We start from the raw sequence: 47,263 nt of genomic DNA, 5'->3' as shown, positions 1-47,263 counted from the left end.
TGAGCCTGAGCCTGAGCCTGAGCCTGAGCCTGAGCCTGAGCCTGAGCCTGAGCCTAAAAAAAACACCAAGGCTAAAAAGGAGAAATAATGCTTTCTCTGGAATTAGTAAAACAACATTGCAATATTGATCCTGATTTTACGGATGATGATAAATTGCTCGCTCTTTACACCAAATCTGCAGTGAAGTTTGTCGAGAACTACACTCGCAGGACGCTTTATGAAAAGGAAGTATCGGAAGGATACCAAGAAGATGCCGATCATCTATTACTGACAGATGATGTTTCAGCAGCCATGTTACTACTGATTGGGCAGTGGTATGACAATCGAGAAGGTGTGATTACGGTAAGCTCGTTTTCAACTCAACCATTTGCAGTGGAAGCGTTATTGCAGCCTTATCGAATTTACGGTGTGTAGGAGGTTGTATGCAAGCTGGTCGCCTAAGGCACAAGGTTAAATTTCAGCGTAACGCACCCATTAAATTACCTTCAGGGCAACTTAAAAAAGAGTGGGTTGATATCGCTTCAGTGCGGTGCGAAGTAAAACATCTTTCTGGTCGTGAACTGATATCCGCTAATGCTGAAATGTCAGAGGTTACTGTTAGGGTGTGGATGCGTTATCGACCAGATATTAACAGTACCTGCAGAATGGTTTGGCGTGAGCAAATTTATGATATTCAGTCAGTCATTCCTGATGAGAAATTGACTCGATTAGAATTGCTATGCAAACAAGGAGTTAAACAATCATGAATTTGGATTTCTCCGATCTACTCGACTTATCAAGAGAGTTAGATGTTTTAAGCCGAGCTGAAAGTCATCAAGCGATGCGAAAAGCAACCAATGCGGCCGCAACGTTATTACGTGATGAAATCAGAACATCCGCACCACGAAAAACGGGAAAATTAGCACGAAATATAGTGACTCGTAATCACAGAATGCGCAATAAAGGTGAGGTTTCTTCGGGCGTTTATGTTCGAGGGAGTAACGCATCAGGCACAAACAGTGATACCTCCATGAAAAGTGATCATCCTAATAATGCCTTTTATTGGCGTTTTCTTGAAGAGGGCACTTCTAAAATGGCGCCAAGGCCTTTTATACGTCCCACTTTTGATCGTGAATCGGATAAGGCAGCCAATTTAGCCATTAGCGAGTTAAATAGAGCGATTGATGAGGCGCTAGGAAAATGACAGAGGCGGATATCTACGCAATTTTATCACCCGTATTAACTGATAAAGTATTTCCGTATGTTGCTCCACAATCAAGCCCTGCAATAACAGCCCCTTGGTGTGTATTCTCTTTGTATGATGTCAAAGGCGATGTACTGAAGGGGCAAGCCGAAACGATGACGAATATTCAGGTTGATGTTTATGCCGATACGATTGATGAGGCAAGAAAGCTTCGCTTGTTATTTGCTAACGCCTTAACAAAATTAAGCCCTGTTGAAATTTCAGAAAAACAAGGCTACGAACCTGATACAGAATTGTTTAGAGCAACGTTTGAGTGCCAAGTTTGGCAATAGAGAGATGTAATCTTTAAAACTTATTTGATACCAAGAGGTGAAGTCAGGAGGTATAGTGTAATGAGTGTTCAGTATGTACTAAGAGGGTATACAATGTCAGAAATTAATTTTGAAGCACTTGGTCGATGCACTCATCTAAAAGAAGCTTTATCAAAAGCAGCAAATGAAAGAAATATTGCACTAAATAACCTAGATTGTAAAAGCGGTAAAACCAGTGAATATGATCTTTCTAGAGTTAAACATATCGATATTCAAAAGCTAAGAAAGGCTATTGATGATATTGAAAAAGCAGATATAGAGCTTATGTCATTAGTGGAAGAATACAATAAGTACGCCTCTCAAGCTAAGTTAGATGAAATTATTATAGTTAGAAATACATCGTACTAACTAAACACAATCACACTAAAGCCACCTTCGGGTGGTTTTTTTATGCCAATAGGAAATGATCATGTCTAGTAAATATGAAAAAACACAAGGCACTAAAATCAGTGTCTCGAAATTACCCGCAACAGAAGTTAATCCAACTGATGCGGTATTTTTAGGGATTTCTTGTTCAACAAAAGAGATCAGTTATACCGGTGGGCAGAAATCAGATATTGATGTCACCACGCTCTGCTCTGAGGAGCAAGAAGTTACTAATGGATTATCTGCACCTGCAGAGCTCACCATTAATGGTAATTTCACAGACGATGAAGGCCAAGAAACATTACGTATCGCGTATGAAAATGATGAAGTTCATGCATTTAAAGTGGAGTTCCCTTCGGGGATTGGCTATGCCTTTTTAGCCGAAGTGCGTCAAAACAGTTGGAGTGTTTCTACTTCGGGTGTGGTTTCCGCTTCATTTACCCTACGTTTAAAAGGTAAATCTAAGCCGATTAAAAACGGGACTGTTAATTTAAATAAAGGTAGCGAATAACCATGAAAAAACCGTCATTAAAATCACTGGCTTTAAGTGAAAAAAATGCCTTTCGCACAAAGAAAGTGAATGTTGCTGAATGGGAAAATGCGCTCGTCATACTTCGTGAGCCGTCATCACCTGCGTGGATGAAATGGCGTGAAATTATTAACCATGATAATGCTGAAGATGAACATTCGTTATCTGACATTGAAATTGCACAACGTAATTTACGTGCTGATGTTGTGATGTTTATTGATGTGTTGCGTGATGAAAACGGGGATGTTGTCTTTGATGAATCAGACATCAACGATGTGATGGCTATTTATGGTCCAGTGCATTCTCGTTTATTAAAACAAGCGCTCGATTTAACTATTTCGGTTGATGATGCAGAAAAAAAGTAGCCCAGCCTGATACTTTCTTTTTAATGACATTGGCGCTCCGTATGGGGCGCACTCTTAATGAACTCACTAGCCAAATGAGCTTGAGTGAGCTTCGGATGTGGATGGCTTTTGATCGCATTAATCCCATTGGTGATATTCGTAGTGATATTCAAACAGCGCATATCGTTTCTTCTATTTATCACTCTCAAGGCGGTAAATGCACGCTTTCTGATGTGCTTTTACGCTGGGATCCCAATGCAACCCAAGAAAGTGATGATAGTTCTAATGGGTTAGAGAATTTCTTTCAGTCTATTTCAGAAAATTAATTATTTTTGCGAGGATAAAATGGCAAAACTGCGTGAACTGATTATTAAAATTTCTGCTAATTCTTCCTCGTTTCAATCTGAAATAGCGCGGGCTTCGCGTATGGGAGAAAACTATTATCGGATCATTGAGCAAGGCGGGAGACGTGCCAGTGGTGCATCTCGTGAAATGCAACGCGCTATTCATGATCTAAATGGTGAATTATCGTCCATTAAAAATACTGTATCAGGCGTTGCGGGTGCATTTGCAGGAGCTTTTGCAACACAGCAACTTATCAATTATGCAGACACATGGAGTCAACTCAGCGGTCGATTAAAATTAGCGTCTACCTCGCTGGAAGATTTTAAACAAGCACAGCAAGAGTTAATGACGTTGAGCCAAAGAACGGGCACATCGATTGCAGCGAATACGAATCTATACAGCCGTGTTGCACAATCCATGCGTGATGCGGGTTATGCCTCAAGTGATGTTGTGAAAGTTACCGAAACCATTGCAACTTCATTAAAACTCTCTGGCGCCAGTGCTGAAGAAACCAGCTCTGTTATTACACAGCTAAGCCAAGCATTAGGTTCGGGTGTTCTTCGTGGTGAAGAGTTTAATGCTGTCATGGAGAATGGTGGTCGATTAGCAAAAATGCTGGCTGATGGTATGGGAACGACGATTGGTGGTCTGCGTGAAATGTCGCAAAATGGACTGCTCACGATGGATAAAATTGTTCCTATCCTGACGAATACGCAACAGTTACGAGCCGAGTTTGAGCAATTGCCAGCCACGGTAAGTGGGTCTGCACAGAAGATTGAAAATGCGTTCATGGCATGGATTGGCAATGTTAATGAAACATCAGGTGCTACTCGCACACTATCAACCGCAATGGAGGGGATCGCGAACAATATTGATGGTATAGCCTCTGTTTCTGGTGTGTTAATTGGTCTAGGGCTGGCGCGTTATTTTGGCGGGCTGACAACGAGTGTGGCGAATGCAACCATTGGGGTTGCGCGTGCAACAAAAAGTGAAATAGCACATGCTCAAGCTCAATTGCAAGGTATCAAAATATCAACGGCTAGAGCAAGGGCAGCAGTCTATCGGGCTCAACAAGCAAGGTTAGCAGCACAAAGTGTTGAGCAACAAGCATTAGCTGAACGTCGCTTAGCTTCCGCACAAGGAACATTAAACCGGAATATTTCAGCTAGACGCACAGCACAAGAAAACCTTAATAGAGTAACTTCAGTTGGAACACGCCTTTTGGGTGGTGCAATGGGGTTAATTGGTGGGGTTCCTGGTCTCGTGATGGCGGGCGCGACTGCTTGGTATATTATGCATCAGCGCCAGCAAGAGGCGAGAAGATCTGCCCTTGAGTATGCTAATACGCTAGATACTCTGAAAGAACGCATGCCTAACATGACTTTATCGCAGTCGCATGATGAGTCAAAAAATATAAAGAAAACGCTTGAAGTTCAAATTGAAGAATACGAAAAGCAAATTGCTAAAATCAAAAACATGGAGCGTGGCATAGTAAGTGCTCAACGTGAAGCGGATAACTTGCCGGAAGGTGTAGCAAGAGAAAGATTGCAATGGCGTATAAAGGAAACCGTATCTGCATTAGCCGTTGAAACTCAACGGTTGTCTCAAATGGAACAAGAGAAAGAAAGAACAACAAGCGCATTAAATGCGGTAGACAGCCAACGGAATTTTCTTATACGTCAGCAGGACTTAGAACAAAATAAAACCCATCAATCACTACTCTTAATGAATGCCGAGCAAACCAAATTCAATCAAATTATGAATATTGGTAATAGTGTCTTAGCGACTCGACAGGCATTAGTTAATATTCCAATGCGTATTCCCAGTGCAACATTAACTGATAAACAGCAAGCGTTAATAGATAATTCAGAAAGAAATAAGACTCTATCTTCATTGTCAGGTGAGGACAAAATAGTCAAACAAGCAGAGTTTTCTGCTGATGATGCCGGGTTATTAAATACACCAGAATTTGCTGATGCTAGAAGAAAATATATTGAAAATCAGGTCGAAGCATACAGGAGTCAGCAAAAGCTAAATGAATCTCTTCAAACAGGAAAGGCAACACAAAGCGCCTATGAAAAGGCGCAAAAAGAAGCAGAAAGAACCGCAGAACAATATGAGCGGAAAATAGCGGATTTAAGTGTGGCAACAGAGGTTCAGAAGGTTAGGGCCTCACAAGGCGAAAAAGCCGCTTCTCTTTATGCAGCATCACATGAAAATGGTGCTAAATGGACTGATAAGCAAAGAGAAGCGATTGAACGCTCATCTGTCGCTCTCGCAGAATGGACGCAAAAAGCAGATGATGCCGTCAAAAAGCATCGTGATATGGAAGACGCTCGCAAAAAACTGCAAGAAGCCACGGTCAAATTTAACGATGAAGCTATGTTAGTGACTCAAACCAATAGCATGAGTTCAAGAGAAAAAAGCTACTTTGAAGAAAGTCAGCAAATAGACCGTATCTACAATGAATCAGCAAAGAAAACAGAAGATATTGAAGCCAGATCTAAAGCATTAGATGCATTAGATCTTAAGTATCGAAATATAGCGCTCGCTGAATCTAATTGGACCGCAGGTATAACGCGAGGAATGAAAGATTGGGTTCAAGAAAGCGGTAACTACGCTGCTCAAACAGCCTCTGTTGTTCAAAATGCGATGGGAGGAATGGTTGACACGATCAGCGATAAATTAAATGATAATAAAGCCAGTTGGAAAGATTGGTCTGTTAGTGTGTTGAAATCAATTCAGAATGTACTCATTAATGCGGCAATAGTGAATAGCCTGAATACAATGGCCGGTGCTGGTGGTTGGATGGGCGCTGTTGGTGGATTTTTAGGTGGTGTTGCCCATGCTAAAGGTGGGGTACATAGTTCAGAAAGTCTAGGTTCTTATAGTAATCAAATCGTTAGCTCACCCACTTATTTTGCCTTTGCTAAGGGGGGCGCGCCTAATCTCGGACTCATGGGCGAGGCAGGGAGTGAGGCTATAATGCCATTAACTCGAACTGCAGATGGCAACTTAGGGGTTAGAGTTGTTGGTGGTAATAATCAGGGCGCTACTTCAGCACCTCAGGTTTACATTACCATTAATGGTAACGGTAATTCAGAAACTCAATCAACGAATGGATTCGAGCAGTTTGGTGCGGAGATTGGCCGATTTGTTGATAGTCGTTACCGAGAGTTAATGTCCAAAGATATTAGGCCGGGTGGTTTAATTTGGAATGCAACTCGAGGAGGCCGTTAAAAATGGAAACATTCACTTGGTGTCCGCGTGTAAACCCGACTGAAGATGTCTCTTACAACACAAGGAAAGTCAAGTTTGGGGATGGTTATGAACAAGTTTCTGGCAATGGTTTAAATTCACGCAGTCAGAAATGGTCAATGGAATTTGTGGGTGATGAAAATTACATTTCAGCTATTCGTCACTTTATTGATAAACATGCAGGAATAAAGTCATTTTTCTGGAAACCGCCTCTTGAGCCACTTGGATTGTACCGTTGTGATGAACACAAACTCATTCCGAACGGTGCAGGAAATTACACCCTTTCTTTGGTTTTTACTCAGGCATTTAAATCATGATCACAGCCGATTATCAAAAATTAGAGCCGGGCAATACTGTCCGGCTTTTTGAAGTTGATGGTACAGAATTTGGTGTTCCTAATATTCTGAGATTCCATGCATACAATATTCCCATCACGGAAGAGGAGATGCAAAAGGCCAAAGGAGAAATAGAGGCTAAGTCCATTTGGTGGCAAGGGAATGAATATGGGGCATGGCCAGTTCAAATAGAAGGGTTAGAGTCCTCTACAACGGGATCTAGTGCTAATCCTAAATTGTCAGTGGCTAATTTAGATAGCTCAATAACCGCATTATGTCTGCATTATGATGATATGTTGAAAGCAAAAGTGATTATTCACGATACCCTTTCTCATTATCTCGATGCAGAAAATTTTAGTGATGGGAATGCTTCTGCAGATCCCACCCAAGAGCGAGTATCTGTCTTTTATATTGATAGTAAAAGTGCAGAAACAAATGAATTTGTTGAATTTACACTGGCAAGCCCAATGGATTTACAAGGTGTGATGATACCTACTCGACAACTACATTCAATGTGTACGTGGTGTTTACGAGGACAATATAAATCGGGAGATGGGTGTGATTATGCAGGGCAAAATGGTTATTTTGATAAGCAGGGTAATCCTGTTGACGATCCATCACTAGATAAGTGTAGTGGTTTATTGAAAACGGGGTGTGTGCCTCGATTCGGTAAGAATAATCCTCTTCCTTTTGGTGGTTTTGTCGGAACCTCATTGTTACGGAAATAATAATGATGCAAAAGAAAATACGAGAGGCGATATTTTCTCATGCAAAAAAGGAATATCCCAAAGAAGCATGTGGCGTTATCATCCAAAAATCCAGAGTAAAGACGTATTTACCTTGCGTAAATGTAGCTAAAACACCTCAAGAGCACTTCGTTATTTCTCCCCAAGAATATGCATTATGTGAAGACCAAGGTGTCGTTATTGGTATTGTTCATAGTCATCCAGATGCTACGACTCAGCCTTCTGAGTTAGATCAGGCTCAATGTGATGCGCTGGGTATCCCTTGGTATATTGTCAGTTACCCCGAGGGGGATTTTCGTGAAATTCTTCCTCGAGGCGAACTTCCTCTTATTGGCCGTCCATTTGTGCTTGGTTTTACGGATTGCTGGGGCCTAATAATGAGTTATTTTAAGCAGACACATAATATTGTATTACCTGATTATCGTGTTGATTATCCGTGGTGGGAGCAAGGTGAAGATCGCTATATGGATAATTGGCAAGAAGCGGGGTTTGTGAAAGTAGAAGGTGAACCACAAACAGGTGATATGGTTGTTATGCAGGTTCAATCCAATGTTGCAAATCATGCGGGTATTATTCTGGATGATGGCATGTTATTGCATCACCTTTATGGGCGATTAAGTCAACGAGTTCCTTATGGTGGTTATTGGCGAGATAGAACTGTTATTATTTTAAGAATTAATAAAAGTCCACATGAAGAGGGTTTATCGTGAAAAATCTATTATCGTTTTTAATTATGACATTATTAGCACTACCTAGCTTTGTGTATGCACAAAAACAATCTGATGATAAAAAAATTGACTATCGTCCATTAACTCAAGAAGAAGAAATAACAATCAAAGCATGGGTATCTAATGGGTTAAAAGATGGGGAAAGCGCGAAATTCAAATTAAGCGAAAGAGTCATCTCTATTAATAATGAGCCTGAATATATATATTGCGGGTTAGTTAACGCAAAAAATTCTTATGGAGCATATTCTGGTTGGGTTGTTTTTAAGAGTTTTGTAACTAAAAATGCTTACAATAAATTAATTGCACTTACGGACGTAGGGCAAAAAAAGGGCGTAGAACCAGCTATGCAAATAGGTGATGGTAAATTTTATGAACAGGTATTATTTGACACCTGTACATCTAAAGGATATTTCAAAGGAAACTATTTAAACGAAGATTTAATAGGAAGAAAGTAAGGAAGATATAACCTTATATTTCTTATGTCTACCCGCCAAGTGCGGGTTTTTTTATGGAGTTTTTATGCAAGAAGAAAAAATGGTAACAATAGAGTTAAGCGGAATATTAGGCAAAACATTTGGTAAAACTCATCAGCGCATAATTACGACAACATCAGAAGCAATCAGAGCACTTTGTTGTACCTTAAATGGATTTGAACAGTATTTAAATACCAGTAAATCACGAGGATTAACATACGCTGTATTTAAAGGGAAAAAGAATATCGGTGTTGATGATCTTAATTTCCCGATATCAGAAGAAATTATTCGTATCGTTCCCATTGTGATGGGGAGCAAAAGAGGTGGTGTTTTTCAGACTATTTTGGGTGCCGTCCTTGTTGCTGCCGCTATATGGCTACCTTGGGGTTCCGCATTATGGGCCAGTAACCTTTTATTTGCTGTTGGCGCATCAGTAGCTATCGGCGGTGTTATTCAAATGCTTTCACCTCAGCCAAAAGGCCTTGCAATGCAAGATCAGGGTGAAAACAAACCTTCGTATGCATTTGGCTCTCCTACTAATACCGTTTCTCAGGGTTACCCAGTACCAGTGCTTTATGGCGAAAGAACTATTGGTGGTGCCATCATTTCCGCAGGTATTTATGTAGAAGATCAGCAATAAATCTATTTGGAATAATCTAATGAGAAAAATAATTCACGGTCAAAAAGGGGGCGGTGGTAGTCCTCGTGTGCCTGTTGAGCAACCTGATGATTTACAATCTATTGCTAAAGCAAAGTTACTCATTGCCTTGGGGGAGGGTGAATTTGCCGGAGAGTTAACGGCACAAAATATCTTTCTTGATGGCACACCGTTAGAAGACACTGAAGGAAATGCAAATTTTAGTGGTGTGACGTGGGATTTTAGACCAGGCACACAAGCACAGACTTATATTCAAGGATTACCTAGCGCTGAAAATGAGATCAATGTTGGTTCAACGATTTCGAGTAAAACACCGTGGGTTCACACATTTACCAATTCACAATTATCGGCTATTCGAATTCGTCTAAAGTGGCCTTCATTATTCAAGCAAGAAGATAATGGGGATTTGGTGGGTAATGAAGTTAAATACGCTATTGATTTACAAACTGATGGTGGTAGTTGGAAAAACGTTATTGATAGTGCCGTGAAAGGAAAAACGACATCAGGTTATGAGCGAGCACACAGAATTGATTTACCTGAATCGACAACATCATGGTCACTACGTGTTAGAAAGGTATCTAATGATGCTAATAGCAGTAAAATCGGTGATACGGTTGTTTTGCAAAGTTACACTGAAGTCATTGATGCTAAATTCACCTATCCTCATACAGCGTTACTTTATATTGAATTCGACTCTAAACAATTCAACGGTTCTATTCCGCAAATAACGTGCAAACCGAAAGGGCGCATAATCCGAATACCCTCAAATTACAATCCTATTGATCGCACCTATACGGGCGTATGGGATGGTTCCTTTAAATGGGCATGGACCAATAACCCCGCATGGGTTTTCTACGATATTGTTATTTCCGATAGATTTGGTCTTGGACAACGAATAAATCAACAACAGATTGATAAATGGGAGTTATACCGTATAGCGCAGTATTGTGATCAATTGGTACCCGATGGAAAAGGTGGTGACGGTACAGAACCTCGTTATGTCTGTGATGTTTATGTGCAAGATAGAAATGAAGCGTATAACGTGTTACGTGACTTTGCAGCCATCTTTCGAGGAATGACCTATTGGGGTGGCGGTCAGATTGTGACATTAGCGGATATGCCTCGTGATATAGATTATAGCTATACCCGAGCTAATGTGATTGATGGCAAATTTATTTATTCAAGCAGTAGCAGTAAAGAAAAGTATTCCACAGCATTGGTTTCGTATTCAGATCCGCAAAATGGATATGCTGATGCAATGGAGCCAGTGTTTGAACCTGATTTAGTTTCTCGGTTTGGGTTTAATCAATTAGAAGTTACCGCAATTGGTTGCACCCGACAAAGTGAAGCCAACAGAAAAGGGCGCTGGGGAATACTGACAAACAATAAAGACAGAATGGTGACATTCTCTGTCGGGTTAGATGGGAACATTCCGCAACCCGGTTACATTATCGCTGTTGCTGATGAACTGTTGTCAGGAAAGGTCACTGGCGGTCGAGTGAGTGCTATCAATGGCAGAAGTATCACGTTAGATCGCGTTTCAAGTGCTGTAAGTGGTGATCGCTTAATTCTCAATCTTCCTTCAGGGCAATCGCAAGCAAGAACGATACAAACAGTATCAGGGAAGGTGATCACGGTTACAACGGAATACAGCGAGACACCAGAGACAGAATGTGTTTGGGTTGTCGAATCAGAAGAGCTGTATGCGCAACAATATCGCGTTGTCAGTGTTACAGAAAATGAGTCTAATCAATTTACTATTACAGCCATTCAGCATGATCCCAGTAAATATGAACATGTTGATTCTGGCGCATTGATTGATGAAAGGCCCATTAGTGTTATTCCTCCTAATAACCAGCAAGCCCCGAAAAATATTGTCATCGACTCTTACTCAATTGTAAGCCAAGGCGTTAGCATTGAAACAATGCGAGCACAGTGGCCACAAGTTGAAAATGCAATCTCTTATGAAGCGCAATGGCGTAGAAACGAAGGCAATTGGGTCAATATGCCTCGAAGCTCCATTAACTCTATTGAGGTTCCTAATGTTTATGCCGGTCGATATTTAGTCCGTGTTCGAGCCATTAATGCTTCTGAGATCTCCAGCGGATGGGGATATTCTGACGAAAAAACGTTAACCGGAAAAATGGGGAACCCACCCAAACCGGTTAACTTTAGAGCGTCGCCATTAGTCTTTGGCATTAAGTTAGACTGGGGATTTGGTGAAAACACCAGTGATACGTTAAAAACTGAAATTCAGTACAGCAAAACGAATGACGGTGAAGGACTGATGCTGTTATCTGATGTTCCTTATCCATCTAAAACTTATGAAATGGCGGGTTTGTCAGCAGGAGTGGCTTTTTATTTTAGAGCAAGGCTGGTGGATAAAACAGGCAATCAATCTGAGTGGACTGAGTTCATTCGAGGAGAGTCGGAGTTTGATGTAAGCACAATATTGCCAGAGCTTGATGGACACTTCATGTCATCAGAAGCCGGTCAGCAACTCAGTGAACGCTTGGATTGGAATGCTGAAACCGCAATTATTCTCGGTAACGCTGACTCTCAATTATCACGCAGTTTGTTAGTGAAGCATGGGCAATCTCAAGCTGGCATTCGCGAACTATGGCAAGTACGCGCAACGGATAGTGAAGCGTGGGCACAGGAAGTTAAAGAGATTTACTCCGCTGTTGGTGACAACAAATCTGCAATTAAAGAGACGCAAACATCTATCACTAAACTAGATGAGGCCATCGGCCAGCGTTTTACTGAGATTCGTACGGAAATGGATAAGGCTCAGGCCGATATCATTTCAAACTCTACTGCCATCTCTAACACAGATAAGGCTTTCGCTGAAAACAAAACACAAGTTCAGGCTAAGTTTGATAAACAAGAAGGCATGATTCAGGAGAAGATGCAAGCCACCTTTAATCAATCAGGTGACGGTGTTGTCACTCATTCCATCAATATCACGATTGTTCATAACAACGTGAAATACAATGCGGCAGGGCAAGTCATTAGCGCTCAGGTTAAGAATGGTAAGTTGGAATCATTCTTTGGTTATAACGCAAATAATTTCGCTTGGTACAACCCCGTTAACGGCAAGGTGGAATTATTTATGTATGCCAAAAATGGGCAATTGTTTATTCGAGATTTATTTATTGAAGATGGCTCGATTACAAATGCAAAAATAGGGAATGTTATTCAATCTAATACCTACAAAACAGGTGTTGATGGTTGGCATATTAATAAAAATGGGTTTGCTGAATTTCAGAATATAAAAGCGAGAGGAGAAATAGAGGCAACTTCTGGGAAATTAGAAAATGTTATAATTGAAAAAAACTGTGAAATAAAAGGGACTTTAAAAGTAGAGAATATCGAAGGTGACATAGTTAAGTTTTATTCTCTTGGTAATGGAGAAACAATTACGATACCAGCACAATCTTTTGACCGCATTATTCAAGTTGTCACCATAGCGACGACACATAATAGTAAGTGGTGTCGATTATGGCTAAATGATGATAAATTTTTTGAAATTAAAAATGGTGGGAATTATGAAGACTTTGTTTATTGGAATTCTCCATCAACAACGTTAAAAGCGAATACACCAGGTGTATTTAGATATGACAGCGAAGATAGATATTTCAAAATAACATTATTAGCCTGCAAGCAATAAGGAAATAAATCATGATATACACAACAGGCGCAGTTTCTACTGTGTCAGGGTCTGCTATTGTCAAAGGCTCTGGCACTAAATTTAAAAATAATAATCCAGCCATTAATATTGGAATGACTATTTTAATTAAATCGGGAAATACTAATATTCCGTATATGATTAAATCTGTTAATTCCGACACCGAATTAGTATTAGCGCACCCTGCATTAGCGACAGTAAATAACACCCCATTCTCAATTCATATCACTGAGCCGGATAATAATAGTGATGCAGCACGAACAATGGTCGCAATAAATGCGTACACACAATATTTTCTCGATGCAATGAATACATGGATGTCTGAAACGGGACAGACAAAAATAGAAATGCCAAATGGTGAGACTATTACTCTCGATAGTATTAAGAAGATGCAGGGGGATATTAAGGGTAAGGCGGATTTAAATAGTGGTAACGTTCAGCGATTTAAATCAGGGTTACTTGCAGAGCCTAGCATTGGTGCGGCAAAAGGAGATATGAGATTGCTTATCGATTTAAAGGCGGATAAGTTTGAATTTATATATACAAATGGTAGTGGTTGGTTTGGGAATCAATTGCCGGGTAAAAATGGTACTTTGATGGTTGTTGGTGATTATGGTTTAGGAATTATTAATTCGCCATCAATATTAACGTATATTGATAATGCTAATTCAACTAAATTACCTAACGGAATTTATGCTGAATTAACGGATAATATTGGGCTTGGAGATTCAGCGCCTTACGGTATTGGTGGGCAATCTGTTGGTGTTGTTAATGTTGGTATGCATATAACGAGATCTAATGATTTTCGGAGTCAGCTAGCTACGTCATATTCTGGAAGTGGCCGGTTGTTTTTTAGGGGATCATTAAGTGAGGAGTGGGCTAGCTGGAGAGAAGTTTGGCATAATTACAATACAACTGTTGATCCTCAAGGTTTCATCAAAAGAGCCTCCCCCATCATTGATATTTATCCCGACGGTACATTTACCACCAACGATGAGTCAGAGGGCGCTACGGTTACTCGAGTAACTCAGGGCGAATATCTCATTGAAGGAGTGCTGGGCTTTAATTCCGATGCAGGATGGGGTGGTGTTGATGGCGGTATTGAAATTCCACTCGATGTAAATAAACAACCGCTCATATGGGTTAACTCTAAAATTAATTCCGACGGCTCTATTCTCGTTAAAACCTATCATCGCACTCATCCTGATGCACCATCATTTGCGAATAATGAAATTGAAGACTTTAAAAATGGCGACCCAATTGATATTCCAGATGGGCGTTTTATTTCTGTTCGTGTACAGATGCCAGAGCAATCAATCTATAACGTGAGAATGCGTGAGATGGAAGAGGTACAGAAAGCGGAAGAGGAACGCAGACAAAAAGAAGAGGAGATGAAAGCACAATTCGGGTTAGGTGAAAATGAAATACTATTATGATAGATGTATTATGATGAAATGAATTTTGGGTTTCATTATGGTTTATTTTTATTTACTTTTTATAGTGAAAATATTCACATATCTTATGTATACATAAGATTATTAATATATTAGCTCCCCACTCTTGAAGTGGGGTTTCTTTATTATCAATAAATTCTATCAAAATCTTCATCATTACTATCCAAAAAACAATTGAAGCGTTCTGATTCATTAGATATTCTAAAACATTTTTTCAATACATTTGCATTTCTATCATGTGTATTTTGGTATTGAATTTTCTCGCTCGGGGATAGTTCTGAATAAATAACTCGTTCTTGACATCCAGTGGAGAGTAATGACGTTAGTAATAATAAAGAATATCTCATGTTTTTATTTCTTTTAAATATTTAATAATAAATTGGTTAAAGATATAACCGCTATATCTAATAAATAGAATAACTATTAATTTTGTTCTTTACAAGTTATTTTAAATTAAAAATATAATTGGTTTTGTTTTCATTTTTACAACATTAAATTTAATGTGGCGTCTTTATTTTTTACTTATTAGTACATTGTTTACCTTCACCTTACATTCTTGAACAGCTTTAAATAAACTATTCATGTATTTATTAGCTTCATCAGATCCTCTTATGTATTCTTTTGTGTATAGTAAATCTTCTTTTTTTATATCTTTTAATTGTTCTTCATATAAACAATTACACATCTCACTCGTATAGATGGCATCATTTATGCATCTTTCGATATAGTAGTTATTTGCGTAACAATTACTAATTATCATCCATGATAACATAATGTTAATGAGGTGTTTTTTCATAAATTACCTTTGTTGTATTATGAGTTATTATATATATATTTATTTTATCACGTTGGGATAGTAACGGTAAACAATATCTTTTTTACATAACAGGAACAAGGTGTTAGTTCTTAGAAGAAGAGTAAAAACATAATACTTTTTTAAATTATCTTTTTGTCTTTTTTATATATATTGTATAACGATATTGAATTATACTTTGTTTTATATTGGGTTTAGTTTAGTAAAATATTATTTAAATTGGTTTTTATGGGTAAAAGGGACTTTATTTTAATTAATAAATCAGTAAAGTGATTCATCGGTGGGGGATATATCGTTATAAAAACATCTCAAAAATATGGATTATGATTATCTAAGAATTATTTAGAGTTAATAAAAATTAGCCTCATATGAGGCTTTGTGATTACTTGTATCTATGATAATGAATAGTATGGAATACTACTCTTCTTTTATCGATGATAGTTTTTCACACCATGCATCAAGCGTTTCTCGTTTTTCTCTTAAATAATCATACCTGTCATAATGTTTCTGAGAAACGCCGGGTCTTTTATGGTTTTGTACCATATCCCTTAACTCAGAACTAATCCCCATCTCTCCAGCCAATGTTTTAAATGTTCTTCTTACATCTCTAGGCGTGAATTTATCAAACTCATTTTTCTTACAAAATTTATTTAATTGTTTAGCGTATTCAGATGTTAATAGATGTCCTTCTTTAGTATCAGCAGGGAAAAGATAATTAGATGTTGGATACAATAGCTCTTGGATATTAAGAATATCAATGGCAGGTTGAACCAAAGGGATCACATGATAATCGCCTGTTTTTGAAATGTGGGGTGGAACCGTTAATGTATTGTTCTTTTTATCCCAATTGTCGCGAGTATTAGCCAGAATTTCCCATGGTCTTTGTCCCGCGGAATAAACGCAAAATAGAAATAGACGCGCATAATCTGAGTTAATAGGGCATTCGATGGTGGGTTTATTGAATAGCTCTAATAATAGCTTCAACTCATCCCATGATAGAAATCTATCTAACGCTTTATCTGCACCTTTTTGTCTAGGAACCACAGTGACAGGATTTCGTTCCAATCCATAAATAACACGCTCGTTTATTTTTGCTGGATCATTATCGGCAAACAAACCGAAGTTGAATACCGTATGTAGGTTTGCTCTTACTTTGTTTGAACCAGCCAAAGCACCTCGGGAGATAAATTCAGAAAGTATTCTTTTTATATGATCTGGAGTCACATCTTTTGCAGGCATAGAGGCATCAATATGTTTACTATCTAGAACCTGATTTAGTCTGTTTTGAGTTTTATCATATGAACGTTTGCCTTGTCGTTTCTGATCTTCAATGTAGTCATCAAAAAGCTGTTTTACTGTGGCGTGTTCATATTTAATTTTCTCAGGGGATGATGATTCTGTAGCTGCTGCTACGGATTTTACTGCAGCATCTGCTAGTGATAAATTAGGGTAATCACCAAGCGATATAAATTTCTCTTTTCCATCTTTGAAGTAGCGGTAGACGAAAATTTTTCTTCCTGATGGATATGTTTTTACACCAAGGCGTCCGGTTCCTCTAGTCGCTGATGCTTGCCAAGTATAATACGCAGATTTCTTTGGTTTCAGTCCTCGTATTTTACTATCAGTCAGTAATACGCTAGCCATAACTAATTTCCATTTACGGGTTGTTTGCGGGTCAAGTAACGGGTCAAGTAACGAAGAAATGATATGAAACTAGCTGAAATCATGCAAGGTATATAAATCCTTATAAATCAAAAAGATGAAATCTTGTGAAATTATATAAAACCCAATGAAATCAGTATGTAACGCCCTTCTAAGCCGTAGGTCACAGGTTCGAATCCTGTAGGGCGTACCATTCAAATCAAGCAGTTATCTTTATCTAAAATCCATCATTTTTCTATACTGAGACTAATTTGGGACACAAGTGCCAAATACTGAGTCAATTTTACGTGCATGCTCTGTCAAATGGTTCGGTGCTAAGTGAGCATATCTTGTGACTGCTCCCCGCCGTAAACGGCGAGGCTTCCCACTTCTCAGGCCACAACAGTCTGTGTGACGGATTTACGCTGGCCTCCATGGGCAGAGACGACGAGACCCGCCGCCTGTAATTTCAGTATGCCCTTCTGCCGGATATTGATAGCCGCATTGATATCACGGTCATGGTCAACTTCGCATTCAGGGCATTGCCATATACGCTTGTTTAGCGGCATTTCCGGCATTTTGTGACCGCAGCAGTGACACGTTTTCGAACTGGCGAACCATTGATCCAGTTTCACTACATGAACACCTCTTTCTCCCGCTTTATATTCCAGCTTTGAGATAAATCCACTCCATCCCGCATCATCTATTGCACGTGCCAGATGGTGGTTCTTCATCATATTCGCCGATTTCAGCGTCTCTACAATTACCGCTTGGTTTTCGTCAACAATTGTACGTGAGAGTTTGTGCTGAAAATCAGCGCGAGCATTGGCTACCCGTTCGTGTACGCCAGCAAGTTGTAGGCAAGCTTTTCGACGATTTGCACTGCCTTTTTTCTTACGTGATAATGCTTTCTGTTTCCGTCGTAGGTTACGGCTGGCGTTGATGAGATGGCGCGGGTTAGCAACCTTATAGCCATTCGACTCTATCACGTAATCACTAATATTACTTATAAAATCAATGGGAAAATAGACCCCGAAGATATTGGTGAGATAGAGCCTGTAAAAGTGTCAGTTACAATTAAGAAAAGAGGCAGTGATATTTTTATAGGTATTGTCAGTGATGGTGAAACTTTAGTTATTTACCAAAAAATAACGGCTGAAATGAGGGATGAAATTCATAAAAAAGCACAAGGGGATCCTCAAAAATGAAATTAATAGTTATTTTTTCGCTATTATTCTCAACATTTGCAATGGCTGCTAATCAATGCAAGCCTGATGATATTTGTTTATCTTTCAAAACGAGTAAAGGCAAGCTTTCTATTGCATGTAAAAATATAGAGTCAGCAGAAATTGACACTCATATACAAGAAAATGACTCCTTGGGAATTAGACTCAAAAATGATACAGGGTTGAGTGATTTTTCTGTTAAAAATATCGGTCAAATTGCAGATATTAATATTAACGGAGTCAAGTATACTCAGGCTGTCATCATATCTCGTATGGATACTTCTATTAGAGTTACAATAACTTCAAACCCTAATTTTCAATTAGTAGAAGATTTGATAAAGTGTGTTAAAGAGACCAGTTAATTAAATGTGATGCTAGTAACCTGAATATTCGCGAAGAGCGTCAACTATTTCATCATGTTTAACAATATAAGTGCTTAATAAAAATAATATAAATGGAATAAACTATGCCTTTACCTAACCGGTTGAAACCAATAAAAATCAGCAAAGTTAAACTCAATGAATTGATCGATTTACTACTGAAAATAACTAATAAAATCGATAATGGTGCAACTGAAAACGATCCTGAACTTAACACCATGATGATAAATTGGAACGCACAAGTGGTAACACCTTGTGTGTTTTCAGATTTTCGTGACTACAATTCGTGGACAAGTGCAAAAGAGTTTACAAAAATAGCGTTTAATCAGGTGAAGTATTTAGATGATCTGACTTATGAAGAGTTAATTAGTATTATTGATTTCATATGTTTAGCTGAAGGCAGTGAATCTGAACAATCCTATGCTATGAAGTTACTCAAAATAAACTTTAAATCCTTTTCTTCAGATCTTATTTATTGGCCTGATGAGTATTTTAATCTTGAAGAAGTTGATGATTTAACATCAGAAGAAATAGCGGCTTATTTGATGGAAGGATCTAATCGAAAATTATTTAATACGCCAAAACTTCAATTAAAATATTCAATTCCGAAAGGTATTAACAATTGATTCTTTATTTTAACAATAAATCGATCGATTGATTTTTTAAATAGATAATATTTTATTTAAATAAAAATGACGATATTTTTAATTTGTCTAGTTAAAATATTAAATCAGATAGCGCTAAATGATATTATTGTATTTTTATCTAAGATTGCGGCGCTTCCTATCTCTTGATATAACAATTTCGCTTGGTGGCGAGGTTGTTTCTGTCCATGTATTTATCATGGGAGACATTATTTCAGGTGAAATCAACAAACTTTGTGGTGATACTCCTAATATTAAAGCAATGAAAATAAGTTGGTCGACAGTTATTTTAATATGCCCATTTTCTAAACGTGAGTAGTGTTGTTGACTTATACCTAGTCGTTTCCCCATTTCAATACCAGTTATTTTTAACTGTTTTCTTTTTTGTTTTATTCGTTGGCCTACTACAACATTAATTGCACTCATATAAATACCTCCTTTTTAAGGAATACTACAGTAATAACACTTAAAGATCGATATAAACGATCAAACTTACATGATTGATAGTTGTTAACTATCATTATTCATTTATTAAAAGATTTAAACCGTTTTACCTAAATCAAATAATTAGATAAATTACACTAGTAATAAATAGTTTTTTTGTTTGTTAATGACGAAATAAGAGTATTAAATAAGAATAATATGATTGAGGGGAAAGGAATCAAAGCGCTATTTTCTAGTAAAATGATGATAAGTGATAGCTGTAAAAAATACATGTTTTGCGTTGATATCTAATAAGTTAGATATCAGTAATTCAGAATTTTATGATCAAATTACATTTTTGACATCCCACTTTTCTATCCAGTCAATTAGTTCATCCAACTGGTTTTCAGAAAATACTTTTATACCATGTTGACGCAATAAGGCTGTCGCAACGCCTTCACCTTGCTTTATTACACCAGAAAAGTTGCCATCGTAGATATATTGGCTACCGCATGTTGGGCTTCTGTCTGTTAATAAGGCCGCGATACAGTTGGAATCTAAAGCTGTACGTAAAGCGAGCCATGCTGCAAGTTGGTAATGTGCAGTAACATCCTTACCCGTACTTTCAATCACTTTTGCACTATTTTGCATGACTTGACAGCCATTAGAGCCTAATATTTCAGCAGAGGCTCTAGGTGTTGGTAACCCTGCCGCAAGCTCAGGACAATGAATTACTAATCGCTGCTCTTGTTGCCATTGTTCAAGTACTGTATTTAATCGTGCTTTTTCGGTACCGTTATAACGAACTTTAAATCCCATCAGGCAAGCACTAACGAGTATTTTATTTTTCATATAAATTAGTGTCCTTACGTCCACTTAATGAGATATGTGTTTTGATAGAATCTATATTCTTGATCGTTCTCGTTCAATAGATTTAGAGAAAACTATTCTGTTTAAGCACAAAAAGTCACGGTAATTCAGTATTTATAGAGCTATTGTGATAAGGTTTCAAATAGAATATTAATAATAAAAGACAGTAGGGAAAAATATGAAAAAAGGATATTGGATTACACTATTTCTACTGATTTTATCTCTTACTCTTATTTTTTGGATATTAAAAGATATCAAAAATACTAAGGAAAGAGGTTATGTGTATACAAAATACAATATCTTTTCTTATTATCTTAATACTTCATCTGTGATTAAATCGCTACCTAGAATATCAAATGATTATGTTTTTACGGGGGATGGAATTATTGATAGAGGCTTTAGAGATGGCAGTGTGACATTTTGTCTTATTAATGATTGGAATAAGGCGTATCAACAATTAAGAAAGTATACCGATAAATTAGATTTTCCAGTTTATTATGGAAATCCTAAAATAAGAAATGATGAGCAATATCTTCAAGTTTATAAGTACGATAATTGTTTACATATTAGTTATTCTGAAAGTTATTTTATATATTAGTATGTTACTTAGTTTGTTTATTAATATTACATTTTCTTTTTTAACTTATTTGAAAAACCTCTTTTTCAGAATACACGATTAAACCTCTTCAGAAAAAGGCCCTATCAAAAGGGCTTTAGATAATAATGATGATTATCGCTATATTCAATTGTAATTTTATTAAATTAATTAATACCAATAAAAATAATCACAATAATGACTTGTAACCTTTTAAAGGGGATGGTGATAAAAACCATTTTATTTTTTCATCATTATTAAATTTAACTTTCATTTCCAACAACATATTTTCTGATAAACAAAATGGAAAGAAATGATAAAGATGAGAAATGAAAATAAAAGCATCGCCTTCATTATCAAAATAATCAATATTTATTGTTAATATTAAAGATAAACAACGATGTGGTTTCCCTTTTAAAATATAGTCATAAGTTTGACTGTTTAAATCAATACAACCCTCTAGCGAACGTTTTATTTTTCTTGTTACCTGTTTATCTAATTCTGCATAAATTAAATAATCGCTCAACATGTTTTTTATTGTTGTAATAGACATTAGCATAAAAGCATTGGCACTATAATGTGATAATAAATGCCAATAACACTTATCATCAACAATAGGAGGAAAACATTCTGACAATGGTGTGATATTTTTGAGCAATAAATTGTCAGGCATATTCTCACTATGAGCATTTAACACCCCAATACTGTTGTCTTTATATTTCTCAAAACCAATATAGGTACAGGAAAAATGTAAACTAGGTGGAGAGGAAAGTGCTTCACCTTTGTTGTCATAAAAATGAATCGTATAAAATGTTCGTCCTGTAATCTCTTTATCTATCGTTAATGAATAAAAAAGTGAATTTTGATATTGGGGCAATAGGCGAGATGCAGATGTTAATTCAGTTATCGAATAAAAATGACAATAAATACCTCGCTCTTTTTCATGAGGCTCAAGTGAAAGCATAATTTCAGATAAACTTGAAAGATAATGATTATTTGGAGTTGGTAATAAATAAGATGATTTATTCTCTTGAAAATCAATAATAACGGTATGCTCTTTCTCTTTATCAACGGTAGGAACACAGTTAAGTAAAAAGCAGTTTTGACATTGTTCTTCTGTTAACAAAATTTGCTTATTTAAATAGATATTAATCGTGAATTGAGTGCTTTTTTCCCAATCCAATTTTTTAATAATCGTTGGGATATCTAGACTCATAAAGTGATGAACATGAGGAAGATATAATCCTTCCAGCAATTGCTGAGGTGCTTTAGGGGTATTTTCTGATTGTGGAAAGATAGGGTAATCTTTACCAATTTGAGAATTAAAACAAAATGCTGCGTTATCACCATGATAATGTTGTTCGGCATGTTTTAACTCAATATAATCAAAATGCTGAGTTAACCCAAGTAACAGAGTGTCTGCAATATTCTTGATTGGACTAAGAAACAGATTAATCGGACAAGATTGCATTTGCTCGATATTACCGAAATATTTAAACGTTAAAGAAATACAGCTTTTATTGGGTTGGTGTGTCACTTGTTTCTCAATAAGAGAATAAGGTTCGATATACAAATCACGACAAGTTGAAAAACACGCATTATTACGACCTAATGCAGCACTATTTTTAGGAATGTAATAGCTGTAATTAATTTCTTTCTCACAACTAATTTGAATAATTGATGTTGATGGCACTCCTTTAATTGCTTGGGAGCCTAGGCGTTGCAATAAAGGAAGTGTAATTTCAGGAAAAGCATCATCAATTTTTTCTTGTAAATGGGCAGAAAGAAAAGCAAAACCTTCCATTAAATAACTGGTTTGTGGATCATCGGGCTCTAAAACTTCGGCCAAATGTGGCTTTTTTTGTGCATAGGATTTAGCCAGTGTTTGCAGGTATTGCCTTTCTTTTAAATATTTAATTTCACTCATATTAATCGGCTATTCCATCTTTAATAATAAATAATATCTGTCATGATTTTTTGTTATTTTTAATATGAATAAGGCTTTAAACCTAACTCTTCAGCTTCTTTTTGCAGGAGATAATATCGTGCTAATAATCCATGAATATCTGCATCGAGATTATTAATTAAGGCTGGTGAAATAGACTGCTCTTTACTTATTTCTTGTGAAAATACATATAGCTTATTTTCAATAGGAACAGCTTTATTATGGCTTTTTTGAATTTCATAAATAGCTGTTTTTAAATAAGAAAGGGTGAAGCTTCCTCTGTTGCGCTCTTGTTGAACAATCCTATCGGAAAGCTGTTGAATTAATTTATTTGTATCAGACCAACTGCTGTCAATCGGTGCATTTTCTAATCGTGTAGTAAGGATATTTTGCCATTGTCGTGTTGCGTAAGATTGATCAGCATTATTAGGCCAAAGCTTTTTAGCTACTTCCAACATATGATCTGATTTTCTTAACGCAAATATAGGAGACTGTTTTTCCATTAAAACCAGATTATTTGCATATGAACTGATATTCGGTTGATATAACCATTGCGTAATGGCGCCTTCAGGTTGAGCAGTAATTGCGGAGAGTTCTTTTTGCATCGGCAGATAAATCGCCATACCAATAGCAATAAAAATAGCACTGCTACTTAATAATCCAATAAAAAAGCCTTTTTTTGCACTCATTGGTTTTTTCTCAATGGGGGGATCGTCATATAAAACAACTTCAGCGATAGGATTAGGCTTGGAAGTGTTATTTTCTTTAAGTTCGTCAGATGCACTGATATAGACAATCGGGGGGATCTTAACGCTATTATTGCTATTTTTTTGTGTGGTAGCCTTTGTATGTTGTTCTAAGGTTTTTGCTGCATTTTGGAAAAACCAAAGTAAATTTTCAAGCTTTGGTAATTTAGGCCAATCGGTATGCGCAAGTTGATCGATAATTAATTGTAGAGCCCTTTCTGATCGATAAATTAAACGTAAATCAGAAGGGGAAAAAGTTAATTGGCGTAATAAAGCTCCTGCTTTGGTATTAAACCAATTAAAGACATCGCATCGATGATTGGGTTGAGTAGGCCAAAGATTATCCCATTGACTTACCACTATATTGGCAAGCAATTCACATCCTTCTGTAAAACCATTGAGTCCATTAAGGTGAAGTCGAGCAAGTGTGTAATAAACACCACTTTGTAAGTCGATACCATGAGTTTTAAATAATGTTAGCGAAAGAGACTCGATAAGTGTCCAACTGATCTCAGGTTGAGAAGGATGATTAAGTTTATTAAATTCCGCTTTTAATGCGATAAATTCAGGGATATCTAAGGGAGAACCTGCAATTTTTATCACAAATTTTTCTTTTGGCGTATTCATGAAAGATCCTATCCCCCTATTAATTAGGGGGAAATCAGTTAATAAAGGGTTTCTGGTAATTTAAAACGAGTAAACAATCCGCCAAAGAAGGGATTATTAGATTCATCGATGGAGATTCGGTATGCCATATCACCACCATCAAGGGTAAATTTCACATCGAAAGAATGTGGTTTGATATTGGAGAGTTTGCCACCATTAATCAGTCGCATTTGTGCCCAAGGTCCATTAAATAAAAGTGCTCGTGGTGATTTATCACCAGAAATAGGAACTAAGGTGAGTTTGCTTTCAATATTTGAACGCATTGAATTAGGCCAAACCATGTGAACGGTGTGACTTCTACCGTGTGAATAATCAAGTAATTGCCCATCAAGATTTAAAATACTGCGACGCTTATTGCCAGCCAGAGAAAGTGCTTCAACGGCAAATTGTGCTTCTAAATTACCTTGTGTATTAAAAAAGGTATTTCTAATTCTATTCGCAATCTCGAGTTGTTCTAATACATCAGGACGAATAAGAGATTGTCCATCACTGTTTTCAATCAGATTATTTTCGACAAAAAGGCGTAGGTTTTGCTGATAGAAACTATCTAATGTGCCATTAGGCTTAAAAAAGCGTTCAAACTCACTTAAAGGTACATCTTGTGTGGCTGTCGTATTGAATGGATAGCGATCAATAATATAGGTGTGATACTGGTTAACCACTGTCTCATTCCACTCAACTTCCATATAGCGAATGGCTTCTTTTTGTACCACATTCCAAGCTTGATCGGCCAGTTGACCTACCCAACGATTCATAGGTTCAGGCAATGTTTTAGCTGATTGGGATAATTCAAAAATAATGTCGCGGTTATTATCTTCAAGGCGAGATGTCACGGCTTTTAATGCAGCTTTACCGGGGACTGGTGAGTTATAAATAGCCAATAAATACCGATGAAGTTCATTTAATTTTTGATTGAGATTTTGTAAATTCTCACCATTATTACTGACTAAAATTTCAGTTTGGGGCGAAAACTCTTTATCTAAACGGGTGAGTAGTTTGTATTTTAACTCATCCATTAATGCCTTTTGGTCAGCAATGGGGAGTGAACTCTCTATTTTCGGTAATGTAGTATTGTCTCTTAATACTTGTAATGCACGGCGTATTGGTTGTTCACCACTGATAATTTGCTCTAGTGCATTAATCTCATCTTGTAGCGATTCAAACTCTCTTATTTCAAGGTTACTCATCGCCGCACGCCACTGGGCGGTATAATCATTCAGATATTGTTCAGTGATTTGACGTTGGATCTCTTTACGATCACTGTCACTATATTGGGTATTTGTACTTAAATTTAATACCCAAGCATCTAAAAAGGTTAAATCCACCAGCTCATCATTATGTTGAGTAAAGTAGTTTGTTAATCCATATAGCGTTAAAAGTTGTGGCATTTGAAGCTTATCTTCATTAATGGCTGAAAAAATACTGTCAAAGCTTGGGCCAACTTGATGACGTATATTTAATGGTGATGAAAGAACTTGGTTCGCTTTAAGACGTAATGTCTGATAAACACGTTGATAAAGTGGCAAACGACTTAACTCTTTCTGTGCAGTGTTAATAGCTTGAGTAAAAGGGGTAAATGCATTAATTGCCGTTATTTCTCCGGCTTTACGCTGAGCTTGCCAATCGGTATGTTTTAATGCGTATTGTAAATGAGACATTAATTGAGATTGGATATCGCGCTGGCCTGTAAATAAGTGACTCCAATAATTGGCCATAAAGTTTTCAACAATCTCATTATTACGTCCGCTTTTATCTTCAAGCATGCGCATAATACGGAGTATCTCTAGTTTCTCCTCGCTTCCTGTTTTGGCTTTATTTAATTCAACCAATAAGGAATTCATCATTGAAGGCAGATAATGTTCTGTGATTAATTGAAGATAAACATTTTCTACATAAGGACCAACCCGCTTTCCTTGATATAACCCAAGATCAGAGAAGGTATCATTTTTTTCGCGATAATTACCGTAAGCTAATGTGGCATCTAATAATGGATTAAGTACCGCTAGTTGCTCTTTTCCGGCCATATTGGTGGTAATGGTGGCATCAGAAGAACGAAAGGCTTTCACTTCGTTAAGCACATTTTCACCCGACTGATAATTCTTGCTGTAATAGTGGCTCCAGCCATTCCACAAAGCGATAATGCCAACAAAACTGATAGCAGAAGCTAATAGGACTCTTCTACGATGCTTTTTAAGCCAAAACTGACTTTCAGCAGCCAGATTGGGTTCTGATAACAAAACATCTTGAAAAAGTGATTGCGTAAAATAGCTGTGTGTTTCAGCAATTGGCCATGTTGCTAAAGGTGCTGTGGGTAAATGATATTGAACCGATGCCGTTTGGCTAAATATATTATCAACTTGACCGACTTGTGTCGCTGATGTGAGGTATACGCCCCGTAATTGAATGTCCTGTTGTTTATCACTGGATGTTAATGCATTAAGTAGATTAATAACGTTACTTTTTAGCCCTTGTATTTGTCTAATAAAACTAAATAACTGAGTGCGTTGACTTTCATCGACGCGATTAAGCATCATTTCAGGAAGGGCGCTATTCATTTGGCTTACCCATTGTTCCCAAAATACATTAAGGTCTTTTTCCCAACTGTTTTCGCTATGTAATCGAAATGTCACACCTAATATTTCATCACGTTGTTTTACTTCTAGTGACTGAAACATGGCATCAAATCCCTGTAATAAATCGAGCTTTGTAAACACGATATAAATAGGTAATTGACTATTAAATGCGATACGAATTTCTTGTAATCGCATATGTAATGAGGCAATAAATTGACTGTTTTTTTCTTTGTCGTTTGTCAGTAGTTGTAATATATCAACAGTAAGAATAATGCCATTCATTGGCTGACGAGCACGATATTCATTTAGCCAGTTTAATAATTCATTCCATAAACGGTGATAGAGTTTGGGTTTGTCTAAAATAAGATTAGGTTGTGTGATTAGTTTTCCTTCAGGAATTAACAATATCGCCTGATCAGCAAGTTGTATTTTAATATGCAAAGGTAATTTTTGTTCGCTGACTATATTTTCAATCGGCGCAATATCTAAGGTATTTAAGCTGTTTTTTAATAATGTATTTTTACCACTTCCATCAGTGCCTAAAACAAAATACCAAGGCTTTTGGTAAAGTGCATTAGTATGCCCATTTTGGTGTTTGAAAAATTGTGATTTCCAGTAATTTAAATAACGAGTTTGGTGCTCAATATCATTACGGACAGGATCGATAATGGCTAATTCAACATCTAACTTCAGGTCTTCAAGTTTTTTAACACGAAGCCACGTTGCAATGCCGACCCAACTGACAACAATTAGAATAGTGATAACCGTCGCTAACCAGCGTGCACTGAGTGATCGTAATGGATAATCCCCTTTGAATTCATAATTAGCTCCCCACCACCAAATCCAAATAACAAACAGTGCTGGAATTACTGCAATTAAAAGTAAAAATAAGGATTTAATTTTTGATTTATCAGCGAAGAAAATTTTTTTTATAAAATCCGTTATTTTCTTTCCAGAAAGAAATGACCAATTCATTATTACTATTCCCTATGAGAAGACAAATTCTGTTGATGTTCGGCTTTTGATGCCAGTTGATTTAATAAATTAGGTTCCCATTCTGATAATGAATATCGAATTGCATCTTGATAAAGCTGATTAAAATAAACCGTTGCAATGGAGTTCATCTTTGAAGCTTCAAAAAGCTGTGCTGAGAGTAACTGTAAATAAAATCGCTGACGGGGTTCAGTTGTTGCTGAAATTGCGTTATCAATCATCAATAGAGCGGCATTAAGACCTTCTTGTTCAAAACAGGTCATGATGTCTTGTTGTTCGGTTTGTAGAGATAACGATGAGTTGACTTTATTGTTAGTGTTATTTTCTAAGCAACTTAACCATTGATGGGTTTCTTCTGAAATAAAAGGTGTCATGTCTGAGAAATAGAGATGGTTAAGCTGAGGTAATCGAGTTAAAAACAGAGAAAGCGCTTGAGCAATTGCTGATGAAACGTGAGACAACCCTAATAATTGTGCGGTTTGAGCTGCGATAAAATGCCCATCTAACCAATACGGTGCTAGCGTTAAGCTTTGCTCAATGTCATTGAGTAAAGTCAGCGTAGGCTGTACGAGTTGCGCTCTGTAATCGGTTACTCTATCAATTGCCACCGCTGCTAAAGGTGTTTTTCCTTGCTTATCGCTTATGGGAAGCGTTTGAATATTATGCCATATGGCATACCGACGTAAGTGATAACCCACCGCATCGTTTGGTGCTTGTTCACAAAGAATACCTGCAATTTTTAATAAAGTTTGTTTCCACTGGCGGTCATCACGTTGATTAATGTCAATATGAGGAGGCTGTGTAACAGAAGAGGGAATAGAACTTACTTTTGTTTCAGAAGGTGTTTTTACCTCATTAACGGACTCTGTTTTCGCTTTTTCTTCAATCGAAATGATAGATTGTTGAGTATTTTCAATATGTTGATAAGTTTTTCTCAGTTCATCCACTTGTGCCGATAAATTAGGCTGACTGGAATGCCAAAATTGCGCTAAATAGGCAAATTCACCCAAAATATCATCACGCTGTTCAGGTGTTGCTTGCTGACAAAAGCCATTTTTCACTGATTCAAATCGTTTAAGAATTTGTTGTGCTAAGCGAGGCTTTAAACGTGGATGATTAGGATAACTGGTATCCCAATAATGTTGCATATAGGTGCTAGCGACAGTAGCAGCAAGTACGAGCTCTTCAGGCACGGCAGCATGTTGTAGTGTTCTTAGAAAATGCACCAATAGACGAAAATCTTTGGTTTGCGTTGCGAAGAGTTGTAATGCTCGATGTTGAATATCATTAATATCTAAAGTGTTATGGCTTAGTGAGCCAAATTTTATCATTTCACTTTCGATATATTCCCAATCAGTACTGTTTTCATCAAGCTGACTGCTGATTTTTGCCTCATCCAGAGGGGCTAAAAGTTGTTCTCGCCATACACTGAGTGTTTTTGTTGTCATTATTATCACCAATGGCAGGCTGAACGCAGAGGTTTTATCTCTTTGTTAATGCCTGAAATATTAAAGATGAGTTGTTCATCATTCGCTAATTTAATGGTTAACTTTTCGCTAGAGAGCAGTTGTTTGATTTCATCAATACCGGGTATTCCGCGACTTGCTTCAAGCAAGTAACCGTTTTCACGTAGAAACCATTTACTCTTTAATTGGGTTTTATCTGTGATTAGCAGGATACTTCCTGAGGTTTGCTTTTTTGATAGTGCAATTTGCATACGGGTAATGTTGTCAATACAACTGATCATGAGAATAGGGCGCGGTGGTAGATATCCCATGGCTGGTATAGTCATAATAACGGGATAAGCGCTCTTATTATTTGCACTTACCCTAAATCCTGCAGTGTGATTTTCACGTTGCATTTCATGTTCTACCGCTAAACGCCAGATATCACCCATTGCACTTACATCAACAGGAGAGACTGGTTTGTTCTCAACGTTAATGTGGTCATAACAAGATAAGCGAATAAGTTGAGATGACTCTTCACGGCACTGTGAGAGTGCTTGTTCAATAAGATTGATTTCATTCTTTTTCTCTTTATCGTTCTCTTGAGCAAAAACACGACTCATCGAAAAAAAAGCCAGAAGAATGAAATAAATAGATCGCGAATACATCATTTAAGACATCCATATTTTTTTAATTTATACAAAAGAGAACGCTTCGAAATATTTAAATTTTGAGCGATGACATTGAGGTCGTCATTACTGTTTTCTTGTTGGTAACGCAGAATTGATGCTTCATAGTGTTCAGTTGCCAACGTGAGATCGTTTACCTCAGCGAATGCATCAGTTGAGATTTGTGTTGGTGTTAAATTTGATACCGATAATGAAAGTAACGTCTTATTTATCTTCTCTTCTTTTTCTTGTTGTAATTTCAATAAATATTGCAGATCAGAAATTTTCTGCTGGGATTGAGAAAACGTTAAAATATGGTTTAATTGATGATGAAAAACATTACAGTAAATAGAGAAAATCCCTTGTTCATAAACTGTTTCATCGAGATCTTCCCCTAACATAATAATTAACCCATAAGGTTTATTACTAAGATCAACAAAGGGAATACTAAATAACCCGCAATGCACAGGTTGTTTGGCAATAAATTGCTGTAAAGCATGATCGCTAATATAACTGCCTTGTTTCAAATCATGCCAGAGGATCGGTTGTGGTCGTGACAGAAGCTGGATCAACGGATGATCTGCTTCTGTAATATCGACATCTAAATGTTTTTTCTCTACTTTTTCACTAAGATCAATACTCCAGCTCTCTAAGCGGTTCTCTGATTTATTAATCATTGAAACAATAAGTGCGCTAAATGGACTGCGCGGCATACTGAGCTCAAGAAATTGGCTGATCAGTGAATCCACATCTAAACAAGTTAAGAGAGAGAGCGCATTTTTCAGTCTATGCTTCATAAGTCTACATTTACCTCTGAAATGAATTGGTTATCTTGTGTTGATAGCCGTATCGTCCTGATGTCTTCATTTTTTGCACTGTGTTGCAGCAGTAGAAGTGAAAGAGGTGGCAATAATGCACCATCAATAATGGATTCTAAAATTCTGGCACCATTTTCTGCTCTTGAAGCACGTTGTAATATTTCATCTGACACCGTCTCTTCTAGCGTGATCTCTGCGTGAAAGCGTTGCGTTAGTAATTCAATTAAACGTGCCAGTTTGTGGGCAATGATTTCTTTGAGAATAGCCTGCGTTAACGGTAAAAATGGAATAACTTCCATACGTGCTAAAAGCGCGGGCTTAAAGAAGGTGGTTAATTCTGGATAGAGGGCATCATGCAATTCATCCGGCTTGTCGGCATTAGCCATGATGATGTGATCACCTAAATTAGAGGTGAGGAAAAAAGCAACATTTTTACAGTCAATAACACGACCTTCACCGTCAGCTAATTCTCCCTTATCAAAGGCTTGATAAAATAGGTTTAAAACATCGGGGTGTGCTTTTTCCACTTCGTCCAGAAGTACAACGGAATAAGGTTTTTTACGAATGGCCTCAGTTAATACACCACCTTCGCCATAGCCAACATAACCAGGTGGTGAACCAATCAAGCGAGAAACAGTATGTTTTTCTTGAAATTCAGACATGTTGATCGTGGTTAAATATTGCGTTCCACCAAACATCAACTGAGCAATTTGAATTACCGTTTCTGTTTTACCAACACCACTTGGCCCAGCCAATAAGAGCGCGCCCAGTGGACGACCTGAGCGGCGTAAATCGGCACGAGCCGTTAATAAATGCTTATGAAGATGTTTTATCGCGAGTGATTGACCTTTAATACTCTGCTCAAGGTAGGTTGGTAGCTCTGTTACCACTAATAGTGCATCTTGTGATAGGCGATTAAGGGGTACACCTGTCCATTCTGCAATCACAGCAGCAATTTGTTTTTTATCAACATGAGGAGACACTAAAAGAGTATGTTGATGTAGTTCATCTAACTCATTATTTAATGTATTTAAACGCGATTTTAGCTCATCACTGTTATTTTCAACACTTTCATGGTTTGTTTTTTCTTCAAGTGTTTCAGTTAATGTTAATAATAATGTTGAACGTAATTCGATAATTTCACGAACAATGTTTTTCTGTTTTTCCCACGCTTGCTGCAATACATCTATTTGTGAATCTATTTCAATAGATTGTGTTTCTAATATCACCAAGCGCTCTGTGTGATTTTTTAAACCTAATTGCTGTTCACGAGTTAACACATCGCATTCCATCTTGGTTTGATGACGTTGTGTTTTTAAGGCTGATAATTGTTTAGGGGGTGTCGAAAGATTAATAGCGGCACGCGCACAAGCTGTATCAAGGACATCAATCGCTTTATCAGGCAGTTGTCGTCCTGAAAGATAACGTTCACTTAATTGTGCTGATGCACAAAGTGCTTCATCATCAATAAAGACGTGGTGAGCGTGTTCATAGATAGAGCGCAATCCACGCATAATAATAATGGCTTCGTCTACAGTGGGTTCTTTAACTTGAACAAGTTGAAAACGGCGAGCTAATGCAGCATCTTTTTCGAAATATTTCTTATATTCACTCCAAGTCGTTGCTGCAATGGTGCTTAATTCACCACGAGCTAATGCCGGTTTTAATAAATTGGAAATATCTAACCCACCTTGCTGATTTCCCGTACCAATCAACGTATGAGCTTCATCAATAAATAAGATAATAGGAGTGGGTGATTGTGCAACTTCTTGCATAATACCTTTAAAGCGTTTTTCAAATTCGCCTTTAACGGCAGCACCCGCCTGTAATGCTCCTAAATCTAATGTTAATAACTCGCATTTTTTGAGTTTTTCAGGGATGTCGCCCGCGATAATACGTAAAGCTAACCCTTCAATTAAGGCACTTTTCCCCACACCTGCTTCACCCACAACCACGGGATTGTTTTTACGGCGACGGCAGAGAATATCAATCATTAAATCAATTTCATGGTCACGACATAAAACAGGATCGAGTTGATTATTTCTTGCCTGTTGTGTCATGTTTTGTGTAAATCGGGCAAGCATAGAATCAGACTGAGCACCTTTGTGTGCTGATTTATTCGCTTCTGTTAGTGGTGCTTCTGCTGATGTCAGTGTCCATTCATTAAAATTAAGTTTGAGTTGCTCTCTGTTGATTTGAGACAACAATTCTACTGCTGGTTTTGAGAGATAACGATGAGGTATTTGCAATAAGGCGAGCAATAATACGCCTGAGCGTAATTCATTATGACTAAACTCTGCCGAAGCCAGTAGCCAGCTATCTTTCAGCCATTCCACTAACAAAGGAGAAAAATTAGGGTAACTTTGAGTTATGTTTTGGTGCTGTATCGTGTTGAGCTTTAAAAGCTCAGTTAACTTGATTGGATTGATATCAACTTGATTAAAGATAGTGCGGATATCGGTCAGTGGTGTATCCAGCAATTGTTGTAAAAATTGGTCTACGGTAATTTCAAGTTGCTGGTGGCTTACACAAAACGCAGCCGCATTTTCTAAAGCGTGTTTAGCAATAGGGTGAAGTCTATTGACTAATGTTGAGAGATCAATCTGGATCATAAGGGCGTCCTAGCTAAGAAGTGTATTAAGCTGTTCCAAAATATTGAGAGTTTGATGTCTCAATCTAGAAGCATAAACAGTGTAAATAATGGTGGCGAAGATCAGCGAGCCAATGACGATATAACGGATCCCAAAGCGCTGTCCTAAACGGTATTGATGTGATTTTTTTCCATTTTCTTTATATAAAATAATAGGTTGAGCATCACCTTTATGTTGTTGGATCTGTTTTTGGAGTTGACGAAGTAATTTATTAAAGTCATCTCCATAGCCATTACTGACTTTATAGCGACCGCGATAGCCAAGGCATAAACAGAGATAAATAAATTCTAATAAATCGAGGTAGCGCTTGGGTTCACCTAATAAGCGTTCGATTAATACGAAAACCTTTTCGCCACCCCACGATTCATTATGAAAATGAACGAGTAAAGATTGTTTCACCCAGTCATTATCTTGATCCCAACCCAGCTCTAATGCTGCTTCATCAATAAATGTGCATAACACATAGCGGAATGAAACAATGGCTCCTGGCTCGTAGCCATGTGTCTGGAGTCGTTGTTCAATCGCCTGAATATCTGTTACCACTTGCTGAAAAAGCTTTTCTGAAAGTGGCGTTACAGACATCGATTTCATTCTAATGACCATGCCCAATAAAGGAGTAGCAGCATCAATCATTGGATTGATGTTGTTACCACGTAATGGCAATTGATATGATTTAAAGCCCACTTTTTTTTCAGTAAACTCTTGTATTAATGATGAGTCACTCATGTTGCGTTCCACTTCTTATTGCCCAAAGTTGAATATCAAGTTCAGGGAATTGCCCTGAAACGTGGAATGCAATACTTCCGTGTTGTTGAATATCGGTCCAAGAATCACCTTGTGGATCTAAGCGGAAATAGGTATAGCCAGAATGATAAGGTAACTGACGAGGTGCCGTTGATAGTGCGATAAAACCGACTCCTGGCATTTGAACGCTGACTAAATCACGAATTTGATTTACTGAAGTGACTTTTGCCTGCTGAGCAAATTGGCGACGCAGTTGCTCTTGAGGTAATTGAGCTCGTACCGCAATAATAAATTCAGCACTTTGAAGAAGTTGTCTGTCATGGATTGTTGCAACTCGAATTCCATGTTCTTGTTTTTGCAATGGAATAGGAACAGCTCTTGGGGTTAAGACCACACTTAAGGCTTGTCGAATAGATTTAATCAACGGCAAAAAGCCAGATGCTAAGTCATAGTGGCGATAAATCGGTAATTTATCAGGCAAGCGAGAGCCATTAGTAAATGTTTGAATTTCGCCACTAAATTGAAGTAATTCTCTGAAGAGTTGTTCAGGATGAACAACGGTTTGTTTAGATAAATGTGAAAATTGAGGATACGCACGATTAAGTAGCTGTAACATCATAAATTCAGCTACATCAGCAATTCCTTGTTGACCAGGTGAACCAATACGCTCGGCTATTTGACGTCCTCGTTCAAACAGTGCACCTTCAACTTCAGCTAAAAACTCAGCTAAAATTGGGCAGATCTGAGAATTTAAACAAGTTGGGATATAGTTTTTATCCAGAATTAAACGGCCATCAGCGCTGATCTCTCTTATTTTGCAAATCGGCAACATCACATAAGCGTCTAGCTCTGTTTTCCCTAATTTTAAAATAGGATTAAGTTTTGCAATATTAAGCTGGCTGATGTCACCATTTTCAGTGTGTAAATCACGAACTTGTGTTAACACATCACTATAACGTGCTAATAAATGGTTGCCATTATGGGAATGTGAGATCTCACTGACTGTACTGTTTTGTAATGGCAATGCCAAATAGATAATATTGTCACTGCCTTCATTAATTTGTGAAATATCTATAGGCGAAGGAAGATTATCTTGCTGTGGGATCGAGAACAGCGTGCCATCTGGCATAATCCCCGCAGCTTCTTTAAGACCAATACGACCTAGGCTTAATAATTCTGTATTCAGTGTCAGTTGACTTAAACCATAGTAATGAGCGTGATACGTTTTTATTAGCGTTTCAATAATATAATCTTGATAACGTTGTTGCTGCTGAAAATGTTGAGGTTTAATAAACAACCCTTCATGCCATATCACTTTGTTTTTTGTTGACATTGTTATTGATCCTCTTCTTTTCTAAATTCAATTTCATTTTCTTTGATATGGATTAGCAGAGTGTAATGACGACCAACTCCATTGATTTTTAATATTTTTTTCCACTGAGTTATATTGGCATCAGAGTAATAAGCAATGATCCCGATGTATTTGTTCTTCTTATCTAGTTCGATAAGATCGAGAGGTTTATATTGGTCTGGTAGTAGGGTGTAATCTTGATGATCAATATAATTTCTTTTTAATAATTTTTTGAGGTCACAATCCTCTTCAATAATTTGGTCTTGATCTAAAGAGGCAAAGATAGAATCTTCATTCATATACACAATTTGTAATTGAACAGGTGTTGCCTCTCCTTGATAATTAGGATTGATTTCAGGCTCGGCTAATAGCGTGAATGCAACAACGGAAGGTTGGTCTTTTTCTGCGCCCACGGGTATTGAAGGATCCCACATGACTTTGCCTATTTTTGAGACCGCTTCAATAGGACCACTACACCCACTGAGTAGAGTGCTTGCAAAAATAAAAAGGAGATAAGTCATGAGCGTTCTTATCGACATATCACACCTCATCAAGCCCTTGTCTTAAGGCTCGGTCATAAGCGTGGGTATAAACCTCATAAAATAGTTTTTCAAATCCTTGTTGGCGAGATGACGCTAACTCATTGTAATAATTGGTATACATTTCCCATGCCCAAGCGCTATCACTAGGGCTGTTATCGTAACTACGGCGATAATGAGAAAATCGTTTTAATAAGTGCTGAGGAGAAAAGGCTTCTAGCAATGTTGCTAATGCGGCAGAAATGGCCTCTTGATTAGCATGATAATGTAATTGAACATTATGTAAGCTTTCTGCCACTGCCGAAGGTGCGGATAAATGTACTGGGCTACGTTCATCAGTAAACATTAAACGCATAACACTGTCGTATTCATTGTTTAAACGAAGTGGATTATCTTCAATGGGACGTAGCTGCTTATCTTGTAAATTTTCTTGCTGTTGTAATGCCAATAAGCCTTTAATCGCAGATTGTGTAGTTTTTCCTAGTTCAATCAGAAAATCATTCGCTTGCTGGGAATTTTGTAAGTTAAGGTGTACGCCCAGTCCTTTCATTAATGGGTTAATAGCAACATAGTCAACGTCTGCATTTATCTCATTATCTTGAGATGTAATTTCTGGTAAATCCATAAACTCTTGAACCATAAGATCTCCCTGATTATCTGAACGAGGCGAAGAAAGTGAGTAATGACCTGTATTTGGAGAAGACGGCTGAATAAGCTCTAAGCTTTCGCTTTCAAGCGCTTTTAAGGGATCATGCGTCATTGCACCAGAAATCGTTGGAGCCAAAGACATGTAGTTTTCTACTTTATGAGTAGAGGAGGTGTTTTTTTGCAGCAGGGGATCGAGTGGATTATCATCAGCCATAATCAACGACTGTGGCGTCATGGCCATTAGATCCGGCTTATCGTTTTGTGTTAAATTAATATTAACGGACAAGACTAATTGGCCAATCCTGACTTGATCATTTTGCGATAGGCAAATTGCACCAATATCAATGGGGATCAGCGCATTGTTAATATAAACAGGCTCTGAAAGTGTTTTTAAACAAAATTGCTTATCTTGCCAAACAATAGCGCATTGTGTGGGAGCAATAGATGATTGAGTATCTTGTATTACCCAATGTGATTGTTTACTGCTACCCATAGTGCCACCAAGTTGGGTAAATTGACTATTTGGCACATAGCCACTTTCAAGCAACTCACTATTGATTAAGCGAAAAGAGATTGTGGGTAAATAATTATCCATAAATATTATTCCAAAATAGTCATTGTCACACTGGGGGTTGCTTCAGGTTTTCCTAGAAAACTTTGCCAACCTAATTGGTTGTGTTGTTCTTTCCCTAAGCAAATTCCATTGGCTTGTTTATCTGCAATACGTAGGCGTAAATCCCATGCAAGTTGTTCATGCATGATGTAAGAAACAAACGTGATGAGCGATAAAAAATCTTTGCCATTAGGCAGAAATGACATATAACGTTCAATCGGTAATCTACTGATTTCAATGGTAAATTTACCATTGCAATCATAGATGTGAGAACCTATATTAAAATTTTCACCTAACACTATTTTAGGGCGAGATTTTTGTCCTGAATGACGAGCAACAATCCCTAAACGATTCTGTTGATCTTCAGGAATAGGCACTTTGCGTATTTCCCATCCGATTAACTCGACTTTTTCTAAGTCAAAGCAATGGGAAATTAAGCTACAGATAACATCAGGGGAACGGCTAGGACTAGCAAGTAATCCGGCATAAGCAAGCATTTTGCTGTGGTTGATATTCATCATGCCACGATTGACTTCACTTCCTAATCCCACAAGAGAAAACATATAACGGGAAAATGCATCATGGCCACCATCTTCAAAGCAGATGTAATAGCGGTATTTCCGCCATATGCGGTGAAGCAATGTGATTAAGCGATGATTAAATAAATTCAGATAATCAGTCAGTTGGTTAGTTTGTTGTGCTTCTTCCCATGCAAAATGATCGAGGTAATAGCCTGGCAATGGGGATTGGCTACCATGCAAGCCTAAAAAGGAAACTTCTAAATCGAATTGACCTTGTTTATCTTGGCGTAACGAAACGACATCTCGAGTTGGAAATGCGGTATTCGCGCTTGATCTAAACTGAATAGCGCTTTCATTATTCAGTACTGTTTTTTGAGTATGTAATTTATTAAGCAACTCAACTAATTGGTAAAAGCTATATTCAGTAATAGATTTGCCAGCTTTATTATTTAGCCAGCGTTCTATTTTCTCAATATCTGCTATTTGAGTATTTGCTGGTTTATTTTCGCTGGCCAAAGATAAATTTCCTTATTATCTAAATTAATGACTTCCAATTCGTGAAACATATTAACACTGGTATAAAGGGTGAAGAATTGTGCTAATACAGAACAAAATAGATACATTGCACCTTCTGAAATAAAAGCACTTTGATGTATTGATAATGTTGTTTTTACACCTCTAACAGGCAAACCTTTATATAAATATTCAATAGACTCTGTTTTTAAATCTGTTATTGCATCAAGGCATTTTTGCGATTGACGCGCAGATTGCTGATAAAAAGTCGCTTTAAAATCATATAATTGTAAAATCTGCTTGAGTGCTGTTAAGCTTAATAAAGATTGATAATTAATAGATAAGTTAGTGAGTTCTGACCAATACAACGTATTTCCTAACAAAGGATAAAGCGCTTTTGTTGGTTTAATGATATTGCTTGCCGATAAAATGCCTGAAATAACCGTATATTCATCAAGTTTTATCGAATGAGAAGATAAAGAAGACGCCAAAGTACGATTAGTGCAGTTCATTGAGACTGAAATGCTCTCTTCACAGTTGAGCCAATTTTCTTCATTATTTCGCACAAATGATAAAGTATGTTGATAACCATAATTGGATTTGTGATGTGCGATTTTTAAGCGATAATAGCCAGTCCTTTCTGGATTTTCTTGATTATTTTGATGATGAAAACTTTCAAAAGCGGTGTAATGCGTAATATAAGCACGTTGATTTGGAATATACCGTAAACCTTGAATAGTATTTATTGAAAAAATATCATAGCAATCTTGTCTTTTATGGCTTTTATTTAAAACATATTCTGTTTCTTTTCCTGTCAAATTAATTGCTTCACTCTCCGATTCAAATAAATTAACCGCAGGAACACTATTTATTTTTACACTATCTTCTGTAATCAGCATCGCTTCTGGAATATCACAATCAAATTGAATTGATAATCTAAAAGTATCAGTATTTAGAGCGGGTGGAATATTGTCTAATCCCTTTAGAGCTAAAGACATAAAGGCCTGAGGAAAACAAAAATACTCTTGTAATAAACGATATCCCTCATAGCTATTTTTGGGGTAAGGCAAAAGCGAGTCTTCAGCATGAAAGCCGATAGGCTCGACAGAGAAGTTATCTAATGCAAATTGATGTTTATCTGTAATTATTTTGACTTTTTTGACTTTATTGTTTAATAAATAAAATAGCTGAGTTGTCGTATAAGAAAGTCCATTAAGATAAATACACAGTTTCTCTAAGCCAACTGTTGCTAGTGGCTGTAATTGGTTTAGAGAAAAATGAATATCCAGCGTATTTTTATTTTGGGTCATATGAGTTATCTGTGTTGGGATCACCCATAAATCGCGACATTGTGTAAATTGGCATTGGTGCCAATTATCATCATCATTCTCAGATAAATCATTTTGAATATATTGCGGACGACTAACAAATGGCTGCCCTTTCATTATTTTAACAGCACATTTTTGAGAGGATTCAGTTCGATATTCCATTATTGTCATGCTAGGAAAAGGGCGTGCATAAGCAGGCCATAGCATATTCACTAAGCTGTTTGTCAGTTCAGGAAATTGTCTATCTATTTGTTCTCGTAAATTACCGGATAAATAAGCAATACCATCTAAAAGACGTGCGACATCAGGATCACGTACCTTTTCAGATATTTGATTAATAAGCTGTGGTTTTTCAGTTGCGACATACTGTTCAAGCTTATTTAGGTAACTTAATTCATTATCAAAATAGTGATTTGAAGACATATTAAAATTGCGTCAATTGGTATCTACGGTTGCTGTCTAATTGCACATTAAATTCAATAAACTGATTTTGATTTTCTAATAAAATAAAAGCCGTAATATTAAATTGTAGTGACAACGGTTCTGCTTCATTTTCTATAAAATGAACAGTGACATTGGTTATTCTAGGTTCATAAGTGGTAATGCAATCTGCAATAATATTGGACAAATAAACCTTGAAATCGACTCCTGTTAATGTCGCGTCATTTAAATCAGGCACACCTAGAGCCGGTGTACTTTGGCAACCTAAAGGTCTGCTATTTAAAATTTGATTTAAATTTTGCTTAATTGACATGAGTAACGCTTGGATTTTGGCGCGTTGGGAAGAGCCTATACTCTTCCCTTGAATGCGCTCAAATAAACTGGAAGTGGGGTTATCTTCCAAGTTATACAGAGCTGTCATCGCACTTATTCCTTATCTAAGCGACCAACAAGTGATAATTCAAAGTTTGCACCCATATATTTAAAATGAGGACGAACTTGAATAGCCACTTGATACCAACCTGGATCACCATCAACATCCAGTACTTGGATTTGAGCCGAGCGAAGAGGGCGTCTACTACGAACATCTGCGGGTGGATTTTCTTGATCCGCAATATATTGTTTTAGCCAGATATTAAGTTCACGCTCAAGATCTTGACGCTCTTTCCATGAGCCAATTTGTTCGCGTTGTAGTACTTTAATATAGTGAGCTAATCGATTGATAATAAACATGTAAGGAAGCTGAGTACCTAACTTATAGTTAGTTTCTGCTAATTTTCCTTCACGTGTATTAGGATAATTTTTCGGTTTTTGTACCGAGTTTGCAGAGAAGAATGCTGCATTATCGCTACCTTTACGCATCGTTAAGGTGATAAAGCCTTCTTCTGCTAATTCAAACTCACGTCGGTCAGTGACTAAAACCTCTGTTGGGATCTTGGTTTGTAACTCACCCATAGCTTCAAAATTATGAACAGGTAAATCACCAACAGTACCGCCACTTTGAGGGCCAATAATATTTGGACACCAGCGATATTTAGCAAAGCTGTCATTAATGCAACTTGCTAATAAGAATGCAGTATTGCCCCATAAATAATGCTCGTGATCTTGTTTCACATCTTCAGAGTAATTAAATAACTTAATTGGATTTTCTGTTGGTGAATAAGGTAAGCGCACTAAAAAACGAGGTGCGGTTAAGCCTAAATAACGTGCATCCTCAGATTCGCGTAGTGAGCGCCATTTCGTATGAGCAGGGCCTTCAAAGACAGATTTCAGATCTTTAATAGCGGGTAATTCAGCATAACTACTAATACCTAAGAAATTAGGCGAAACGGATGAAATAAAGGGAGCGTGAGCCATTGCCCCCACCGCACTGACATATTGCATTAATTTTAAATCAGGTGTGGTGTTATTAAATGCATAGTTCCCAATCACTGTCGCAACAGGTTCACCACCAAATTGACCATAACCAGAAGAGTAAACATGCTGGTAGAACCCAGATTGAACAATCTCAGGTGAGAATTCAAAATCTTCTAATAGCTCTTCTTTTGTTGCATGTAAGATATTGATTTTAATGTTTTCACGAAAATCAGTACGATCAACTAGCAATTTTAGTGAACGCCATGATGACTCAATTTCTTGAAATTTCGGTGCATGTAAGATTTGGTCAACTTGAGCACTTAATTGTGTGTCTAACTCAACGAGCATTTTATCAATTAAGAGCTTATTAATCGGCTCTTCTTCTGATGGATTAGCAAAAATATTACTAATAAAAGCAGCTACACCTTGTTTAGCAATATTATAGGCTTCGGTTTCTGGCGACATTCTTGATTGCGCCATAATTTCGTCAAGCAAAGAACCACTAGATATTGCAGCCTGTTCTTGTTGTGCTTCATTAACTAAAGACATAAGGTCATCCTCTGTAAACATTATTTTTGGCTAGCAATATCAAGTTCTTTCAGTAACTGTTCGCGTGTTGCTTCATTTTCCAGAAGTTCTTGCAGACGTTTTCTAAAAGCAGGGATATTGCCAAGAGGGCCTTTTAGCGCAACAAGCGCTTCTCTTAGTTCTAATAGTTTTTTTAGCTCAGGAACTTGGCGTGCAATATTGTCAGGAGAAAAATCTTGCAGTGATTTAATCTCTAAATTGATGTTAAGGTCAGATTCACTTTTTTCATCTAATGCATTTGGAACCGCAATATTAAGATTAATACCCGCGTTTTCCATAACAGAATTAAAGTTGTTCTGATTAATAGAAATGGTTTTCCGATCTTCAATCGGGGTTTCTTCTGTCTTACCTTTCATATCACCCACGATCAGCATATTTAAAGGCAATTCGACTTCAGATTGAACACCACCATCATTAGGGATGTATTTGATATTAATACGTTCTTTTGGCGCAACACTACCAAGAGTATTTTTACTCATTTAAACTAAGCTCCTTATTTAGCTTAAGTTCTTAATTAAATACTCAACGTGTTGTGAATAATTTAAATTAAGAAATACCTATCCTAGGTAATAATATAATCACCTTATATGAGTTTAATTTTCCTGGTAGAAACAAAATAATAACTAAAAATAAAATAATAAGTAATTTTTCTAATATATGCATTTAGTTTTATATAAAACCGTCCTTGAGTCAATAAGAAATATTTAATTGTTTTTACTTTTCCTTACAATTAATTAGTATTGTATTTAATTTAAATATAATGATTTAGCTTTCTAAGTAAGTTTTTTTATCTGTTTTACTCATATTATGCAATTCGATAGGAATAAATTAATTTATATTTAATTTAAATTGCAAATATGGAAAATGGAAATTTCATAGTGAATTATTTATTTTATGTAATGGTAAGTCTAAGATAAATAAGGTTAATTTATCTTAGGCTTCATAATATTGTTTTTTTTAGATTTTAATATTTTTCTGATGAAAAATAGAACGGTTTTATAAGTAGTGATAATGTTACCAGTGTTTATTATTATGTTGGTAAATTAAAATGGAGGTGAGGTAGGAAATTAAGTTAAATTAACATGTCAGAATTTAAAAGAAGTGCTTAAGTATTTTTAAATGTGAGTTATAGAAATGAGAGCGGAATTATTTATAGATTATAGTGAGTTTGATATTTAACTTAAATAAAAATAACCAATTGCACTGGATATTGGTCAAATTTAAAATAATTTGATAGAACTCAGTTTTATCCTGTGAGTTTTTTATCTATTTCACTCAAATATAAAGGAACATTATAATATTCTCTCTGCTTTTTATTGGTGTCAAGTTGATAATTTTGTTGATGACAATAGTCTTTTTTATTTACCTTTAATCATAAAATTGATCTAAATCTTGGTTTCGTGATGTGATCATGTTTTTTATAATATCGATTGTAATTTCGCCATATTGCTGATCTTTTAAGTATTCTTCTTGATAACTTAATTCATAAAGAGAGTAGGCAATATTAAAGTGATCTAAATTTTCTATAATATTTAAAAGTTGAATTGAAAAATTAAGTTCATATGTTTCATCAAATAATTCTTTAACAAAAATAGGTTCACCTAGAGCGATATTTTTTAGTATTAAACTTATTTCTATATTAAAATAATGACGAATAATTTTAATTAAATCTACTTTATTAGTTTCTCTATTTTTAATAATTAATGCAACTTTCATATATTCTCTCTTTAATTAAATTTTTATATTAAATGACTTTCGTATTAATGCTTTAAATTATGATATTGATGTCATTTTTATTTATTGATTTATATTGTATCTTGTTTAATTTATTGTTTTTTTGTTTTTTTGTTTTTTTGTTTTTTTGTTTTTTTGTTTGGTGTTGGTTGTTTTGTTAATGGTATAAACTTATCATGGAAACTTTAGTTATAATGTTCTATATTATCCACTAATGTTTTTCTTTATTTGCAATTAACTCTCTTTTTTATTTCATCCTGAACTTTTATTATCTCCTTGTAAAAAAAAGGGGGCAGTGGTAACTTCATTAAGGATTTTTAATAATAGATATATATCATCAACTTTTCTGGATGTGATAAATTTATTCCCTTTTTATCTAAAATAAAATTTAATAAGAGATCTATAAAAACCCTCATTAAAGCTAACTTTATTTAAGTTTAACATGTCTATTAAATTTAGTAATTAATTAATTTTTCTTCAAATAAATACTTGCAGGTTTCCATCTATCGCTTAAGCCTCTAATTATAGATAACTCTGTTTGCCTTAGGTGTACATATAAAGTAAGTAAAAATTCATTATAATAGTAGTAAGTAGTCATAATAATTTATAGTTTTCTCTCATCGTACGTTCTCACCACGATTGTTTTTTATATATTGCCCCGTGTCCTTATCATAGTAGCGAAAGCGATTGTAATACAAGCCACTTTCTTTATCTTCATATTGTCCGGCAAACCGAAAATGACATTCGGTATATTCAGGGTCGTTATCGGCATAATCATCGTGAGATTGCCAAAACGCCATTTGTCCCCAGGTATTTAACCGTCCTGCCCAGCTGACAATGCCTTTTTCGCTAAAGATTTCGCGTGGTGTACCTTGATGGTCAGTGACGACATAATGCAGTTTTCCACGTTGATAACGGGCTGTTGGGGTGATTTCGCCGGGTTGATAGAGCCACTGAATTTGCGAATCATAAGCCGGTGTGCCATCGGCATAAATAGGGGTCTCTTGCACCATTTGGTCGCCAGACCACAGGTAATCAACACGCTGAATGCGTTTATTTTTAAACGGTGAATTGGGCGGTGAAATAGGGCGATTATCGACCACCTTACTTTTGCTTAGTCGTCGCCCAAAGGCATCGTAAGTGTAACGCCAACATTCTCCTTCAGGATTAAAACAGGCAATAAGTTGATTAAGCGTATTCCATTGGTAATACCATGTTTTTGCTCGAAAACCGTGTTGATGAACCCCTTTTTGCGTTAATCGACCATTAATATCATAGTGATAATCTTGATAACCTTTGGCGGTGATACGGCGAGTGACACGGCCTTTTTGTTGCTGTTGTGTCAGTTGTAAAAACGCACCTTGTGCATCAGACGGAATAAACTGGTGCTCGGTGATATTTAAGTTGTTATCGTACTGAAACTTCTCGCTTTGGCATTCAAACTGGTTGCTGTATTGGGTTTCAACAATTTGGTCGTTGGCGTTATAGCGATATTGTGTGCGGTTCCAGCGAGCATCATCAATATTGACCAGATTAAAGGCTTTATCGTATTGATAATTATAAATAGAGTAAAATTAGATGATGTTACAAGGCCGGATAGACCAATAAGTTTTTCCGGCTTGCGTCTAAATGTAGGCTAATATGTTGTTGAAAAATTAATTCCTGTAATGCTTAATTTATTTATTTCTTTAAAAAGCTCTTCATTTATAATCAAAACTCTTAAAAATGATTTAGTCAATATTACGATGGGTTCATTATTTAGTATATCTTCGTTTATAACTAGTTTCTCTATTTCATCAAAATAACCACGATCCATCGTATAGATGGATTTTTCTTTATCAATAAAATCTATATCACACAGTACATGAGCAAAATAAAAATTATTCTCATATATTGTTTTTTTATGGATAAGAGAAACAGGAAAGTATTCTATTTTAGAATTAAATCTATCAAATATATCTTTTAACTCTTTGGAAACTATTAATATTGGGCCACTCATAAAAAATCAGTGGGCTTATTTTTAGATATTACTTTTACCATTAATCTAGGAAAGTTATTTCCTAATTTTTCAGGTAAAGATACTTTATAGTCTAAAATCTCTTGTATGTTTTCGACTACAGCATCTGTATAATATTCATCTTCATATGTTTCTTCTATAATATAATACATATTGCACTAGATATTTATTATAATAAGCTTTTTTGTTAACTTAAAGTTAAAAATCAAGATAGCCACCTATAGCTTTTGAGGGCGAAATGTTATTTTCTATTTCAAGCTTATCAATAAATTCTTTAAAGTCATGAGCAACTAATGTTAATCCTGAAACAATTTGTTCATTCTTAAAAAGGGAGAATTCTTCATGATCCCAAAACCATATAGTGCCTTTCATATTTCTTTGGGTACATATACATATTTGATTTCCACCAGATGAAAAACCAATGGGTATTAATTTCATTTCAAGATCATTTTTATACGTTTCAATCATTTCAAAAATAGTATATTCATTATTGATATTATTTAAACCATAAAAATAATCGATAGTATCAAATCCTTTATCATCGGCCCACGGTGAAGATTCAATACCTTTGAAAATTACTATTGCATCAAATTTTACATTACTGCCAAAATATAATAAAAAATCATGATAATCCTTAGGTAATACACCTGTTATTCTCTCAAGATTTTCTAAAAGGGTAATTTTTTTACTTACTTCAATGGAAGTAAACCTTACTTTTAAGGATTTAAGTTTGTATATCATTTTTTACCTTTATTTGAGTTTCTCATATCGGATGCTGAACCGATGTGTGGAACGTTTCCATGCAAATCAGTTGGTACTAAAATTATCTCTGTTGTGCTAAAGTGATGTGGAGTAATTTTATTTGTTGATAACAAATCTTTAGCCGCAGTTTGTGTTATTCCTTTTTGCTTAGCAATATATTTATATACTTCTGTAAAGTCATTTCTACTTCCATCAAGAACACCAGCTTCAAATATTATAGAACCTTTTGACCAAGGTGAAAAATCTGGCCGACCATTTGAAAATGGCACAGGCTTACCACCAGTGACAGCATTAACAAGTTTGTTATTAGAGAACCAGTTGCTTTCTCCTGGTACACCATCCCAATATCCATTGGTTTTGGGGAGGCGAGTTCCACTCAACCCAAACGGATCTATCCACCCCGTTGGACAATGCACATACCCATACGGATTAAAGCCACCTAATAATCCGATAGGATCAGGCGAAATATATTGCCCTGTGTCCTTATCATAGTAGCGAAAGCGATTGTAATACAAGCCACTTTCTTTATCTT

The 47,263-nt window shown here is 36.5% G+C and carries 44 protein-coding genes and 2 pseudogenes; 20 read left to right on the top strand and 26 right to left on the bottom strand.

What is annotated here, in order from left to right; all coding sequences use genetic code 11:
* Nucleotides 1-87: 87 nt before the first annotated feature.
* The 16 genes from INT04_RS17200 to INT04_RS17125 all read left to right on the top strand — a co-directional run bounded on the left by INT04_RS17200 (nt 88) and on the right by INT04_RS17125 (nt 14,460).
* Nucleotides 88-414 (top strand): head-tail connector protein, encoded by a 327-nt coding sequence (locus tag INT04_RS17200; protein WP_069367006.1) that lies wholly within the window; start codon nt 88-90, stop codon nt 412-414.
* 8 nt (nt 415-422) lie between these two features.
* Nucleotides 423-746, top strand: a complete 324-nt coding sequence (locus tag INT04_RS17195) for a phage head closure protein (protein WP_115349556.1) — start codon at nt 423-425, stop codon at nt 744-746.
* Nucleotides 743-1,183, top strand: coding sequence for an HK97-gp10 family putative phage morphogenesis protein (locus INT04_RS17190; protein ID WP_023582509.1), 441 nt, complete (start codon nt 743-745; stop codon nt 1,181-1,183). Before INT04_RS17195 ends, INT04_RS17190 begins: the two co-directional genes overlap by 4 nt.
* Nucleotides 1,180-1,515 carry a hypothetical protein gene (locus INT04_RS17185; RefSeq protein WP_193017317.1) on the top strand — a complete coding sequence of 112 codons (336 nt, stop codon included), beginning with the start codon at nt 1,180-1,182 and terminating at the stop codon, nt 1,513-1,515. The genes INT04_RS17190 and INT04_RS17185 overlap by 4 nt, the downstream gene beginning before the upstream one ends.
* Before the next feature lie 93 nt (nt 1,516-1,608).
* A complete protein-coding gene (locus INT04_RS17180; RefSeq protein ID WP_193017316.1) occupies nt 1,609-1,902 on the top strand; it encodes a hypothetical protein in 294 nt (97 codons plus the stop codon).
* Between the two features lie 61 nt (nt 1,903-1,963).
* On the top strand, nt 1,964-2,431 hold the full coding sequence (locus INT04_RS17175; protein WP_193017315.1) for a phage tail protein: 468 nt from the start codon (nt 1,964-1,966) through the stop codon (nt 2,429-2,431).
* A gap of 2 nt (nt 2,432-2,433) precedes the next feature.
* Entirely contained in the window at nt 2,434-2,814 is a 381-nt protein-coding gene (locus INT04_RS17170; RefSeq protein WP_193017314.1) for a phage tail assembly chaperone, read from the top strand.
* Nucleotides 2,815-2,855: 41 nt separating this feature from the next.
* Complete coding sequence (locus tag INT04_RS17165; RefSeq protein ID WP_226894159.1) at nt 2,856-3,119, top strand: DUF4035 domain-containing protein; 264 nt, start codon at nt 2,856-2,858, stop codon at nt 3,117-3,119.
* Between the two features lie 19 nt (nt 3,120-3,138).
* On the top strand, nt 3,139-6,378 hold the full coding sequence (locus tag INT04_RS17160) for a phage tail tape measure protein (RefSeq protein ID WP_193017312.1): 3,240 nt from the start codon (nt 3,139-3,141) through the stop codon (nt 6,376-6,378).
* Nucleotides 6,379-6,380: 2 nt separating this feature from the next.
* Complete coding sequence (locus tag INT04_RS17155; protein WP_193017311.1) at nt 6,381-6,713, top strand: phage tail protein; 333 nt, start codon at nt 6,381-6,383, stop codon at nt 6,711-6,713.
* Complete coding sequence (locus tag INT04_RS17150; RefSeq protein WP_069366998.1) at nt 6,710-7,459, top strand: phage minor tail protein L; 750 nt, start codon at nt 6,710-6,712, stop codon at nt 7,457-7,459. The genes INT04_RS17155 and INT04_RS17150 overlap by 4 nt, the downstream gene beginning before the upstream one ends.
* Nucleotides 7,460-7,464: 5 nt before the next feature.
* Nucleotides 7,465-8,187, top strand: coding sequence for a C40 family peptidase (locus INT04_RS17145; RefSeq protein WP_193017321.1), 723 nt, complete (start codon nt 7,465-7,467; stop codon nt 8,185-8,187).
* Nucleotides 8,184-8,660: a hypothetical protein gene (locus INT04_RS17140; RefSeq protein ID WP_193017310.1), complete on the top strand. Its 477-nt coding sequence runs from the start codon at nt 8,184-8,186 to the stop codon at nt 8,658-8,660. The genes INT04_RS17145 and INT04_RS17140 overlap by 4 nt, the downstream gene beginning before the upstream one ends.
* A gap of 64 nt (nt 8,661-8,724) precedes the next feature.
* A complete protein-coding gene (locus INT04_RS17135) occupies nt 8,725-9,318 on the top strand; it encodes a tail assembly protein (RefSeq protein WP_226894158.1) in 594 nt (197 codons plus the stop codon).
* Nucleotides 9,319-9,337: 19 nt separating this feature from the next.
* Nucleotides 9,338-13,006, top strand: a complete 3,669-nt coding sequence (locus INT04_RS17130) for a phage tail tip protein (RefSeq protein WP_193017309.1) — start codon at nt 9,338-9,340, stop codon at nt 13,004-13,006.
* A gap of 11 nt (nt 13,007-13,017) precedes the next feature.
* The gene (locus INT04_RS17125) at nt 13,018-14,460 is read left to right on the top strand and encodes a pyocin knob domain-containing protein (protein WP_193017308.1); all 1,443 of its coding nucleotides are present in this window, start codon (nt 13,018-13,020) and stop codon (nt 14,458-14,460) included.
* 1,249 nt (nt 14,461-15,709) lie between these two features.
* Here the strand turns inward: INT04_RS17125 and INT04_RS17120 are convergent.
* From INT04_RS17120 to INT04_RS17115, 3 genes and pseudogenes are all read right to left on the bottom strand, one after another.
* Nucleotides 15,710-16,936, bottom strand: a complete 1,227-nt coding sequence (locus INT04_RS17120; protein WP_161711132.1) for a tyrosine-type recombinase/integrase — start codon at nt 16,934-16,936, stop codon at nt 15,710-15,712.
* Nucleotides 16,937-17,200: 264 nt separating this feature from the next.
* A pseudogene (locus INT04_RS19385) lies at nt 17,201-17,290 on the bottom strand (hypothetical protein); the annotation flags it as partial.
* Between the two features lie 35 nt (nt 17,291-17,325).
* Nucleotides 17,326-17,922, bottom strand: a pseudogene (locus INT04_RS17115) (RNA-guided endonuclease InsQ/TnpB family protein); the annotation flags it as partial.
* A gap of 75 nt (nt 17,923-17,997) precedes the next feature.
* Here INT04_RS17115 and INT04_RS17110 point away from each other — a divergent pair.
* The 3 genes from INT04_RS17110 (at nt 17,998) to INT04_RS17100 (ending at nt 19,165) form a co-directional block, all read left to right on the top strand.
* Nucleotides 17,998-18,141 carry a hypothetical protein gene (locus INT04_RS17110; protein WP_193017307.1) on the top strand — a complete coding sequence of 48 codons (144 nt, stop codon included), beginning with the start codon at nt 17,998-18,000 and terminating at the stop codon, nt 18,139-18,141.
* Entirely contained in the window at nt 18,138-18,521 is a 384-nt protein-coding gene (locus INT04_RS17105; protein ID WP_193017306.1) for a hypothetical protein, read from the top strand. The genes INT04_RS17110 and INT04_RS17105 overlap by 4 nt, the downstream gene beginning before the upstream one ends.
* A 104-nt stretch (nt 18,522-18,625) precedes the next feature.
* Nucleotides 18,626-19,165 carry a hypothetical protein gene (locus tag INT04_RS17100; RefSeq protein WP_193017305.1) on the top strand — a complete coding sequence of 180 codons (540 nt, stop codon included), beginning with the start codon at nt 18,626-18,628 and terminating at the stop codon, nt 19,163-19,165.
* Nucleotides 19,166-19,300: 135 nt separating this feature from the next.
* On the opposite strand, the gene INT04_RS17095 is transcribed toward INT04_RS17100, so the two are convergent.
* Nucleotides 19,301-19,609 carry a helix-turn-helix domain-containing protein gene (locus tag INT04_RS17095; protein ID WP_193017304.1) on the bottom strand — a complete coding sequence of 103 codons (309 nt, stop codon included), beginning with the start codon at nt 19,607-19,609 and terminating at the stop codon, nt 19,301-19,303.
* Between the two features lie 342 nt (nt 19,610-19,951).
* Nucleotides 19,952-20,458 (bottom strand): DUF523 domain-containing protein, encoded by a 507-nt coding sequence (locus INT04_RS17090; protein WP_193017303.1) that lies wholly within the window; start codon nt 20,456-20,458, stop codon nt 19,952-19,954.
* A gap of 196 nt (nt 20,459-20,654) precedes the next feature.
* Between INT04_RS17090 and INT04_RS17085 the strand changes: the two genes are divergently transcribed.
* Nucleotides 20,655-21,074: a hypothetical protein gene (locus INT04_RS17085; protein ID WP_193017302.1), complete on the top strand. Its 420-nt coding sequence runs from the start codon at nt 20,655-20,657 to the stop codon at nt 21,072-21,074.
* Between the two features lie 187 nt (nt 21,075-21,261).
* On the opposite strand, the gene INT04_RS17080 is transcribed toward INT04_RS17085, so the two are convergent.
* The 21 genes from INT04_RS17080 to INT04_RS19380 form a co-directional block, all read right to left on the bottom strand.
* Complete coding sequence (locus INT04_RS17080) at nt 21,262-22,998, bottom strand: type VI secretion system baseplate subunit TssF (protein ID WP_193017301.1); 1,737 nt, start codon at nt 22,996-22,998, stop codon at nt 21,262-21,264.
* A gap of 59 nt (nt 22,999-23,057) precedes the next feature.
* Nucleotides 23,058-24,389: a VasL domain-containing protein gene (locus INT04_RS17075; RefSeq protein ID WP_193017300.1), complete on the bottom strand. Its 1,332-nt coding sequence runs from the start codon at nt 24,387-24,389 to the stop codon at nt 23,058-23,060.
* A gap of 38 nt (nt 24,390-24,427) precedes the next feature.
* On the bottom strand, nt 24,428-27,976 hold the full coding sequence (gene tssM / locus INT04_RS17070; protein ID WP_193017299.1) for a type VI secretion system membrane subunit TssM: 3,549 nt from the start codon (nt 27,974-27,976) through the stop codon (nt 24,428-24,430).
* Nucleotides 27,977-27,981: 5 nt separating this feature from the next.
* Nucleotides 27,982-29,442, bottom strand: a complete 1,461-nt coding sequence (tssA, locus tag INT04_RS17065) for a type VI secretion system protein TssA (RefSeq protein WP_193017298.1) — start codon at nt 29,440-29,442, stop codon at nt 27,982-27,984.
* A gap of 5 nt (nt 29,443-29,447) precedes the next feature.
* Nucleotides 29,448-30,110, bottom strand: a complete 663-nt coding sequence (gene vasI / locus INT04_RS17060; RefSeq protein WP_226894157.1) for a type VI secretion system-associated protein VasI — start codon at nt 30,108-30,110, stop codon at nt 29,448-29,450.
* Nucleotides 30,107-30,904 (bottom strand): Fis family transcriptional regulator, encoded by a 798-nt coding sequence (locus tag INT04_RS17055; protein ID WP_193017297.1) that lies wholly within the window; start codon nt 30,902-30,904, stop codon nt 30,107-30,109. The genes vasI and INT04_RS17055 overlap by 4 nt, the downstream gene beginning before the upstream one ends.
* The gene (tssH, locus tag INT04_RS17050) at nt 30,901-33,537 is read right to left on the bottom strand and encodes a type VI secretion system ATPase TssH (RefSeq protein ID WP_193017296.1); all 2,637 of its coding nucleotides are present in this window, start codon (nt 33,535-33,537) and stop codon (nt 30,901-30,903) included. The genes INT04_RS17055 and tssH overlap by 4 nt, the downstream gene beginning before the upstream one ends.
* Nucleotides 33,538-33,546: 9 nt before the next feature.
* Entirely contained in the window at nt 33,547-34,302 is a 756-nt protein-coding gene (icmH, locus tag INT04_RS17045; protein ID WP_193017295.1) for a type IVB secretion system protein IcmH/DotU, read from the bottom strand.
* A complete protein-coding gene (gene tssK / locus INT04_RS17040; protein WP_193017294.1) occupies nt 34,295-35,653 on the bottom strand; it encodes a type VI secretion system baseplate subunit TssK in 1,359 nt (452 codons plus the stop codon). The genes icmH and tssK overlap by 8 nt, the downstream gene beginning before the upstream one ends.
* Nucleotides 35,654-35,655: 2 nt before the next feature.
* Nucleotides 35,656-36,210: a type VI secretion system lipoprotein TssJ gene (gene tssJ, locus INT04_RS17035; protein WP_193017293.1), complete on the bottom strand. Its 555-nt coding sequence runs from the start codon at nt 36,208-36,210 to the stop codon at nt 35,656-35,658.
* Between the two features lies 1 nt (nt 36,211).
* The gene (gene tagH, locus INT04_RS17030; RefSeq protein WP_193017292.1) at nt 36,212-37,453 is read right to left on the bottom strand and encodes a type VI secretion system-associated FHA domain protein TagH; all 1,242 of its coding nucleotides are present in this window, start codon (nt 37,451-37,453) and stop codon (nt 36,212-36,214) included.
* Nucleotides 37,454-37,458: 5 nt separating this feature from the next.
* Entirely contained in the window at nt 37,459-38,508 is a 1,050-nt protein-coding gene (gene tssG, locus INT04_RS17025; protein WP_193017291.1) for a type VI secretion system baseplate subunit TssG, read from the bottom strand.
* Nucleotides 38,472-40,256: a type VI secretion system baseplate subunit TssF gene (gene tssF / locus INT04_RS17020; protein ID WP_193017290.1), complete on the bottom strand. Its 1,785-nt coding sequence runs from the start codon at nt 40,254-40,256 to the stop codon at nt 38,472-38,474. The genes tssG and tssF overlap by 37 nt, the downstream gene beginning before the upstream one ends.
* 1 nt (nt 40,257) lies before the next feature.
* Nucleotides 40,258-40,695, bottom strand: a complete 438-nt coding sequence (gene tssE, locus INT04_RS17015; RefSeq protein ID WP_193017289.1) for a type VI secretion system baseplate subunit TssE — start codon at nt 40,693-40,695, stop codon at nt 40,258-40,260.
* A gap of 5 nt (nt 40,696-40,700) precedes the next feature.
* Nucleotides 40,701-42,179, bottom strand: coding sequence for a type VI secretion system contractile sheath large subunit (gene tssC / locus INT04_RS17010; protein ID WP_193017288.1), 1,479 nt, complete (start codon nt 42,177-42,179; stop codon nt 40,701-40,703).
* Nucleotides 42,180-42,199: 20 nt separating this feature from the next.
* Complete coding sequence (gene tssB / locus INT04_RS17005) at nt 42,200-42,697, bottom strand: type VI secretion system contractile sheath small subunit (RefSeq protein WP_193017287.1); 498 nt, start codon at nt 42,695-42,697, stop codon at nt 42,200-42,202.
* A gap of 889 nt (nt 42,698-43,586) precedes the next feature.
* Nucleotides 43,587-43,934, bottom strand: coding sequence for a hypothetical protein (locus INT04_RS17000; protein WP_193017286.1), 348 nt, complete (start codon nt 43,932-43,934; stop codon nt 43,587-43,589).
* A gap of 635 nt (nt 43,935-44,569) precedes the next feature.
* Nucleotides 44,570-45,055, bottom strand: coding sequence for an RHS repeat-associated core domain-containing protein (locus INT04_RS19500; protein WP_319022974.1), 486 nt, complete (start codon nt 45,053-45,055; stop codon nt 44,570-44,572).
* 533 nt (nt 45,056-45,588) lie between these two features.
* A complete protein-coding gene (locus tag INT04_RS16990; RefSeq protein WP_193017285.1) occupies nt 45,589-45,951 on the bottom strand; it encodes an imm11 family protein in 363 nt (120 codons plus the stop codon).
* A 216-nt stretch (nt 45,952-46,167) separates the two neighbouring features.
* The gene (locus tag INT04_RS16985) at nt 46,168-46,710 is read right to left on the bottom strand and encodes an SMI1/KNR4 family protein (protein WP_193017284.1); all 543 of its coding nucleotides are present in this window, start codon (nt 46,708-46,710) and stop codon (nt 46,168-46,170) included.
* Nucleotides 46,707-47,263 (bottom strand): RHS repeat-associated core domain-containing protein (locus INT04_RS19380; RefSeq protein ID WP_319022973.1); only part of this gene is annotated, 557 nt, incomplete at its 5' end. The genes INT04_RS19380 and INT04_RS16985, both read right to left, overlap by 4 nt.

It is taken from the genome of Proteus sp. FME41 (genome assembly GCF_014897315.1).
Taxonomy (GTDB): domain Bacteria; phylum Pseudomonadota; class Gammaproteobacteria; order Enterobacterales; family Enterobacteriaceae; genus Proteus.
Note: the sequence above shows the minus strand (reverse complement) of the source record. Positions and strands in the feature narration are given on the sequence as shown.

Excerpts from the sequence above, each read along its gene's own strand:
- INT04_RS17155 (WP_193017311.1), top strand. The coding sequence starts at position 6,381 with ATGGAAACATTCACTTGGTGTCCGCGTGTAAACCCGACTGAAGATGTC.
- tssJ (WP_193017293.1), bottom strand. The coding sequence starts at position 36,210 with ATGTCGATAAGAACGCTCATGACTTATCTCCTTTTTATTTTTGCAAGC.
- INT04_RS17185 (WP_193017317.1), top strand. The coding sequence starts at position 1,180 with ATGACAGAGGCGGATATCTACGCAATTTTATCACCCGTATTAACTGAT.
- tssB (WP_193017287.1), bottom strand. The coding sequence starts at position 42,697 with ATGAGTAAAAATACTCTTGGTAGTGTTGCGCCAAAAGAACGTATTAAT.
- tssE (WP_193017289.1), bottom strand. The coding sequence starts at position 40,695 with ATGACAGCTCTGTATAACTTGGAAGATAACCCCACTTCCAGTTTATTT.
- INT04_RS17130 (WP_193017309.1), top strand. The coding sequence starts at position 9,338 with ATGAGAAAAATAATTCACGGTCAAAAAGGGGGCGGTGGTAGTCCTCGT.
- tagH (WP_193017292.1), bottom strand. The coding sequence starts at position 37,453 with ATGGATAATTATTTACCCACAATCTCTTTTCGCTTAATCAATAGTGAG.
- INT04_RS17200 (WP_069367006.1), top strand. The coding sequence starts at position 88 with ATGCTTTCTCTGGAATTAGTAAAACAACATTGCAATATTGATCCTGAT.
- INT04_RS17120 (WP_161711132.1), bottom strand. The coding sequence starts at position 16,936 with ATGGCTAGCGTATTACTGACTGATAGTAAAATACGAGGACTGAAACCA.
- INT04_RS17175 (WP_193017315.1), top strand. The coding sequence starts at position 1,964 with ATGTCTAGTAAATATGAAAAAACACAAGGCACTAAAATCAGTGTCTCG.
- INT04_RS17150 (WP_069366998.1), top strand. The coding sequence starts at position 6,710 with ATGATCACAGCCGATTATCAAAAATTAGAGCCGGGCAATACTGTCCGG.
- INT04_RS17135 (WP_226894158.1), top strand. The coding sequence starts at position 8,725 with ATGCAAGAAGAAAAAATGGTAACAATAGAGTTAAGCGGAATATTAGGC.
- INT04_RS17165 (WP_226894159.1), top strand. The coding sequence starts at position 2,856 with ATGGGGCGCACTCTTAATGAACTCACTAGCCAAATGAGCTTGAGTGAG.
- INT04_RS16990 (WP_193017285.1), bottom strand. The coding sequence starts at position 45,951 with ATGAGTGGCCCAATATTAATAGTTTCCAAAGAGTTAAAAGATATATTT.
- tssC (WP_193017288.1), bottom strand. The coding sequence starts at position 42,179 with ATGTCTTTAGTTAATGAAGCACAACAAGAACAGGCTGCAATATCTAGT.
- INT04_RS17095 (WP_193017304.1), bottom strand. The coding sequence starts at position 19,609 with ATGAGTGCAATTAATGTTGTAGTAGGCCAACGAATAAAACAAAAAAGA.
- tssM (WP_193017299.1), bottom strand. The coding sequence starts at position 27,976 with ATGAATTGGTCATTTCTTTCTGGAAAGAAAATAACGGATTTTATAAAA.
- tssA (WP_193017298.1), bottom strand. The coding sequence starts at position 29,442 with ATGACAACAAAAACACTCAGTGTATGGCGAGAACAACTTTTAGCCCCT.
- INT04_RS17085 (WP_193017302.1), top strand. The coding sequence starts at position 20,655 with ATGAAAAAAGGATATTGGATTACACTATTTCTACTGATTTTATCTCTT.
- tssF (WP_193017290.1), bottom strand. The coding sequence starts at position 40,256 with ATGTCTTCAAATCACTATTTTGATAATGAATTAAGTTACCTAAATAAG.
- INT04_RS17090 (WP_193017303.1), bottom strand. The coding sequence starts at position 20,458 with ATGAAAAATAAAATACTCGTTAGTGCTTGCCTGATGGGATTTAAAGTT.
- INT04_RS17170 (WP_193017314.1), top strand. The coding sequence starts at position 2,434 with ATGAAAAAACCGTCATTAAAATCACTGGCTTTAAGTGAAAAAAATGCC.
- INT04_RS17190 (WP_023582509.1), top strand. The coding sequence starts at position 743 with ATGAATTTGGATTTCTCCGATCTACTCGACTTATCAAGAGAGTTAGAT.
- INT04_RS17105 (WP_193017306.1), top strand. The coding sequence starts at position 18,138 with ATGAAATTAATAGTTATTTTTTCGCTATTATTCTCAACATTTGCAATG.
- INT04_RS17075 (WP_193017300.1), bottom strand. The coding sequence starts at position 24,389 with ATGAATACGCCAAAAGAAAAATTTGTGATAAAAATTGCAGGTTCTCCC.
- INT04_RS17145 (WP_193017321.1), top strand. The coding sequence starts at position 7,465 with ATGCAAAAGAAAATACGAGAGGCGATATTTTCTCATGCAAAAAAGGAA.
- INT04_RS17100 (WP_193017305.1), top strand. The coding sequence starts at position 18,626 with ATGCCTTTACCTAACCGGTTGAAACCAATAAAAATCAGCAAAGTTAAA.
- INT04_RS17080 (WP_193017301.1), bottom strand. The coding sequence starts at position 22,998 with ATGAGTGAAATTAAATATTTAAAAGAAAGGCAATACCTGCAAACACTG.
- icmH (WP_193017295.1), bottom strand. The coding sequence starts at position 34,302 with ATGAGTGACTCATCATTAATACAAGAGTTTACTGAAAAAAAAGTGGGC.
- INT04_RS17125 (WP_193017308.1), top strand. The coding sequence starts at position 13,018 with ATGATATACACAACAGGCGCAGTTTCTACTGTGTCAGGGTCTGCTATT.
- INT04_RS16985 (WP_193017284.1), bottom strand. The coding sequence starts at position 46,710 with ATGATATACAAACTTAAATCCTTAAAAGTAAGGTTTACTTCCATTGAA.
- vasI (WP_226894157.1), bottom strand. The coding sequence starts at position 30,110 with ATGATGTATTCGCGATCTATTTATTTCATTCTTCTGGCTTTTTTTTCG.
- INT04_RS17055 (WP_193017297.1), bottom strand. The coding sequence starts at position 30,904 with ATGAAGCATAGACTGAAAAATGCGCTCTCTCTCTTAACTTGTTTAGAT.
- INT04_RS17000 (WP_193017286.1), bottom strand. The coding sequence starts at position 43,934 with ATGAAAGTTGCATTAATTATTAAAAATAGAGAAACTAATAAAGTAGAT.
- INT04_RS17195 (WP_115349556.1), top strand. The coding sequence starts at position 423 with ATGCAAGCTGGTCGCCTAAGGCACAAGGTTAAATTTCAGCGTAACGCA.
- INT04_RS17180 (WP_193017316.1), top strand. The coding sequence starts at position 1,609 with ATGTCAGAAATTAATTTTGAAGCACTTGGTCGATGCACTCATCTAAAA.
- INT04_RS17160 (WP_193017312.1), top strand. The coding sequence starts at position 3,139 with ATGGCAAAACTGCGTGAACTGATTATTAAAATTTCTGCTAATTCTTCC.
- tssH (WP_193017296.1), bottom strand. The coding sequence starts at position 33,537 with ATGATCCAGATTGATCTCTCAACATTAGTCAATAGACTTCACCCTATT.
- tssK (WP_193017294.1), bottom strand. The coding sequence starts at position 35,653 with ATGTCAACAAAAAACAAAGTGATATGGCATGAAGGGTTGTTTATTAAA.